The following is a 56,557-nucleotide window of genomic DNA, read 5'->3' on the forward strand; positions in this document are numbered from 1 at the left end:
GAATCACTTTGAAAACGCACCGCCTCACTTTTCAATCCTTATCTGAACACCGCCGAATCGGGTGGACCAGCCGCCAGAACGGGGCAACCAACGACTCCTCTGTAGCGATAGATGACGCTCGCAAGCCGAATATGTTATAGCCGCTCGACGATCGTCGCGATCCCCTGTCCGAAGCCGATACACATCGTCGAGAGGCCGACGTCGTTTCCAGTCCGGTCGAGTTCGTGGACGAGTTTCGTCAGCAGGGCCGCGCCGGTCGCGCCAAGTGGGTGGCCGTGTGCGATCGCACCGCCGTTGACGTTGGTGTCTGCCCAGTCTGCGCCGATCTCGTCGAGCCACGCGAGCACAACAGAGGCAAACGCCTCGTTGACCTCGAACAGGTCGATATCGTCGACCGTCATCCCGGCGTCGTCGAGTACCTGTTCGGTCGCCGGAATTGGCCCCGTGAGCATCGTGACTGGATCGACGCCGACGACTGCTGTCTCGACGATCCGGGCCATCGGATCCCAGCCGTGTCTCTCGTCGGCAGCATCGCTCGTCACCAGGAGGGCACTTGCCCCGTCGACGATTCCCGAGGAGTTGCCAGCGTGGTGGATCCCATCACCCTCCTCGCGGAAGGCAAGCGGGAGCTCGGCGAGGTCGTCCGCGGTCGTTCCCGGTCGGGGGTGTTCGTCGCGCTCTACCCGGATCGGCTCGCCCTCGAGCGTCGTCTCTACGGGCGTGATCTGGTCGTCGTACCGCCCCGCTTCCCACGCCTCGGCCCACCGACGCTGGGAGTCGGCGGCGAGTTCGTCTACATCCTGTCTGCTGAATCCGTACTCCTCAGCGATCCGCTCGGCACCCTCACCCTGCGAGGTCGCTTCCTCGAAGTGCTGGAAGTACGAGTCGGTCAGTGCGTGCTTATCGACGACACCGTGCTCGGCGTTCCCGTCGCTCCCCATCGGCACTCTGCTCATGTGCTCGACGCCACCCGCGACGAGCACGTCGTGAAACTCCGCTCCCACCGACGAGGCTGCCCAGTTGACCGCCTGCTGCCCGGAGCCACACATCCGATTCAACTGGACGCCGGGGACCCCTTCGCCCCACCCCGCCACCATCGGTGCGATCCGGCCGATGTTCAGCCCTTGCTCGCCCACCGGCGTCACGCAGCCATACACCACGTCCTCGACGACTGCGGGATCGAACCCGACGCGTTCTTCGAGCGCGGCGAGCGGTTCGGCCGCAAGATCCTGTGGATGTGTGTCACGAAACGCGCCGTCGCGTTTTCCAAAGGGTGTTCTGACCGCGTCGACGATGACAGCATCAGTCATACCAGATCACGTAGTTTCTGGCGGAGGACAATAACGGTAGGTGTCCACAACAGAGAGGCACGTCAGTTCAGGCTCCGCTCCCGATCAGCCGCGGCGACGAAACTGCTCTTGTACCCGATCCATCCGGCATTCGATACAGAGGTCGTCTGCAAAACACGCCACGTTGTCGTGTGGACAGTCGTACTCTTCGATATCGACCGAGAGACTACGTTTCGCACGTTGCCACTCACGTTCCCAGTCCTCGATGTCCATCTCTCGTGACGTAAAGACGATATCGTCGTCCCGGTCGACGATCTTCGCGACCGTGACGGTGTCCGTGTGAGTTTTCACCGCTTCGATCGCTTCCCGGAACGACGAACAGGCGAGTTCGTCGATGCCTTCATGATCGTCGAGAAGTCGAACCGTCACAGTACCGTCGTACTTCTCAGTGGGATCCAGTCTGTCAGCCATAGTTCGTACTGCTTGGACGCACTACAAAAACGTACTACCCGAATACAACGAATCCCGCTGGGGCGGCAACCGATCGTGAACTCGGTATAGAACGAGATGACCTCGCTCCGCTCAGAACTGTATTATACCGTCTTCCGTGACGACCTGATCAAGCAAGCGCGTCGGCGTGCGATCGTACAGCGGGTTCTCGATGTCAAAGCCCTCCGTCGGTTCGAGCATCACTTCGCTGCCCGACCGGTAGGTCTGCTGGAACTCGAAGCCGTCGCCGATGAACTTCGAGGAGGAGCCGACGATCGTCATCGGCACGTCCAGATCAGCAGCGGTGGCGGCGATCGGGTACGTTCCCACGCGGTTGTAGACTTCGTCTCCGATGAGACAGTTCATGCCGACAATCACCCGGTCACAGTCAGGGAGGGCTGTCCCCATCGCGCTGTCGACGATCAGCCGCACGTCGACGTTCTCGTCGTCGGCGAACTGGCGAGCCGTCAGCCGACCGAAGAAGTTCGGCCGCGTTTCAGTGACGTACAGTGTGAACTCCGTTCCGGCATCGCTTGCGTATTCGAGAGCCAGCGTCGCCGTCGAGGAGTTCGAGTGGGTGAGAATCGTGTCACCATCCTCGATGAGACTTGCTGCTCGCGAGGCTGCACCCTCTTTGCTCTCCTCGACTTCCGTGATCACCTCGTCGACGGCCCGCTCCAGTTCCGTCTTCGCGTCGGCGACGGTCTCCAGGTTCGCATCCGAGACAGCGGTGATAATCCGCCGTTGAGTGGTGTTAAGTGGTGCGTGTGACCGGTTAGCGCCTTTCAACACCCGGCTGTTGCGTTCGAGATCCTGCTGGAACTCCTCTGTCGAGCGATACTCTCGATCGAGCAATTCGAGCAGCGCCTCTGCCGCCCGGACCGTGATGTGCGAGGCGCTACGAGTCTGCATCTCTGTGATTTCTCTGACGGTTTCGTCGATCATATTATTTCCATTCGCCTCCTGTCGCGTCATCTATTGTCATTCGAGCAATTGCTACTGAAATTTCGGTGACTGCGGGCTGATCCCTGCCTGCTCACGAACCGTCACCCATGTGCGCCTCGACCCGATCGATCAGGTCCTCGTTGCCAAGTGAACGTCGGCGTCCGCGCGTGGAGTCCGTCTGGTTCCACATCGAGTAACGATTGCGTGCCGTCCGTCGATCGTCCGCCGATTTCCTCTACCAGATAGGCAAGCGGCACTGCTTCGTAATAGACTCTGAGTTTGCCGTCGGGGTACTCTGTAGTCGCCGGATAGCCAAACAGCCCGCCATACTCCAGCACCTGTGCGAGGTCCGCGACTGTTGCGCCGCCATACCGTGGTTTCAGGTGCTGTTCGAGCTCTTTGGCGAGCTCGTTGAACCCCTCCGAGCGGGCGTACTTCTTTCCGGCGAGGCCGATGACCTTCGGATCGTCCGGGAGCGAGAACTCCCCCCAGCGCTCGCTGAAGCCGTCGCGCAGTAGATATTCCTGAACGGTTTCCCTGTCATCTCGGGCGACCGTCATCGTGGTGTAGGGGCCGTACAGAACCATCATTGCGGCGGAAAGTTCCCTGCCGGTGGCCGGGAGCTCCGTGTCGTAGACGCCGATGATCGTCCCGACTGAGTTGTTCGAGGCCAGGTTCGAGGAGCCATCGAGCGGATCGATGGTGATGACGTAGCCCTCGCCACAGTCGATCGCCGCGTCACGCTCCTCGCTGACGTAGCTCCCGACAGCATCGAGTGCCGAGAGCTTGTCGAAAAACAGGTGATCAGCCCAGACATCAGCGTCCGTCTGTTTATCACCGCTTGCGTTCACGCTGACTCGTGATTGAGCGTGGTTGGGAAGGTTCGTGTTCACGTAGTGAGCCGTCTGTTGGATCGTCTGTACGATCTGGTCCATCGCTTTCATAGTTCTCTCTGGCTGCAGCCCTCGGTTCTGATACCCATGCTAACTATGCATAGGTCGTGCCAGTTTATCATACTAGTTGATAACAATTGACATTCCAACGCGCAACACGACCTGATACGGGTTGCTAGCCAATGGAGCCCGCGTTCCGGGGTGGTCCCAAACAGCTACGGAGCGACAGAAATGATCGCTACGGCGTCACCGATCGTCACATTCCTCGCGAACGGGGATCACGACGAAATCGTCGGTTTCCATCTCGAAGGAGCGTTCCGCGGAGGCACTCCGGCTGGCAGGGTCTGCCCCGTGTGGTGACGACAGCCGCCGTCGAACCCGGGTCAATAGCCACATACTCCAGAACGGGAGTACATCGACTTAATGATCAGTCAGACAACTGTCCGCTCTTCGCAAGACAACTATGAGACACTGTGTGTACGTGGCGTGGGAAACTGGATAGGCGTGATAGCGTGCTGAAGCGCGGAACAGCCGCTCACCATCCGTACGCTTCGTGTACCTCCCGGCCTGCCTCGTTACATATGGGTCCGACGACGGCCGTGATGTCCTCGAGGATTACCGCGGAACGGACCGGCGGACTGTCCCCACCGAGTTCGTCGAGTTCGTCGCCCCCGACACTGTATCGGACCTGTGCGAACCCGGCCTTTCGCATCCCACCGGCGCACATCGGACACGGCTCCGTGCTCGTATACATCACTGTCTCGGCGCGTTCTCCGGGCGTCAGCTCCCGGCAGGCCCGATAGGCCAGATGTAGCTCCGGGTGGCGACGTCGGTCGTTCTCCGTATTGATCCGGTTCGATTCGGCCATGATCACCTCGTCGTCCCGGACGAGCACGGAACCGAAGGGCTCGTCGCCGCGGGCGGCCGCCTCGCGGGCAAGTGAGAGCGCCTCGCGCATGTGTGCGTCGTGATCGAACTCGTCGAAAGCGTGGTCAGTCATTGTTCGATGGTAGGTAGGTCCGCAAATAAATGCTCGGGCAGTGAGTGGGTCAGCACTGATCAGGAATCGAGCCGCATCGGCTGGCGTGACCCGTAGGTGAGCGTTCGCCAGAGCCACTCGACGGGACCGAACCGGAACCTGTTCAACCAGGCGATAGACAGCGGGATCTGTATCGCCCAGATCAGGAGTACAACTCCGAGCAGTTCGAGGCGGCTCAGAGTCGCAAAGAGCCCCAGTCCGTGGCCGTAGAAGAGCGTCGTCGCGACCACTGTCTGGAACAGGTAGTTCGAGAACGCGGTGCGTCCGACTGCGGAGAGTGCCGTCGTGATACGCCCACCCGCTGCAGCCCGGCACAGCAACATGATTGCTGCGACGTAGCCGAGTGCCAGCAGCAGGGAGCCGACGTAGTTGAGTTGCCGGGCAAACAGGAGAACGTAGCCGGTCTCCCAGCTGACGAGCTCGCGATACCACACGCCTGTGAGGATCAGCGCCAGTCCCGGGACGCCCCCGGCGACGAGCAGTCGTCGGTAAAACGACGTGCTCCGCTCGTTCGAGAGGATACCCCACTTGTACAGCGACATCCCGATGAGCATCAGCCCGCCGACTGTCCAGAACAACTCGGTAGCGAATCCGAGCGTCTGTCCGAGGAAGACCTCCGGCGCTCGGTATTCGACCTGTCCAGTCCAGCCCCCCTGATACGCAGCGATCTCCTCTTCGATCGCGCCGGGATCGGCTCCGAATCCGGCCAGGATACTCTCCTCGATCTCGGCCTGCGTCCCGGCGTCCGCTGCCGTGTAGCCGACCCCACCGAGCAGGTACAACGCTGTGGGGAGCATGAACAGAATCAGGCCGAGGACGAGGAGCCGCTTTGGCCGCCAGTTACGCGCAAAGACGACGACAAATCCACAGAGTGCGTATGTGACGAGGATATCGCCGTGCCACAGCAGGTAGGCGTGGGCGAGACCGATCACAAGGAGCCAGAACGTCCGCCTGAAATGCAATCGCCGGGCAGGCTGTCCCTTTCGCTCTTTGGACTCGGTAAACAGGACGATTCCCGCACCGAAGAGGAAGGTAAACAGCGTGATAAACTTCTGTTCGAAGAACACGTGGCTGACGAGCCAGGCGACGTAGTTGCCACCTGAAAAGTCGCCGTAGAGTGACGGATTGATCCATCCGATCGTCGGAAGCGCAAACAACCAGATGTTGATGACGAGAATCCCGAGCAGTGCGAACCCCCTGAGCACGTCGAGACTGACGATTCGATCCTCTGGCTCAGTCGGTCCGCGGTCGGTATCGTCGTCGGATCCGACGGGAGTTTGTGCTGGTTCGACTGGTCGTGAACGGGGACTCATCGTGGCAGGTGTAACATGTTTGGAGCTGAGTATATAGCTTCGGAACATCGAGTGTCGATGGCAACGGCTGGACTGGACGTTGCATAACAGCTATTTGACTTCCGTTAATAGATCCGTACAGTGACCGAAGTTCCCCATGGAAACGTGGATCTGGACGCGCTCACCGCAGCGCAGCACCGTGCGCTCCTTGAGTATGCGTCCGACGTGATCACCATCGTCGACGCCGAGGGGAAGATCAGGTATCAGTCTCCCAACTCCGAACGAATCAAAGGATGGGCTCCCGAAACGCTGGTCGGTGAGAACATCCTCGATTACGTTCACCCCGAGGACAGAGACCAGGTCATCGAACAGTTTTCCGGTCTGGTCGAAGGCAGCGGCGTGATCAAGGAGACGACCGAGTTTCGGTTTCGGACGAAAGAGCGGGGCTACATCTGGCTGTCAGTGACCGGCACGGCACCCGGCGAGGAGATCCCGATCGATGGCTACGTGACGATGAGCCGGGACGTCAGTCGGCGCAAGGCATACGAACAGCGTATCCGTGAGCAGCGCGACGATCTCGAAACGCTCAACGAGGTCCTCCGCCACGATATCCGAAACGATCTCCAGTTGATCAAGGGGGCCGCGGAGACGCTCGACGAACACGTCGACGAGGAGGGCCGCGAGTTCCTCGCAACAGTGCGTGAAAGCGCCGACAACGCCGTGTCGCTCACGGAGTCCGCCGGGGATCTGGCCGAAGTGATGCTCCAGTCGGATGGAGAGATTGGGTCCGTGTCGCTGGATCGAATACTCTCCGAGCAGATCGATGCGCTCCGGGCGACGTCGCCGGAGGCGGCGGTGACCGTCGACGATGTGCCACAGGTCGATGTCCGCGCGGGGGAGTTGCTGGCCTCGGTGTTCAAAAACCTCCTGACGAACGCAGTCCAGCACAACCATACGGCCGAGCCCAGAATCAGGATCTCGGCCGAACAGGACGACGAACACGTGCGAGTGCACGTCGCCGACAACGGCCCCGGGGTTCGTGACGAGTTGAAAGACGAGATCTTTGGCAAGGGCGAGAAGGGGTTAGAGAGCGCGGGCACCGGGATTGGGCTGTATCTGGTCCGGACGCTGGTCGAGAGCTACGGCGGCGAGGTCTGGGTCGAGGACAACGAGCCCGACGGAGCGGTCTTCGTGGTGGAGCTCCTCAAAGCCGAGTGAGCCGCTGTCCGAGAGCGAACAGGCCTAGCTACAGATCCGGTGCAGATCCTCCAGCGACTGGATGTCCCACGTCGGCCAGACGTTGAGTTCCCAGTTGGTCCGGTGCGGGCGACGAATAAAGGCCGAATCGATCCCCGCGTTTTCAGCGGCTCTGATATCGGATTCGTTGTCGCCCACGAACAGCGCCGAGTCAGCATCGAGATCGGCTAGCGCACGATCTAGATAGTGGGAGTTGGGCTTGCGCAGGTTCAGACTCTCGATCGTCGGCTCGCGCCCGTAGGCCGCGCCAAACCGATGGCGGATGTCGTTGTAATCGAGTACGAAATCGACCGTCTCCTGCTGGTTCGAGCTGACGATCCCCATCGAGACGTCGAGGGTAGCCAGTGTGTCGATGTCGTCGTACAGCGTCTTCCGGCCCGCTCGGACCTCGTCTTTCTGGACTGCGGCGAGGGCGTCCTCCCGTGCGCGCCAGAACTTGTCGGGAACCAGGTCGTACTGGCCACAGATGTACTCAACGTCCGCGGGGGTCGCCCCAACGGTCATGTCGTCAACGTGGTCGGCGTCCATGTCGGTCACACCGAACTGCGAGAAGGTTTCGTGGGTCGCGTCCCGAAGCACCTCGAAGCTCGTTCGCTCGACGAGGACACCGTCGTTATCGAAGACGACGGTATCGTAGGTCATGTATGGATTTGAGCCGTCGGCGACATAAACCTTTCACCGAGGCATGGAAATACATCGCACTGTTATTTTCCGTGAATGAGTAACCTTGGTATCTGTAATCGCCACGGCTACGTCTCGGGGACGTCCTGCCCGGACTGCGGAGACGCTGTCGACGTGGTGCTTGCGAGCGGTCGCCGGACACAGCTCTCGAAGTTCCTCAGCGGCGCGCTCAGACACTTTCCCGATGACGCTGGGCTGGTGCTAGACGAGCGAGGCTGGACGACCTTCGATTCGGTCGTCGACGTGGTCACTGATCGGTACGACTGGGCGACGCGTGAGCACGTCGAAGCGGTCGTTCTCACCGATCCGAAAGGGCGCTTCGAGCGGGACACGGGCAGTGAAGACAGCTACGCTGCGGGTCGGATCCGGGCCGCGTACGGCCATTCGGTCGACGTCAATCTCGATCCGGGGGAGACGCCGGTCCCGGACACGCTCTATCACGGTACTGCGCCGCGACACGTCGATGCAATCCTGGCGGAAGGGCTCAAACCGATGAGCCGCCAGAAAGTCCACCTCTCGGGAACGCGGGAGTCCGCGCTGTCGGTGGGTGAACGTCACGCCGATGACCCGGTCCTGTTGGTCGTCGATGCCAGACGTCTGCAAGCGGACGGCCAGCGGATCCTCAAGCGGGGCGAAGACGTCTACACGACCGATCGGATCTCGGCGGAGTATCTGGAGCCCGTGGAGCCCGACGATGTCGGCGGAAGCGTGTCGTGAGGACAGGGATGGGTGGTTCGTTGGGAGGACAGACACACCGGATTTCCGGTGGAGTGGGGTGGATGGGACGAGCCAGCTACATCAACAAACATCAACTAACAATCACGTGGGTACACACCGTATTTCCGATGAAATATGGTGGAGAACGGAGGGTGATAACTGATATAGAAACAACGTCCCGTCATAACTATCAGCATAGAGTGCATAGATTTATACGATGGTGTCGAGTACCGGCCATTGCCTAAATCGCCGATCGATACATGGAACGACGAGCAGTCGTTCTGTGACCGGAACGAATCGGAGTTGAGCCGGGCGGAAAGGATGTCTTGTTCTTCTTCGATCGCCATTCTACTCGCTCTACTGCCGGACCAGCCCGCCACTTCTTATTTCAGACCAGCCCCTACTCCCGCTACCCTATTTTCACCGGAAATCCGGTGTGTCTCTCTCACACGTCTGTCCCGAAAACGGAAGCTACTTTCACCGGAAACACGGTGTGGTGCGTATGGATGCAGACGACGAGTTGTTCACCCGGGAGGATCCGATCTTCGCCAACAAGGAGTTACTGGAGATCAACCACCTCCCCGAGAAGAACCGGATCGTCGGCCGCGACGACGAGATCCAGTCGCTGGCCAACGCCGTCAATCCCGCTATCTTCGGGCAAAGCCCGAGTAACCTGCTGATTTACGGGAAGACGGGGACCGGAAAGTCCCTCTGTGCGAAGCACGTCTCCGGACGGCTGATAGAGACGGCTGACCAGGAAGGCGTGACCATTACATACGCGTACATCGACTGTTCGCAGGATACGACCGAAACGCAGGCAGTCCAGTCGCTCGCAGCGTCGATCAACGACCCCGAGAAAACTGGCGTCTCGATCCCGGACAAGGGAATCAGCACGGCGACCTACTACAAACGCCTCTGGTCGATTCTCGACGCCCAGTACGATGTCGTGCTCGTGATTCTCGATGAAATCGACAAGCTCGAATCGGACTCGATCCTGATGCAGCTCTCGCGGGCGGGCGAAGCAGGCAAGATCGACGACTGCAAGATCGGTGCGATCGGTATCAGCAACAAGATCAAGTACAAAGACCGGATGGACGAGCGTGTCAAGAGCAGCCTCTGTGAACGGGAGTTCGTCTTCCCGCCGTACGACGCAAACCAGCTCCGGTCGATTATGAACGCGCGGAAGGACGCATTCCGCGACGGCGTGCTTGAATCCGGCGTCATTCCACGGGCCGCCGCACTGGCGGCTCAGGAACACGGAGATGCCCGGAAGGCAATCGATATGTTGCGATATGCCGGTGAGATCGCACAGGCGAACAACGCCGACACGGTTCGTGAGGAGTTCGTCACCGACGCCCGCGAGAAGGCCGAGACCGACCGGTTCCGCGAGCTGATCCGCGGTGCGACGCCACACTCGCGGTACGTCCTGCAGGCGCTGACCCACCTCTCAGTCAACGAGCCTGAACAGGACGGCTTCCGGACGACTGCGATCTACGATGTCTACGAACGACTCTGTGAGGATGTCGGCTCGGACCCACTCTCGCTACGCCGGGTCCGCGACCTGCTGAAAGAACACGCGTTCCTCGATGTTCTCGAACAGTCCCGACACTCCGGCGGGAGCGCGGAAGGCAACTTCACGAAACACCGACTGCTAGAGGACCCCGACGTCGTCCGCGACGTCCTCGTGAACATCGAGTGATGCGGACCGCTCTCTCCGCGGAGCCGCCCTAACACCCGTTTTGTCGCCGCCCCTCCATACGCATTTCATCGGAAATGCGGTGTATACTGGATATCTGTGAAGTACACGCAGAGCAAGTGTTCCACCGGAAACCTGGTGTGTCTCTCTGTCAGGGCCGAACCTGCAAACTCCGAGTCCAGATGGACAGGAGGGTACGGCTGTCTGGGCCAGCCATCGGTTCGGCCGTTCGAGTAACTTCCCCACCGTTGTGGTACAGTTCGGGAAGCCCGGTCATCGTCGGACTTTGCCCGAATGCTTGCGGGATCTCCGAACCCTCCCTGTTAACGACGGGATGGGGTCATCGGGGCACTGCATATTGCCGGTCTATTGGCGCTGCTTGTTCAACCACCAAACAATATATTATCTATAACGACAGTTTAATTTACCAAGGTTCCAATTGCTTCATAATCACCATAGTGATCCATTGATGGATGTCTTCCACGACTCCGACACCGTAGTGCACCGACGACAGATGACCGATATGAATACTCCTACTATCGCTGTGCCGCCTGACACAGCCTGCAAGACCTGTCATGAGTGTGGGGGTGAAGTACGCCATACAGACGACGAACGGATCTGTACGGAGTGTGGGCTGGTACTGGTGCGAGACAGGATCGACCGCGGACCCGACTGGCGATGCCTCGACGATACTGGGCAGCGGCGAACCGGCGCGCCGGTCGATCGGACCCGTCACGACGGCGGGATATCGACATGCATCGGCTACGGGGAGGGGACCGATATCACAGAAGCGCGGGCACAGCAACTGATTCGAATCCGAACCCTCCACAACCGCTCTCGCTTCGAATCGAAGGCAGAGCGCAACAGAGCATACGGATTCACCGAGATCAAGCGGATCGTCTCGTCCCGATCGCTGTCGAGATCGATCGAAGAGCAGGCCTGCTCGCTGTTCGAGTCAGCCCAGTCGGAGGGACTGTTGAGTGGTCGGTCGATCGAAGGGTTCTCCGCGGGGGCGGTGTATGCCGTCTGTCGTGTCCAGTCGATCCCCCGGACGATCGAGGAGATCGTCGCCGTGGCCCGGGCGGATCGGGACGAACTCGGTGTCGCATACGACGCGCTCAACCGTGAACTCGGCCTACCGACCGGCCCGATCTCGCCTTTGACGTATCTCCCCCGGTATGCCAGCGAACTGGAACTGGCAAACGACATCGAGATGCGTGCACGGGAGTACGTCGATGCCATCGTTACGGCCGGTAAGCTCGGTGGAAAGAACCCGAGTGGCGTCGCAGCAGCCTGCCTGTACATGGCTGCGTACGATTTCGGCGTCGACGTCACCCAGACCGCGGCCGCGGACGTTGCCGGCGTCTCCCGGATGACGATTCGGTCGCGGATCACGGAGCTGAAGGAACTCGATTGAGTATTTCAGCCACATATCAACTTTCCCGTAGCTGTCTAAGTTCAAAAGTGATGGCGCAGCAATAAGGACATGATCGCAATTACAGGTGCGAAAGGTGGCTGTGGAAAATCGACCGTAACGGTCGGGCTTGCGCGTGCGTTCGCCCGGTCAGAGACATCTGCGATTACGGTCGACGCCGACAGACAGCTCCCGAACCTGCACGTAATGACCGGTCTCGACCGTGAGCCGACCCTCGCGGAACTCAAGCGAGGGCAGTCGCTCGATACGATCGCACAGACCGATCCCGAATCGCCGACTGTCGGCGTCGTCCCTGCGCCAAAACCCTCCCAGCCCTTCGAGTTCGAGCCCCATCGCGAGGCGTTTGATACCGACGGCACACAGTTGCTGGTCGATTGTCCGTCCGGAGCCGGGCCCGATGTCGTCGAGCCGGTTCGACAGGCCGACGGCGTGATCGTCGTTGCGACCGACACCGACCGCGGGCTCGACGCCGCCGAAACGTCGATCGAACTGGCACGCCGACTCGACGTACCGGTCTACGGTGCCGTACTGAACCAGTGTTCGGAGGTTCCGACCCAGGCCAACCGCTGGGAGGGCGTTCCGTTGCTGGGCTGTGTTCCCGACCGGCCCTCCCCCCTGCTGAACCAGACCGTCGAGGAATCGTTCGACGAGATCGTCACGCGACTGTCGGCACAGTCGGCCGCCGACCGCTCCCTGCCCGAATACGGCGGGGACCGGCTCCCGGTCGGAACGCCGGAACTCGACGATCAACTCGATGGGGGCGTCCCACCGGGATCGATCGTTGCACTGGTCGGAGAGCCCTCCAGTCAGGCAGAGCAGCTTCTCTACTCTGCGACCGATGTCCGCGGCACTCTATATATATCGACTCTCCAGCCCCGCGGAGCCGTCAGGCAGTCGATCGATACGACCGGGCTGCCGACCGGCAATCCCACCATCAGGGAAGTCGGTGGCGAGACGCCGATCGAGGACGCCACAGAGCTCATCGAGAAGCTCCCGAACGCGGCGAACCTGATCATCGACGGCACGGACCCCCTCGAACAACAGGATCGATCCACGTATCTGTCCTTTCTCGGGACGCTCAAGGAGCGACTCGTGGATACTGACAGCATCGGACTGCTCCACTGTCTCGGTGACAGCTCGCATCGGCGAACCGCAACGTTACGCGCTGCCGATATCGTACTCGAGTTCGAAACGATCCGGCCGGGTATCGAGGGCGATGCGGCCCACTACGTGACGATCCCGAAGTATCGCCCGGCAGATACGGCCACCGAGCCGGTTACCCTGACGTTCGCTACTGACTCGCGAACCGGGCCGATCGAGTCTCCAACGGGATCAAACTGAGAGGGACCGACGATGCTCGACCTACCAAACGAGGCCTTGCTGGGTATCGCGTACGGACTGCTAACTGGCTTCGTTCCCGCCCTGTTCGTCGGCTTCGCGGCGATCGGAGCCGTTATCGGCTGGGACGAGGAACTGCCACCACTTGCTGGTGGCGCTGTCGCGGTACCATTCGCGGTCGGCACCGGCACGATGCTCGGCGTGTTTGTGCCGACCGACGGTCCCGCTGCGGTTCCGCGGATGCTACTGGGGGGTGGTGTCGTGATGACGCTGGGGGTCGTGGCGACGACCCACGGCACGACCGTAGCACGCAACCTTCCCCAGGACCGAGCCGCTGTAACGGTCAGAGGCGCGAGTCTCGGACAGGATGCCATCGATGCAGTCGATGCTGCCGGACAGGTGACGATTCGATCGAGTGGACAGATCCGTACGTTCGACGGCTGTCCGTCGCCCTCACCGGCACTCCGAGAGCGTCTGGAGGCTGCGCGGTGGCGATTCCCTGCTGACCTGCAGCTCGCGGAAATCGAACGCCGACTCGCAGTACGGCTGGAACACGAACACGATCTCTCGCTTGTCGATGTTTCGGTTGATGGACGGGGGATCGCGACGCTCACTGTTGCCCCGTCGGTCAAGGGCGTGGCATCGACGCTCGACGATGGCCGCCGGGCAGTGACCGTTACCGGACTCGTCCCGACCGGGATCGAACCGGGGGACCGCGTTATGCTTGGCACCTCCGCGGACCCAGTCAAGGGTGATGTACTCGCCGTGGGTGAACGGGGCCATTCAGTCGGCGACGCTGGTCCCGGCGTGGCAGTCGCCGAACGACCGCTCACTGTGGCGGTAGATACGGCCGATGCACGACTGTTGCTAGACGATGTGACCTACCGCATTGCCGTTGTCCCGAGCGGGGAGAACCACGAGTTCGAGGTCACAACGCTGCTCGAAGAAACAGGTAATCCGGTTCGGATAACTGAGGGTGAGAGGGATCACAACTCGGGTATCGAACCAATCGCCGTCAGAGGAGAGGATGACCAATGGCAGTTCTCTCCAGACGAGATCGATTCCCCTGCTCGGCAGGCGTTCGTCGCCGAACCGCAGCAGGGAGGTGGGACGGAATGATCGGCAGCTTTACTCCGGAACTCGCCCGCGAGATTGCAGTCGGTGTCGTGGGAATGGCACTGTTGGCCGGTACTGTCGGGCTCCTTCTCGGGCTCGCGTACCGCTGGGTGACGATGCGTGCCCCGCCCACCGGGACGACCCCAGTTGCTGGACTGACGGCAGTCGCACTCTACCTGACCGGCAGTGCATTCAACACCCGCCACCTGTTGGCCGACCTCCCTCTCGATCACCACCTTACCGCCGGGTATCTTCTCGGAACCTTTCTGGCCGCCGGGCTGATCACCGTATGGGCTGGCGAGATCGGCGATCGGATCGGCTGTCAGGCTATCGGTCTCTCTCCGATCGATGCTGACGGCGATGCGGCCGAGACGATCCGCTCGTCCCGGCTCGGGATGGCACTCGATCTACCAGGGGATATCGGTAGCGTGGAGGGATACCGGGCGGTCGACGACGCGACCCGTCGTGCGATCGCTGGCTCGACCGTCACGCTCCCGATTGACCTCTCGATCGAACGGCGGCGAGACCGACTTGAGCGACACATCGAGCTCGAGTACGACATCGATATCGTCGATGTCCGGATGACCGACCAGGGCCTCGTCGATCGGGTACAGGTCGGTCGTCGGCCGACCGGGCTCGGATCGATGCTCCCGCCCGGTCGTGTCGCGGTCGCGATTCGCGCGGAGATGACACCTGACGCCAGTCTCGGCGATCCGATCGAGATCCGGTCGCCGGAGGACGATGGGCGACTCATCACTACCGGAACACTTCGGGGGACTGATGGGCGGATAGCGACGGTCATCGTCGACGAGGAGTGGGCGGATATCGACGAGGAGCGGACCTACCGGCTGGTGACACGTCCCGACGATCCGACGGACAGCCACGAGTTTGCAGCGGCGCTCCGCCGAGTCGACGAGACCGTTGAGACGCTCACCGTCAGTGCCGACGGCCCGGCCGCCGGCGAGTTCGTCGGCTGGCTGCCCGGCCGGGCGTTGCTGATCGACCGGGACGGCGAGTTGCTCCCACTACCGGACGACAACGAGACCCTGGAGGCCGACGATGATGTCTGGATACTCGGTTCGCCCGACGAACTACCACCGTCCAATCCGCCAGCCAACGAGCAACTGGCTGGTGAGCAGCGATGAACGGCCCCCGGACACACGTCGAGCGGGCGGGCGGCGTGACAACGGTCCGTGTGATCCTGACCAACGACCGCTCGACACCACAGACCGTCAGACTCCGAAGCGAACTGGATGGCCCGGTCTGGCCACCACAGCGCAACGGCGTCGTCGATGCCCACTGGACGGACGGTGTCTGGGAGGCGACGATCCAGCCCGGCCGGAATCGCGGGGTCGGGTTCGCCAGTCCGGCACCACCGGTTGATCCACCCGTGTCGGTCGTCGCAACCGAACGCCACGACGCCGACGCGCCGGATCGATCACCCGACGCCGTGCTTGCGGATCTCGACGACTGGCGACCGACCTCGGAGGTGCTCGACAACGAGCCATGATCGTCGCAGTCTCCGGTGGCAAGGGCGGGGTTGGCAAGTCCACGACGGCCTGGAATCTCGGCCGTGAACTGGACGCCGTCGTCGTCGATGCCGACCTGTCGACCGCGGACTTGCCCCCCGGTAGTGGCCCGGATCTGCACGACGTGCTCGCCGGACGCGTCGAGCCGGTCGACGCCGTCGAAACTGTCGGCGAGGTTCCGATTCTCCCCTGTGGCCGCACCCTCTCCGGTGCTCGTGCGGCCGAGCTCGATCGCTTCGGTGACATCATCGAGCGCGTCGAGCGCAAGTGGGGCCGCGTCGTCGTCGACTGCCCTGCCGGGCTGGCCCGTGACGTCGGCGTCGAACTCCGAACTGCCGATCTGGCGGTCCTCGTAACGACGCCGCACAAACCCGCGCTGGTCGACGCGTATCGCACGCACGACCTGGCGGACGATCTCGATACACCAGTCGCCAGCGTCGTGGTCAATCGCATCGAAAGCGACCGGGATCGCGAGATAGCGGACCGACTCGGCCGCGAACTCGGCGTCGACATCACGACGATCGAGAGCCAGTCCGCGCTGGCCGAGGCACAGGCCGGCTGGGTCCCGATCCGTGACTACGAGCCCGAGGCGAGCGCGGCGACAGCCTACGAGTCGCTTGCCGATCGACTGGAACGCGCGGACGAACGGCTCTCCGATCGCGCCGAATCGCTCTGAAAAACAATCTGGTTTCTGAAGTCGGTTACTCCCGACGAGCCACAGCTCCGAGGGTTACCAGGACGGCGACCAGTCCTGCCACGACGGTAAAGCCAGGCAAGCCGTCATCGTCGTCGGATTCGTCCGTGCTCTCGCCCTCGTCGCCGCCATCGACTGTCATCGACTGGGCAATCTCGTCGTCGGGTGAACTGACCACGAGCTCCACATCGCCCGCGTCGTCGAATGTGGCGTCGAACTCAACAGTCGTGTCCTCGTTCCGATCGAGCGTCACAGCCTGCGTGTCGACTTCCTCGCCATCAAGTGCGAGCGCGATCTCGGCGTCGTCGATGCCGCCGCCGACGTTGCGAACTGTCACGCCAACTGTCTCGGTGTCGCCCTGTTCGACGGTCTCGGGAACTTCTAGGTCCTCAAGCTCGAAGTCAGCAGGTGGCAGCACCTCGACGGTGCCGGTTTCGGTCTGGTCGTAGTGTTCGACAACGTGCGTGGTCGTGCCGTCCTCGTCGTGGACGTACTCGATCGGCTCGACCGTCCCGTCCTCCCGTACCTCGAACTCGTCTTCGAGGACGCGATCGCCGTCAACGCGAAGTTCGAGAGTGGTCCAGACGCTCGTGTCGAGATCAGTCTCGAAGACCGGTTCGATCTCGTACTCTCGGTCTTGCGTTGCCTCCTCGGGCAGTTCGACCGACTGGAGTGAGACGTTTGCCGGCTCGACGACTTGCAACTCGCCCAATTCTTCATCGTCGCCGAGCGAAACCGTTCCTGATCGATCAGCTGACCAGGTAATCGTCTCGGTCGTTTCCTCGTCGGCGTCGAGTTGGAACGTCGTGATGCTTGCCTGCTCGTCGCCGACTGCCACGGAGACTGTTTCCGAGCCGGGCCCACCAGTATTCTCGTAGGTGGCGCTAACCTTCGCGGTGGTTCCTTCGACGACAGTTTCGGTGTCTAATTCAGCGTCGACGAACTCGATGCTCGGGGGTTCGAGCACTTCGACACTCACTGTGTCGGACTGACCAGCGACGGTTGCGGTGATGTCAGTCTGGCCGATCGAGTTCGCTTCGACAGAGCCGTCTTCGACTGAGGCGATGGCTTCTTCGGTGTCGTAGTCTGCAACTTCGCTGGCGGTAACAGTCGATCCGTCGTGTAGTGTCAATTCGACGGTTGCACTGGTGGATTCGCCTTCACCGATCGTCGACTGTGTTACCGAGAGATCGACCTCCTCGACCTGCCACTGCAGGATCGGGTACTCGTCAGTGGTCGTCCAGTACTCGCCGAAGTCCAGATCCATGTTCTCCTCGGCTGCTGCACCGGTCATCTCGCTCGTTCGGAGCCCTGTTGCGTGCTCGTCATCGTTGCCGATTCCTACGTCAGTCTCCGAACTATCGACATCCCAGTAGGCGGTCGACGGAGCAGCCCCGTTGTTAGGGATGAATCCGGCGAACCCATAGGGATCTTCCTCACTGGCATCGACAGCGCCGGTCGAGTACACGCCGATCGAGGGTTCGTCGTGTGATCCGAAGGCTCCACCGACACCGATGGGTGCACTGACATCCGCGGAGCTGTACGCCTGTGTGACAACCGCGTCCGAGGCGTGGTGGCCAACGACTCCGCCAGCAACTGCGTCCTCACTGTGGACGGTCCCAGCTGATGACACCTCTGTTATTTCCGAAAAGGTAGTTCCGATAACACCTCCGGCGTGTGACTCACCACTACGCACAGTTGCGTCGACAGAAGCCCGTTCGACAGTGCCTTCGCTTACTCGCCCGGCGATGCCACCGATGTCCCCTTCTTTACTCTCGACGGTTCCAGTGACAGTGACGTACCGGACTTCGCCGGTCGTGTAACCGACGACACCACCCACATTTGTGTTACCCTGCATATCTACGTCCTCGAACGTCACGTTCTCGATGGTTCCAGAAGAACCACCAAAGGGACCAACATAATCGGACCCGGGACGCTCGATGGTTAGCCCTGTAACCGTATGTCCCTGTCCGTCGAAGCTTCCGCTAAACAACGTGGTACTCCGGTCACCACTGACACGGTCGCCGATAGGAACGAATCCTTGACCAGCATCCCACGCGTCAGTCTCGCTCGCATCGATATCATTGCCGAGCACGTAGTGTGCTTCGAGGTCTTGGTTCATCGCCTGGAGCTCTTCGACGGTGGTGATAACGTATGGGTTTGCTTCCGTTCCTTCGCCGGCCAGCTCGTCAAGGTCGGCTGCCTCGTCGGCTGCTGCCGGACCGATGGCGAGCCCGGAGACAGCGAGAACTGTCAAGAGTACTCCAGCGAAAGCAAGTATTCGATATCGTCTCGTGCTCATACTCTGGTTGGCTCGTCCTGCTTTTTAAATTTAGACAACAACAAGACAATGAATCACGTGGGACAACACCGGTCTCGATTGGAAAAGAGTGCTGGACTAGCGGCGACGAGCGATGGAACCGGCCGTCAGTAGGACGGCCAACAGCCCAGCAACTGCGGTAAAGCCAGGCAGACCGTCATCGTCGGCTTCGTCATCCCCGTTTCTTTCCCCAGCTTCGACGGTCACTGACTGGGTCATCTCGTCGTCGGGCGAACTCACGGTGAGGTCTACGTCATCTGCATCGTCGAACGCGGCGTCGAGTTCAATCGTCGTGTCCTCGTTGCGGTCGAGAGTGACTGCTTGCGTGTCGACCTCCTCGCCGTCGAGTGCGAGCGTGATGTCGGCGTCGTCGATGCCGCCGCCGACGTTGCGTACTGTAACACTCACCGTCTCGGTGTCACCTTGTTCGACTGCCTCGGAGACTTCTAGGTCGTCAAGCTCGAAGTCAGCAGGTGGGAGAACCTCGACGGTCCCAGTCTGGGTCTCGTCATAGTGTTCGACGACGTGAGTGGTTGTACCGTCCTCGTCGTGAGCGTACTTGATGGAATCAACCGCTCCGTCCTCGCTCACCTCGAACTCGTCTTCGAGGACCCGGTCGCCGTCAACGCGGAGTTCGAGGGTGGTCCAGACACTCGTGTCGAGATCAGTCTCGAAGACCGGTTCGATCTCGTACTCACGATCCTGCGTCGCTTCCTCGTGCAGCTCGACTGATTGAAGAGTGACGTTTGCCGGATCGACGACTTCCAACTCGGCCAACTCTTCATCGTCGAGCGAGACCATTCCTTCATCGTCGGCCGACCAGGTGATCGTCTCGGCCGTTTCCTCGTCAGCGTCGAGTTGGAACGTCGTGATGCTCGCCTGTTCGTCAGCAACCGCCACGGAGACCGTTTCCGATCCTGGCCCACCAGTGTTCTCGTAGGTTGTGCTGACCTGCGCGGTGGTCCCTTCAACGACAGTTTCCGTGTCCAGTTGTGCGTCGAGGAACTCGATGCTCGGCGGTTCCAGCACTTCGACACTCACTGTATCGGACTGACCAGCAACGGTTGCGGTGATGTCGGTCTGGCCGATCGAATTCGCTTCGACAGAGCCATCATCGACTGAGGCAATGGCCGTTTCGCTGTCGTAGTCCGCAACTTCGCTGGCGGTGACAGTCGATCCGTCGTGCAGGACCAACTCGACGGTTGCACTGGTGGATTCGCCTTCACCGATCGTCGACTGGGTTACCGAGAGATCCACGTCTTCGACCTGCCACTGCAAGATCGGGTACTCGTCAGTGGTTGTCCAGTACTCCTCGAAGTTGAGGTTCATGTTCTGTTCGGCTGCTGCACCGGTCATCTCGGCTTGCCCGAGTCCAGTACTATACTCTTGTGCTGGTTCTTCCCCAGTATTCATTACGCTGGTTCCTGTGGTGGTGCCCGAACTGTCTATACTCCAGTACGTGTCAGAGGGGGATGGCGAATCGACGTGAACCTCTCCAGCAAATCCGCCAACTTCTTCAGTTCCATCGACTGGTCCAGAAGCGTACGTACTGGCTACTGGTGCATCCACGTGGCCTGCAACACCGCCAACGGTGTCTCCGACCACCTCGGCGGAACTGTACGAGTTTCGGATCTGACTCGAGCCAATATGGTAGCCGACGATGCCACCTGCACGGCCATCAGTAGCTCGTACAGTGCCTGTCGAATACGATTGCGAAATCGTGGCACCGCCACTCCCCACGATAATGCCTGCGCGACCCTCACCGGAGACATCGATATCTGCCGACACGCGCGTAATAACGCCTTCCGAGCTACGAGCAACGACCCCACCGACGGGTTCGTCGGAGGACTCGACCTGCCCCGTGACGGCGACTGACCGGACCTCTCCGGTGAGATGTCCGACTGCACTGCCGGCATACCTGTTGCCGGATACTTCAACATCTTCGAGTTTCGTATTTTTCACCGTCCCTGACAGGCCACTAAACAGACCAGTATACTGCTCGCCAGGACGGTTAATTACGAGTCCGGAGATCGTATGTCCCTGTCCGTCAAGCGTCCCGCTGAAGGCTGGGCCGCTACCGCTTCCAATGGTGTCCTCTGCAATCGGGTCGAATCCTGCCCCTGCATTCCAGTTGTCGGTTGAAGTTGCGTCGATATCATTCCCGAGTACGTAGTGTGCTTCGAGGTCCTGCTCCATTGCCTGGAGCTCCTCGGCTGTGGTGATGACGTAGGGATCGGCTTCTGTTCCTTCGCCGTCCAGCTCAAATGATGATGTTGAACTGTCACCTACTACGGCAACAGGACTAATTAATAGAGCTAGTGAGGCAACCAGTAAACAGACGCAAATTAATTTTTTTGCCATACCGTTCACTAACTTTCGATTACCAGCAATTTATTATTTGGTTCCTCATCCGCCCAGTTTGAGTCGGCTGGTGGCTGAACGATAAACTCTATTTCGCCAGTCGACTGATCCGGGGGAAGTTCCATATTGGCATCCCTGCCGAATGCAAAGGTTACAGAGTTGTCATCAGGGCCCGTTTGGGCGGACAACGCATTATCCATCCGGACGCTACCTGCCTCTGCGACAACTACGGCATCAGTTACTTCGTTTCCGTCTTCGTCAACGACATTGACCGTCACGTCGTTTTCACCCTCCTCAATAGATGGGTCCTCAAATTCTACATCCACCTCGGTATCGGTCTCGAACGTTCCGACGCCGCCCAGGATCTGCAGCATGATCCCGAGCGAGGCGACGCCGATGACCAGCGCGATGACGAGTCTGATCGGCAGTCCCTCGATCGCCCGTTCGTCCCCGAGGAACGAACGGTCCGATTCTGTCGTGTCCTGCGGTCGTTTCGACTTCATACCCCGATTGGCTCGTCTTGTAACTTAAACTTTGACTCAAAAGTTTAAATCCGATACCGGGACAAATATTAGCATGAGCTTCGTTATCGGTCGCGGCAACGATGCCGATCCCGAGCAAGCGGGCTATCTTGGGCGGTATCGCGCACTCGACGGCAGTGAGGGGGCAAAGCTACACGTGGATCTCGACGGCCCGCACGCGATGTTGATCGTGGGAAAACGCGGCTACGGGAAGTCGTTTACGATGGGCGTCGTCGCCGAAGAACTGGCGCGGGCACCCGGCGTCGCACCGGTCGTCATCGACCCGATGGGCGTCTTCGGGACGCTTGGAGACGGGGCAGATGGCGAGCCGGTACCGGTCGAGGTGCTGGACGCCCCGGCGGTCTCCGCGGACACGCTCGATCCGCGGTCGTGGTGTTCACTGCTCGGGCTGTCGCCCGAAAGCGGGGCCGGTGGGCTGGTCTGGCAGGCCGCCCAGGAGTCGAGCACGCTCTCGGGGATGCGCCGACACGTCGAGGCCAGCGATGCGCCGGCCAACGACGTCCGCGCGGCAGTGAACCACATCGACCTCGCGGACTCGTGGGGCGTCTTCGATCCCGATGGGCTCGACGCCGCGGCACTCTCGGGCACGGAAATTTCTGTACTGGACATATCGGGGCTGGACGCCGCGCCGATGAACGCCGTCTGTCGGGGCGTGGGCGAGGCACTGTACCGGGCGCGCATCGACGAGTCGATCGACCGACTGCCGTGGCTGCTGATCGACGAGGCCCACACCTTCTTCGGCGGCGTCGGCCAGCCCGCGCTGCATACGATCCTCACACGCGGGCGCGCACCGGGCGTGAGCCTCGTGCTGGCGACACAACGGCCCAGCGCGGTGTCGGATACCGCGATCTCCCAGTCCGACGTGTTGATCTCCCACCGGCTGACCGCCGAAGCCGACCTGGAGGCGCTGACCGCCGCCCAGCCGACGTACATGAACGAGTCGCTTGACGAACGCCTCCCCACCGAGCCGGGCGAAGTCGTCGTAATCGACGACGCGACGGAGACGATCCACGCCGCCCAGGTCCGGTTTCGGGATACCCCACACGGCGGTGGCAGTCCGAGTGCGCGCGAAGTCGCCGAACTGGACTGATCGTCGTACTACTATCGACGGAGACTGTAGAAATTTAAATACGATCGGGGCGCAAACGGGATATGACTGATATCGATCGGCTCGACCAGCGACTCTCGGCGGTCGAACGCGTCGTCGTCGATGGCGACGTTTCGCTCGACGAGCTATCCGAGCTGACGGAGCTGGCAGAGACCGTGGCGGAGCTCGAGAACCGGGTCAAAGAACAGGAACAGCGAATTGCGGAACTCGAAGCGACGGCCCAGTCGATCGAGGGCTACGTCGGCAACGTCGAGTCGGTCAACGAGGAGGTCGAACGGCAGGCGGCGACGGCCGTCGCGACGGTCGATCGCCTCGAACGTCAGCTGGATGCGATCGAGGTCGAACTCGACGACCTGCGGGGTGGCGTCCTGCTGGAGGACGAGGGCGACGCGGACGCCTCGAACGAGGACGAGGAGCCGGGCGACGAAGCCGACGACGACAGCGAGTTCGTCTTTCTCCAGGACGAACCGACGCCCGAGCGGGCGATCGACGGTATCGTCGACGAGGAACCGACGGCAACGGTCGACGACGGGATGGACCGGCCGGTCTCCACTGCCGACCAGGAAACCGTCGACACTGCGGTCAGCGAGGAGCCGGCCACCACGGCGACCGGCGATGAAGAGGATGACGGACTCTTTACTTCGTTGCGATCGAAGTTCGGATGATCCGGTACGTGCTGGCGGCGCTGTTGACGGTGGCGATCCTGGGGATGGCTGTCATCGCCATCGATGCCACGGCGGTCGACAACACCGAAAGCCAGCTTCTCAGTACCGCTTCGGAGATCCAAGCGGCGGCAGTCGATCTCGCAGAAACCGAGCAGACGACGCCGGAGACACATCCGAACCCCAGCCGGGTCGTGGAGGTGACGATACCGGAGGCGTCGTTGACGACCGTCGGCGTCGACCACTTCGAGATCGAACCGTTACCCGAGGCTGACGCGAGCGTCGTCCGGTACACGCTCGAGGACGGGACGACCGGCCGTGAACTCCTCGACGAGCGGATCGTCTACCACGAGCCCACGGAAAACCGAACGACGCGGGTCGGGACGTCCGGAACGCAGGTGCTGACCCTCGAACTCCGCCGGGACGGCTCAGGTGATCCGGTTGTCGTCGCCAATCCCCCGCCACGCGAGGCACCGGGTCGCGTCGCTGCCCCGGTCGACGTACCGGAGAGGGAAGCCACGTCTGTCGCACGACCGACCGTCACCGTCGGGTACTGGTGATTCACACCGGGCGATCGAGGCGCGGGGGCCTGTCGTTGCAGTGTATAATTTTAAATCAAATGCCGAGCCAGATACGACATGTCTACGGACGGAGTCGAGCATACGGTCCGGGGGTGGCTCTCCGAACTCGGCCTCGAGGGCCTGCTCGACGAGTCGACAGAGTCCCACTGTGGCTGTAGCCTGCAGTTCGAGGATCGCACGCTCGTCGTCGAGGCGGACGACTGTAGCGGCGACCTCGCAACGTCACCCGCGTGTCGCCATTCCGTCGTCGAGGAACTCGCGACGCGGGACGCCGAGGCGATCGTCGTCTACTCGGAGGGATTGAAACATCGCTACGACAGTGCCGGCACCGGCTTTTTCGGGGCTGCTGGACGGTTCGTCGAGCTGCTCGGCGATCGCGACGACGTGCTGGCCCGTGACGTGGCCCGGGATCCGATCGGTGCCGGCACCCAACTGGAGACCAGGGTCGATGCTATCGGCGACGTGGCGCTCGAATCCGGGCTCCTCGACGCCATCGCGGGGGTCGATACGTATGCGGACGTGTTCGCCCCGCGCGTGGGACTGGAGATCGCGTACTACTACGTCGACCGCTCGATCGACGACTCCGCACGGCTCCAGGACGTCCGGGAACTGGAAACCGGGAGTACGGCACGGATCTACGAGCGCGAGGACCGGTTGCCGCTGTACGCCCTCGACATCGTGGATCTCTCGCTATCGCCGGAGGAACGTGACCTCGTCGTGGGGGGCTACGAGGCGATCGCGGAAGGCTGGGTCGAGGGGGATCGTGCCCCCTCCCGGGCGATCGAGTTCGTCTCCGACGACCCCGTCGACCCGAAGCTGACGACCGTCCTCGAAAAGCATACCGAGGGGTACGGGATCCTCGAGGATCTGTTTTCCGACCCGGCAGTTACGGACGTGTACGTCACCTCGCCGGTGACGAACAACCCGCTTCGCGTAGAACTCGACGGCGAGGCCATGGAGACGAACGTCCATCTCACCGAGCGGGGCGCGAAGGCACTTGCCTCGCGAGTGCGCCGGACCAGTGGCCGGGCCTTCTCGCGAGCGAAGCCGACGATCGATGCGACTGCCTCGCTTGCAAACGGTCGCGGCCTGCGGATCGCGGGCGTCACTGACCCGGTAGCAGACGGCATCGGCTTCGCGTTCCGCGAGCAGTCCGACGACCGGTTTACGATTCCCGGCCTGGTCGCAAACGGGACGATGCCCGCCGAGGTCGCAGGCTTCCTGTCGACCGCGATCGAGCGCAACGCGGCCACGATGATCGCGGGGACGCGCGGCTCCGGGAAGACCACACTGCTCGGGACCCTGCTCTACGAGGTAACGCCAGAAACCCGGACGGTCGTAATCGAGGATACGCCGGAGCTTCCGGTTGGGCCGCTCCAGTCGGTCGGCCGTGACGTGCAGGCGTTACGGACTGGGACGGGCGACGGACCGGAGATTTCGCCCGCCGACGCTCTGCGGACCGCGCTACGTCTCGGCGATGGTGCGCTGGTCGTCGGAGAGATCCGGGGCGACGAAGCCCAGGTGCTCTACGAGGCGATGCGCGTCGGCGCGAACGCCAACGCAGTGCTCGGGACGATCCACGGCGACGGGGGCGATGAGGTGTACGAGCGGGTCGTCTCCGATCTTAACGTCGAGCCGTCCTCGTTCGGTGCGACCGACCTTGTCGTCACGGTGCAAGCGTACGGGACAGAAGATGGGCGGAGTCGGCGGGTCGCCCGGATCGAGGAGGTGCTGGGCGATGGCGACGAGATCTGGTTCGAGCCGCTGTACGAACTCGACGGCGAGACGGCAGCAGCGACCGGACGGATCGATCGGGGGGAGAGTCGCTTTGTCAACGAGATGGCCGGACCGACCGAGGAGTACGCCGATGTCCGTGCGGCGATCGCCGAGCGGACCGAACGGATCGAACGACTGGCCGCCGACGGCCGGCTCTCGCCGGAGGAGGTAGCATCGGCGTATATGGATCGAGGGTGACGATGCACGTGAAACACACGGGGTTGCGGGGACTGGCCACGCTGTATCCCTACGAGGTCGACGCTAGCGAGGAACTGGTCGACTCGGTGCGATTTATCGACGCGCCGTACGACGCGGAGACGGTAGTCCGTGCGGGCTATGGTGCGGGGGTCCTCGGCGGACTGGCACCGTTACCGCTCGTACTGTTCGATATTCCGTTCCTCTTCGTGGGTGTGTTCGTCGTAACGTGCGCGCTCGCGGCGGTTCACGGTGTCCACTCGTGGCCCCACCTCGCCGCGGCGTTTCGGCGGACCGAGGCACTCGGCGAGACGCCGAACCTCATCGGGCGGACGGTCCTGCGGATGCAGATCCAACCCTCTCTGGAGAACGCAGTCAGGTTCGCGGCCGACACTGGCGACGGGCCGCTCTCGCGGAGCCTCGGGGCTCACTTCAAACGATCGAAGGGGACGCCCCACGCCGGATTGCTCTCCTTTTCGGACGAGTGGTCGGAGTACTTTCCGGCACTCCGGCGCTCCTCGACGCTGCTGTCGACGGCACAGGATGCCCCTGAGGGCGAGCGTGCCCGCACGCTCGATCGATCGCTATCGGCGATCCTCAACGGCACGAGAAGTCAGATGGCGGAGTTTACTGCCTCGATCCGCGCGCCGACGACGATGTTGTTCGCGTTTGGCATCCTGCTTCCATTATCCCTGATTGCGCTGGTGCCTGCCGCGCCGATGGCTGGCATCTCACTCAATATCTGGATCTTCGTCCTGCTGTACAACGTGGTGTTACCGTTGTCGCTGATCGCCGCGTCGCTGTGGCTACTGGTGCGCCGTCCGGTGGCATTCCCGCCGCCGCAGATCAGCCGCGATCATCCCGATCTTCCGGATCGACTCTGGATCCGGGCCGGCTGGGGTGTTTTCGTTGCGGTCTGTGCGTACCTCGTCATCGAAGCCGTCGGTCCGGGCTATCTCTCGCTGATTGGTGCACTCGGTATCGGAACTGGTGTCGCCCTACTGGCGATCTACAGCCCCGTCCTGACGCTTCGCAATCACGTTCGGGACGTTGAGGAGCATCTTACCGACGCGCTGTATATCGTCGGTCGACAGGTATCGGAGGGCGAGTCAGTCGAATCGGCGATCGATCTCGCCGCCGAACGCGTCCCCGCCGAGACCGGCGATGTCTTCGATCATGCGGCTGGCGTCCAGCGACGACTCCACACCGGCGTCGAGGAGGCGTTTCTCGGCACCTACGGCGCGCTCCGGGACGTCCCGAGTCAGCGAGCGCGGAGCATGGCTGCCCTGCTCGCCATCGCTGGCGAGGAAGGCAAGCCTGCGGGACGCGCAATCGTCTCGATGGCCGACCATCTCGAAGAGCTAGAGGAGGTCGAGGCCGAGACGAAACGCGAGCTCGTCCAGGTCACCAGCACGCTGGACAACACTGCCGCGTACTTCGGGCCGATGGTCGGCGGCGCGACGGTCGGCATGGCCGAAATGCTCAGTGCCGAGGACTTCGAGATGGCTCAGGGACTCGGTGATGCGACGACGCTGGCTATCGAGAACCTTGGCGTGGTTGTGGCTATCTATCTGATCATGCTTGCGTTCATTATGACGCCGCTGTCGTACGCGCTCCGATACGGGATGGACCGAACGCTGTTCGCGTATCATATCGGGCGAACGCTGCTGTCGTCGATGGTCCTGTTCGTGCTGACTGTCGGGTTGATCGACGTGGTGCTCGTTGGTCCGATGTGAGACTGACAGGATAAATTATTTCTACTATTTCCACATAAGTTCATTTCTATATCAAAATATAAATATCGGCGTTCAGTACAGGCGGTATGGACTTCGAGGCTCCGGTCGACGCCTGGTACGTCTTCATTGCGGTCGGGATCGTGAGCGTCGCGCTTGCGGGACTGGCACTGGGGGTCTCGACTGGTGTTCCACCTGACGCTCAGGAGGGAGCTAACGCCATCGAAGGTGCGACCAGCGCCGAGTACACCGCAAGTGCAAGCCACGAGCACGACGCGGAGACAGTGATCGTCGAACGTAGCACGATCACCATGGAGAACGAACACGGTGAGGCACACGCATCGTTCTCCTACGGCACGGTCGTCGCGGTGAACGGGGACGAGCGGCTGGAGGATATCGTCAACGGCCAGTCAGTCGAGGCGGCCTACGAGGACGAGTTCGCCGACCCCCACACCGATGCCACAGCGGAGCTTTTCGCCGATATCCAGGCTGCCGATGCAGACAACACGGGTGACCCGATCGCCTCAAACGGGGAACTGCAGGCCAGAACGATCCCCGTTGAAGAGGACTCGACAGCCGGTATTCGTGTGCGGACGACCAACAACGACGAGTTCGTGCGTAACCTCGCCGACGAATCCGACGAGTTCAGCGCGCACGAAGTCTCGCTGCCGGAACGGCTGGAACTCGACGTGACCGGGGAGCAGTCGGATATCGAGGTTACCGTCGAGGGAGAACAGTTCGTCGATGCTGTCGAGGTTGAGACGATCGACGGGTTCTGGTCGAACCTGTTCAACAGTGTTTCGTGTACGATCACACGGGGATACTGGTGTGATGAACCACCGGAGGTGGTCCCGAACCACCAGACTACGGACCAGTTCGACGCCGGGGAGTTCTACGGTGCGCCCGACCCTGTCGAAGTCAACCTGTCGACGATCGACTTCGACGACGTTGAGGAGGCTGACCAGGATACGGTCGAAATCTGGGGCGGGACGTACGACCTCGACGTCGAGGTCGAAGGATCCGGGTTCGAGAACTGTTCGGGAACGGTCACGCATTCAAACGACTGGACCGAGCTCTGTGGCCCTGACCTGACGCTCGATGCGTTCGACGACCCACACTGGCACGATGACCGCGGAGGTGTTCATTATGTCACGCTGGTCGAAGTCTAGGGCCCAGACCGAGCCGTTCGCGGCGATCATCTCCGTGGGGATGCTGGTGATCGGCATCGGGATCTTCGCAGTGTACATGGGCGGACTGGTGCCCAACAGCGGCCAGTCCGCGACAGCCGACCAGACGATCGATCTGGTCTGGAACGATATCGAGGAGGACGGAACCTTCTACGGCCACGACGACGGTGAGCAGGTGCTGACTGACTCGGTTACGGCGGACGCGCTCCCGGCCGGTGCCACGGTGTACGTTCGTGTCACCGCCATCGACGAGGACGGCCAGGAGTACGAGGCGTCGGCCGGGTTCCCGTCGGGCTATCCGGACGATACGAGCGTGCTGGACGTGTGGACGCTGGAAGATGACGTCGAATCCGAGGGGATCCCCGAGCGCGCGTCGGTCGCGACCAGAACGATCCCGATCACCGTCGAGAACCGGGCCAACACCCGAACCGGCACGCTGGAGGTCGCTGTATGGTGAGCCGACGCGGTATCTCGACCGTGATGGACATCGCGCTGGCGCTGTTGCTGATCAGCGCATCGGTCCTGCTGATCGGAACCTTCCTCGCGGCCGACGAGGAGTCGATCGACGACGACCGTGGCGAACGGGCGCTCCAGAGTCTGATGGGATCGACGACGACGATCACCTACGACGTGAGCGCGCCCAACGAGAACGGCCACGCCGCGACCGACAGCGACAACTTCGAGCTGCCGGAGAATATCGACGACAGCGACGTCGAAGAGCTACACGAGATCACCACCTACGGCTCGTCGACGGCGCTTTTGTCCGAGGCTGCGCTGACGAATCTGGAGATCGAGGACACGGAGCTGTTCGCGTACGGCCACGACGTCGAACGTTCGGTTGAGAGCGCCATTCAGGGCCAGCACGTCGGCACCGAGGGGACAGTGTACGTGGTCGCAACGTGGGAACCCTACGAGGGGTCGTCGATCGGGGGCACCGCGACGGTCGGCGATCCGCCGCGGAGTTCGGTCGACACGTCGACCGCGACAATGGAGGCGTCGAGTCCGACAGGGGCAGTCGATCCGGATCTGCTCGCCGAGCAGTTCCGCGAAGGTGAGGAAGGAACACACGACAGAGGCGGCGTGGATGACGGCTTCGATGCGATCGGCGGTGCGATCGGCGACCAAATGGTCGAGGGGTACTTCCCGCCGGAACAGACCCAGTACACCCTCGAATCAACGCTCAGCGAGAACGCGGTGACGCTATACAACTATCGACAGATGGCCGACGTTGCGGGCGTCGAGATCGAGGATGAAATCACCGAATCGCCACCGAACGCCACCGAAGCCAACGAGGTGCTGGTCGGTGACTTTGGCGACGCCGGGATGGGAGCGGTGATCGCCGAGGATCTCCGTGACAGCGACGCCGGTGACCGCATCCAGGCGACGTACGACGAGATGGATCAAGAGGACGTGAGTGAGAGCGAACGGGACGAAGCGCTCGCGCAAACGATCGAGGAGACCGTCTCGACGGGGACGATCGATATCACGGTACAGACCTGGGAGTAATGACACGAGACACATCGGAGCGACGAACGGTATCGTTTGCGGACGACCAGCGAGCACGTATTCCCTTCGCGATGATCGGGCTGTTACTGCTCGTCGGCAGTGTCGGGATCGTCGCGACGCTCGAACAGCGATCGGATCCGACGATCGATCAGGACGCCGATCTGGTGATGGACCAGACCCAGACCGCGGCACAGAGCGAGCTGCGGACTGCTGTCCTCGATGCGACACAGACCGCCGGTAGTTCCCCGATCAACAGCACCACAGCTAGCGATGTCGACGCGATCGACGATGCGGACACACAGGAGGAGGCGTTCAGACAGTACGTCAAGCTACTCGTTTACGTGGAGGCGGTCGATCGGCTCCCCGAAGCGGGACAGAGCCTCGACGACGATGCACAGTCGGACGTCTCGCTCGAACCGGTGACGATCAACGGCAGTGCCAGCCATATCGACGCCGGGTCGGCGGTGACCTCGGACGAAGCGATCGACAGGGTGTCTCTCGAGATCGGCCAGCACGACCACAGTGTCGAAGAGGGCGTTGTCAACGCCGAAATAGAGGGCGTCGAGATCGATGCGACCGTCGACGGGACGGCGTTACCGACCGAGGAACGGTCGGTCAGTGTCAGCGTGGGGACGCCGGTGTTCGAGCTCAACGAGCAGATGAACGAGTACGAGTCCGAACTCAACATGGGCTTTTTTGACGGAGACGGTCCCGATCCGTCGGACCCGGACGGGCTTGGCCAGGAGATGGCGTTGCGGCTGTATCCGACCTCCTACATGAAAGCCAGCTGGGACCGGTTCGCTGAGAACACCAAGTCGCCGGACGATCACAACTTCGAGGAGGTGATCGACACCGATCATACGGAGGTGCTCGTCAACCACGCCATCTTCTCCGTTCAGGAAGACACGTTCGGTACGCGGGATCCGTACGCCGACCGGACGATGCGCCCACAGTACCTGTGCATGGCGATCGACTTCGGGTCGACGGCAGGGGATGTCGATACCACGATCGATGCGGACGATGTCGACGAGCTCATTCCGGCTGAAAACGTCACGCTGACCCAGGACTACGAGAACCTGGAAAAAGCCGAGGACGGCGAGGTCGTGATCGTCGACGACGCGGAGGTCGATGTCGAAGAGGAGCTCTGTGGCGACGACGGGGTGATCAACGAGTGGGTCTTCGGCGACGAAGCGACGGGCGAACTGCCCGAGGTCCCGCCGCTTTCCGAGCTGCTGTCTGGGGGGATCGACAGTATGGGCGCAGGCGAAGTCGAGGTCGAAGTGCCGGCCGATACGCTGGGGACGGCGACGTACGTCGATTTCAAGACGACCAACAGCACGGAGCCGTCCGAGATTCTCGAATCGAACACCGACGATCTCGAATCGGACATCGGTGAGGACCGCGATGTTGGCCTCGATCCCGACATCAGTGACGGACCCGAACGCGGCCCCGAGGCCATCATCGACGACCTGTACGAGGTCGGGGTGACGAGCGATACGGACAGCGACACCAGCGGGTTCCCGAGTGCCGAGCCGCCGGAGAACGAAACGGCGTACACGTACGACGCGACGAATTCGACGAGACGGGTAACGAGCGTGGATTCGGTCGCTGTCAGTCACACACCAAAACCTGACGGAACAGGTTCGAGCTACAGCGGCGAGATCCACGAGGTCACGGTCGATGCGGACGTCGACGTCGAACGCGTCGACAGCTGGGAGGCCAGAAACAAGACGCAGACGAGTCCGAACTTCACCGAAACGACGACTAACGGAACAGTCGACGTGGATGCGGACCTGTCGGTCGATGGCGAGTACAGTGTCGGCCACCTCGGTGCCCACTACGATTTCGACTACCCGGTCGCAGACCATGAGGTCCTCACCGACTTCGGCGAGGACCCCGACGCCGTGACGTTCCATCGGGCGTTCGAGGACGGACTCGTCGAAGTGACGGGTGTCGACGAGTACGACTCGGTCGAAAGCGATCTAAAGAGCGAGGTGTCCAGTGCGCTCTCATCGAGCAGCACTGGTACACTCGGTAGCTCCGCAGAGAGTGCGCTCGTCTCGACCAGCTCCACGACGCTCGACAGTGACGACGTGCTCACCGACGCCGAGCGTTCGAAGCTAATCGGGGAACTGGACGAAGAACTCGAGGCTGTCCACGGTGAGTTCGTTGGGAACTACAGTGATGAGCCCTACACAGTCCAGCTCAACGAGCTGACCGACGATACACCGCCACACGAGGCCAGAGACTACATCAAAGACGAGTTCGAGCAGGAGCTGACCTACCGCGACGCCCAGTACGCGACCCCGGAGGAGAAAGCGAAGATCCAGCAGCGTCGGGCCTACTTCGATCGGCTCCACTACTGGCTCGACGAGTTCGGCGACGACTACGACGATGAGTTGGATGAAGTGGACGATTCCGTCGACCTCGATATCCTTGACGAGTCGCTTGGCTTCGTACAGGGCTTTGCGAACGCCGATTTCGACCCGGAGCCGATGGATCTCGACGGCTCGCCGGTGCTCGATGACGCCCAGTACGAGGTGTCCGGGTCCCCGACCTATCTGACAGCGACAACTGTCGAACGGGACCAAGAGCCGGCGATCAGGGCCGCCGACGAGACCGCAACCGACTTCGACTCCGACGGGGATGTCGACCACGATCCGCTGGCCATCAAGACTGACAACCGGACGCCCTGGCCCGGCGTCCCGATCGTCCCCCTGGTGCCGAGCAAATGGTACGCCACCGTCAACACGTGGGACGTCACGGTGAAAGGCGAGTACTCGCGATTCGAGGTCAGTTCGACGGTCGGCGATCCGGCCGGCAGTGACCGCCTCACGTACGTCGCCGAGGACGCCCCTGTCGAGGTAGAGCTCTCGGACGGTGAGACCGTCGATGTCGGACAGAACGACGCGATCGACTTCGAGAGCTCGACCGAGGTCGTCATCATCATGCCCGGTGCGGTCGTCCAGCGTGGAGGTCCAGTTCCCGCTGTCGCCGACACCTCAGATGATGTCCCGGGAACCGGACTGGTCTTCTGTTCCGATACCTGGGAAGAAGTCGGACCGGACGCCGACTCGTCAGGCTGTGACTGAACGGGAAAACAGGTTCACCAGTCCCAGTGCGGGGTAAATATTGGCCCGTCTATTCGAATGCGGCCAACCCGTGGTCATCGATCGATGTCAGCACGAGCCCGTCGAGGACGACTGGGGTGGTATGCATGACGAACCCCTCGCTTGGAGCCTCTGTCCTCGAGTCGACCGTCATCGAATCGGCATCTATTTTGAACAGATCTGTTCCCTCCAGTACGACCGTTACACCGAGACCGTAGTACGACCCGCCGGCATGGACGGGTGGCGATGCCAGCCCGGTGTCGTTGTCCCCCACGTCGAGTTGCTCGCCCGTTTCGATGTCGTATCGCTCCATCGAGATATGTGTAGTCACCATTCCGTCATGGATCGTCGGCCGACTCGAAATGTGCTCGAACTCGACGACCTCCTCCAGATCGCCCGTCGTAGCGTCGATACGAACGACTGACTCCGATGCGACTGTGTACACTGCCCCCTCGTGGACTGGCATGGTCCGAGCGCGTTTCGTCCCGAGAACGCTTTCGTGCTCGAGTTCGTGCTCCCAGCGCTCCTCTCCTGTCTCTCTGTCGTATCCGACGAGTGCGTAGCGAAGCTCGTCACGATCGACCAGCGAGCGGACGTAGATCCCGTCATCGTCGAGTGCGATCCCATGGACCATAGATCTGGTCTCGAAGGAGAGCTGTTCCTCCCCGTCCGGGTCCAGTACTGCAATCTCATCCTCGAGTCCGACGTAGAGCTCACCGTCGTAGCTCCGTAACGTCCGCACCGACTCGTGCTCGGTCGTCCAGTGCACGTCGCCGTTCTCCCGATCGAGGGCCTCGACGCCATCACCAGGAACGTACACCGCGTCCTCGGTAACCGTCGGGACGCCTGTGGTCGGTGTCTCGTGGTCCCAGAGTACGGTACCGTCATGCAGATCGACTGCACTGTATGTGTCGTCGCCGTGACCGACAAAGGCCACGTCGTCGTAGACGACCGGTGGGTGGACCCACCCTTCGAACTCCGCGAGCCACGCGAGTTCGGGCTCCCCGTCGATACCGTCGTGCGGCGTCGAAAGCCGGTTGGCCGCGTTGTACCGCACCATCGGCCAGGCACCGAACTCGCCAGTCTCACTCCCGGATGCTTCGGTCTCATCGCCGGTCGACGAACCGTCGGAGCCGTTTTCGCCGTCCGACCCGTCCATACAGCCCGCCAGTCCCGCCATCCCCGCCGTCACCACTGCACAGGAGCCAATCCAGTCGCGGCGTGTTTGTTCGTCTGGTTGCATCTACTGGTTGTATTATCGGTACGGGTAATGAAATGTTTGGTCCGATCGCACCCGGTATCGAGTGGTAACGGGTGTCGGGTGGTGATGGAGGGTGGGTCCCAGCTGAACCGGCTCACGCACGGTGGAGAAACCCGAACAGCTCAGTCCGACCTGATGACTTCGATCTCGTGGCCGTCGACGGTCTTCGTGAACGCGTAGCGGTCGTTACAGGATTCGGGGTCGCGGTAGTCCTCCGCGCCGCGTTCCAGCAGTGTGTCCCAGTCGCCGTGGAGGTCGTCGGCCCGGACGGCGAGATGGCCCCAGGCGTCGCCCAGCTCGTAGCTGCGGCCGTCGTAGTTGTAGGTCAACTCGACGGACATCGCCTCGTCGGGTGCGTCCTCGGGCTTCATGAAGTACAGTGCAAAGGAGCTGTGTTCCGAACGGCGGAACAGATCGTACTCCAGCTTCCGGGCGTACCAGCCGATGGCGGCATCGGCATCTTCGACCCGAACCATCGTGTGGTCGAGGCTCCAGCGCGCGCCGTGGTCTCGCTCGACGATCTCGATCTCGTGGCCGTCCGGGTCCTTGACGAAGGCGTAGCTCCCGCCACAGGAGTCGGGATCGCGGTAGTCCTCGACACCCGCGTCCATCAGCTCCTCGTAGGCCTCGTAGACGTCCTCGACGCGGACCGCGATGTGGCCCCAGGCGTCACCCATCGTGTAGCTTCGCCCGTCGTGGTTGTAGGTGAGTTCGAGCGTCGCGCCGTCCTCGTGCATATCCTCTGGACCGAGGTGGACGTTGGTGAAGGTGTCGGCGTCCCAGCGGCCCTTCTCCTCGTAGCCGAAGTGCGTCTGGTAGAACTCCAGCGCGGCATCCAGGTCCTCGGTGCGCATCATCACGTGGTCGAGTGTTCCGTCCATACCCACGATTTTGTGGTCGACCGTCAATAACGTACTGGATCCGGATCTGGCCTGCCGGTATAAAATCGCCGACGGAAGGTACTGCCCCCCGCGAGACCAATGCTACAATTATCGAAGTATAATACTTCGAAAAGTATAGCGGCGATCTGACGCGTCGACCGGGCAGTAAGCTAAAGTTACCGTACTCCTTCCATCGGAGCAGTGAACTGGCGAACGTTTCTCCTGATTGCAGTAATCGCGGTCACGCTTTCGGCTGGCGGCGTGGCCGTCGCAGCCGCGGGCGGTTCGGGTATCGAGACGACTGCAGGCGACCACGCCCACAGTGTCGAGACCAGCGAGTCACTCACCACCGAAACACACACCGATCCCCCTGCTGACGCCGTTCTGGCACACGGCGAGGACGTCGACGGCCTCGACGACGATTCGATTGATGGCGTCGCCAACCACGCCGCGGCCGAGACGGTACAGGGCGAGCCTACTGATGGAATCGAACTCGACGTCGAACTCTCACAGCGTTCCGACCGGCCCGGCGAGGTCGGTGTGGAACTCCAGTATCGGGTTCCGGACCGACTCGCTTCGCTCGACCTCCGGATTTTCGACGAGGCGAACGTCGAGGAGGCCGACGGGTTCACCGAGGACGAGGACGGCCGATACGTCTGGGACGGGAGCACCGAGCGTCCGACGATCAGATACACCATGTCGGTCAATCAGCAACTGGAGCAGGATGGCCCGATCGCCGGGCCGGGCACCTACATCTTCGCCAACACCGAAGACTGGACGGTGATGGCCCAGCCACGCCTCTCCCACAGCTGGGGCTGGCGCGGCGGCGGTCCCGTAGGGCTCGAACGCTCGACGAGCATCGACGGCCCCGGCGCGTCCGGTGACCGGATCGCGTTCCTCGGCGAGCAGACGACCCATACCCACGAGGCACACGGACAGCGCTTCGACCTTGTCGTCCCCGAGGCCGCCGAACTCGCGGAGTCGCCCGACGAGATCTTTGACTCAGTCAGCCACGCCAGCGAAGCGATGCAGGTCGGGAGCCGCGACGACGAGGTGTTCATGCTGGCGGTGCCGACCGGCGAGGTCCGGTGGGGCGTCCGCGGCCTCCAGACCGGAGCCGCAGATCTGTGGGTGCGGGACAACGAGGTCCTCGACACGGCCGATAACGTCTGGGTTCACGAGTACGTCCACACCCGTCAGGGCTACCAGACCGACCGCGATGCGCGGTGGTTCACCGAGGCGACGGCAACGTACTACGCTGCCTTGCTCACCCTCGAAGAGGACCGCATCGAGTTCTCCGAGTTCCAGGCGCGGCTCGACGCCGGCACACGCGACCGCCACGCTGACGCCGTCCTCGCCGATCCCGATAGCTGGGCCAGAGGCACCGATTACAACAAGGGCGCGCTGGCCGCGGGTGAGATCGACCGACAGCTCAGGCTCGAAACCGACGGCGGTGCGAGCCTGCAGGAGCCGTTCGGCCGGATGAACGAGGCCGCTGACTCGGTCGACAGCGACGACTTCCTCGACTACGTCGAATCGGCTGGCGGTGAGGAGCCACGCGAGGCCGCCCGGCGGCTGACGACGACGAGCGAGACTGCGGCCGTCTGGTCGGCCGATGAACACGCCGCCGCCTTCGGTACCTCGCCTGCACGGATCGGCTACTCGCTACCCGACGACGCCGACGGACTCCGTGTCGACGGCGACTACCGGGAGCGATCGATCGGCCACGAAGACCCGATCACTGTCGTTACGGGCGAGCGTCTGACGATCGACGGTATCGTCGAGAACACCGGCGATAGCGCTGGCAACTACGAGGCACGGCTTCGCGTCGACGGCCAGGTGGTTGACCGGAGGACCGGTCGGCTCGATCCGGGCGACCGCACGACTACGACGGTATCTCACCAGCTCGAGGAGCCGGGCGAGCGGATCGTCGCGTTCGGCGACGACCAGCGCCGCGTGATCGTCGAGGAGCCCGCAACGGCCAGAGTGACCGACGTGACACGCTCACACGGTCGCGTCGCTCCCGGCGAGGACGTGACCGTTTCGGCGACCGTGACCAACGATAATCCGCTCCCTGGGCGGGCAGACGTCCAGATTCGTACGGGCGGCGAGACCATCGAGGAAACGACCGTGTATCTCGACGCCGACGGTGAAACGACCGTCGTGGCGACTCATCGCTTCGACGAAACGGGTACTCAGCGCATCACCGTCGACGACGGCACCGGAGCGCAGACGGTGAGCGTCCGGGTCACAGCGGGTGGCGTTGCAGGACTGATCGCCGAGCTGGGTGACGGTTCGCTCGGTGTCGGCGTCCTTTCCGTACTCGTGGTGTTTGCACTGCTCGGCGCATCGAGCTACGTCTTCCGTGCTGGCCGGTAGCGACATGACAAAAACTGTCAGTCACCGAAATATATTCACGAATGGGGTCAATATACGGGGTATGAACGGCACCCTCCATCCCGAATTGCGATCGTGTAGTCCCCGACCACGAGACGATACTCTCCAGATATGAGTACAGTTGATAGCCTCTGGTATCTCGCGGATCAGGCGACACAGCGCGCAGAACAGGCCGCTCATGACCTCGACAGCCGGTACGAGCCCACGCTTTGCTACGAGCGCACTCGGACCGTCTCCCGACACCACTTCCGGACCCTCGTCGAGCGGATCCAGCAGTCAGGAACGCCGTACGGTACACAGACGATCGTGTACCGTCCCGCCGGCGAACTACTGCTGGTGTACCACGAGGATGCCGACAGGTGGGTCCTCCCGGGTGGCTGTGGCCACCGTGGGGAGCGGTTTCGGGAGACGGCCCGCCGCGAACTTCGCGAGGAAGCCGGGATCGAAGCGTCGTACGACGGGCTAGCGCTTCGGGCCGACGTGACGGTTCGCTGTGGGACGACCGAGACGTGGGGTGTGTTGCCGATCTTTGCCGCACAGGCTGAGACGACGAGTATTGACATCGACGACCCGGACGGGGAGATCAGCGACGCGCGCTGGTTCGACGAACTGCCGTCGGATACACGGGACCGGGGAGAGATCCTCGCGTGGCGCGACCGGGTGCTCTCCTGACCGTTCGATCACCCTCGATACTCCACCAGCGACCTGACGAGCTGTCGTTCGACTTCGCCAAGTCGTCGCGAGACTTCCGAGGGACTGACATCGAGTTCGTCCGCGAGCGTGTCGAGACTGACGGACTTTGGCCGGTCGTAGTAGCCACGCTCGACCGCAAGTCGGGCGGCGCGCAACTGGGGCTCGGTCACGTCATCCGCGGCCGGAGCCGTCGTACAGAACACCGGATCCGACTGGACATCCTCCGCCCACCGCACGGTGTATCGGTCCGGTTCGCCGAGACAGTCCGTGAGATGCCCCAGCACGTCCCTGGCCCGTTCCCCATCCACGACGGACACGTAGAAGCTAACGTGTGCTGTCGACGGCTCGACGGCGGTCCCGGCGGTGGAGCGTTGGTGTGACATCGTTATTCGACGTGGGTGCTCGCTCTGTCGACCTGTTCGTCGATCTGCTCCGGCTCCGGAGCGGGCAGCCGTTGCCGCCGTCTGGCGGTGGCGACGGTCTCACAGACGGCGACGACACAGTATCTGTGGAACGGGGCATCCGCAGCAGCGTCGTCGACGAGGCGGCGGAGCGCCGGTAGCCAGTCGAGATGCTGGTCGACGAACGTTCGGTAGGCGGCGTCCGCTCCGGACTGCAGGAGTGCAGCCGCATACTCCAGGAGGAGTGCGAGATGGTCGGCTTCGTAAGCGTCGGGAATCGACACGCCTGCGGCATCGTATCGGTCCCGCATGTCGCTTGCCGCCGGTCCCGACAGCAGCCCGTCGCTCGACCAGCCGGCCCGCCAGGGGCGGTACACCGACTCGACCAGTGGTGCGTACGGTGTGGCGAGCCCCTCGAACAGCGCGATGTACTCGCTGTCGAACGCCGCGCGCGTCTCCGGCGCGTGCGTGGGGTCGCCCGGTTCGACGGGGAGCGGGATATCGAGCTCGTCGGCGTGTCGTGCCAGCTCGTCCGCGAAGCGTTCTTCCCTGACGTCACGATGCAGTCGGTCGTCGGGGTGTTTTAGCCCCTCTGCGAGCAGCGTGTATATCCCAACCCACGTCTCGCGTCGGTCAGTCAGGTCACCCGCGCTCGCGGCGGGGCGTCGATACGATCCGTGATCGTCGTTCGAGTATCGTTTGGACATGTTTGTGTGGTGAGGATAGTCGAATGTCGATTCTCAGGTGGTAAGTGGCGCGTTGTACGCCGCAGCGATGATCAGATAGCGCAGTGCTACGCCGCCGAGCACGACGAAGCCGAACTTCATCGTGTAGGCACCGCGGACGAGCCGACCCAGTCGCTCGCTGGTGTGGACGTCGGCCCGCCGCTCGACGGCGATCAGGGCGACCGAAAGCGCCAGCGGGAGCGCAAGCCCGATCGTGACCACGCCGCCCCAGAAGAGGAGCCCGTACTCCGCCGTTAGCAACTCGAAGGCCGCGACGGCGCCCGGCCCGCCGGCCGACAGCGTCGCCAGCAGCAAGACGAGGACGAGGACCTCGCCGAGAATGATGACGTCATCGGCGATGCTGAACGTCGTCACCTTCGTCCCGTGGATCCCCTCGAACAGGGCCGTCGCCCCGATCGTGGCCGCCAGCCCGATCGAGAGCGCGCTAGCGAGGAACAGGAACGGAAGCAGGGTTCCGTCCCACAGCGGTACGGTCGCCGAGACGTAGCCGAGTTTGAGGCCCGTGTACGCGACCATCCCGAGCGCGAGCGCCGAGCCGACGCCCGAAAGGGCCAGACGTCCCGTCCGGCCCGGATTGGTCCAGGCTGCCAGCCGAGCGAGCCACGTATCTACTGGCACGCTAAAGCGCGTCTCCATCCACGCGGTGAGGCGCCGGGGGAACGCACTCGTGCCGGTGAGTCCCCCGCGAACGCGCCCGGTCGCCGTCAGCCTGTGTGGGTCCCACAGCAACCAGAGTGCCTGCAGGACCGCAACGATCGAGAACAGCACGATGATCCAGGTCCCGATCACGAGCCACGAGCCGAAGTTAACGAACAGAACCGGGAACAGCATCGCCCGGAGCGGCGCGCCGAGATGGAAAAACAGCAGGAAGAACATGCCCGCTGCGATGGCTCCAAGCGACAGGACGACGCCCCACTGCGTAATCGCACGCATCGACTGCTCGGTGGCCTCATCGCCCGAGCGCCAGCCGAACAGATCGGCGGCGAAGCCGGTCAGATACGCACCGCCGGCGAGCCCGCTGAAGAACAGGTACGCGGCGATATACCAGCCGTACTCCTGCTGGGCCATCCAGACGAGTCCGTCCGGACTATCCATCATCGCCGTCCACCTCCGCAGTGCTCCCGGTCGCGGGTTCGAGGACGAGCGCCGGCCCGCCATCGTCAGCCTGGAACTCCTCGGCCGCTTCTTCCGAAGCCCCACGGATCAGCTCGTTGATCGGTCCGGCATCGAGCGCTCCCGTTACACAGTTGTCGACACAGGCGGGCGTCTCACGCGCCGTATCGGACTCCTCCCGGGGCGGGGAGCCGTGCCCGTCGCCGGCCCCGGAGCCGAGACAGCCGTGGCACTTCTGGACCAGTTCGTTCTCGCCGAACTGCGCTGCACCGTACGGGCAGGCGTACGAACAGTAGTTACAGCCGATACAGCGGTCCTGATCGACGGTAACGATGCCGTCTTCCTCCCGCTTTTCGAGGGCAAAGGTCGGACAGACGTCCCGACACTCGGGCTCGCCGCAGTGATAACAGCTCATCGAGATCGAGACCTCCTCGTAGTCCGGGAACTCGCCCTCGCCGACGTGTTCGACCCGTCGCCACGTGACGCCCTCGTCAGGGTCGATATCGTTCCGAACCTGACAGGCCTGCGTACAGGCGTGACAGCCGATACACTTGTCGGGGTCGAAGTAAAAGCCCCACTGGCTCATACGCCGTCACCTCCGGCGGGCGCGACTTCGACCGGATGATTCCGATCGGTCTGTCCGGAGACCGGCTCGACGTGTCGTTCGGTGTTCATCGTCATGATGTTTGCCCCGGCCTGATCGGGGGCGATCGAGTACTCGCCGAACCCGGCGGCGGTAAACAGCCAGCCGGGGCGGACGCCCTCGTAGACGTGTGCAACGAGCTCGACCTCGCCGTCGGGGGATTCGACCCGCACTCGTTCGCCGGTTTCGATGCCGCGAGGCTCTGCATCGACCGGATTGATATGGAGCAAGTTTCCGTCGTACTCCTCGTATCGGAAGCCAAACCGGTCGTGATACTCCTCGACTGCCTCGTCGAGGGCCTGACAGTGGCCACGGGAGAGCTGCTCGACGAAGCCGTCGGTCAGCAACAGGGGGTACTCCTCGTCCCTCGTGTTCCCGTACTGATCGTCGTCCGGCGGATGCCACTCCGGAGCCGTACTCGCACCGGTCTCCTCGGCGAGTTCGGCGTACTGGTCGACGACATCGAGATCGAACTGGAACTTCCCGGTTTCCGTGTCGAAGCCGTCCTCAAGCCACTGCTCGTACCCGACGTCGGAGACGATCTCGTAGCTTTGCTCGGCGACCTCGTCGAACGACAGTCCGACACCCGAGAGCTGCTCGTCGTAGAACTCGGCAGCATCTTCCCACGGGAAGTACTCGCCCCAGCCCAGCTCTTCGGCCAGCGCACTGTATATCTGGTAGTCGGTCCGGCAGTCGCCGATCGGCTCGATGACGGCGTTCGAGGCGGTCACCCAGCCCGACTCGCTGTACGAGCCGTCCCCACCCGCATCGAGGAAGGGCTGTTCGAGGGTCGACGCGGCGGGGAACACGACGTCGGCGCGACGGCTGACCCCGCTCCAGAACGCGTCGACGGTGATCACGAGATCCATCGCCTCCAGCGCCTCGGCCCACGCGTCACTGTTACCGCTTTTGAGTGGGGCCGACCAGTTGTTGACAAAGCCACGGATGTCGCCACGGTCGACCGCCGTGGGGACCGCGTTGTGCGAGAGGTCGCGGATGTGACGCTGGTAGGGATAGTCGTCGTACTCTGGCGTGGGCCGATCCTCGTGATTGGCCGGGACGTCGAGTCCCCGCTCCTCGAACGGATCGGCGAGCGAGAAGCCGGACTGCCAGTGGCGGGTGCCCCCCTCCCGATCGATGTTGCCGACCAGCCCGTTGAGCGCGTGGACGTTCTGGCAGTTCTTGAAGCCGTTCCCCTGGAACGCGAGGCCGGTCCACGGGAACGCGACCGAACTGGGGGCCGCCTCGGCGAAGCCGACGGCGAGTTGTCTGATGACCTCGGCGTCGACATCGGTGATCTCCGCGGCCCACTCTGGCGTCTTGTCGGCGACGGCATCGCGGTAGGCATCGAAGCCGTAGGTCCACTCCTCGACGAACGCCTCGTCGTAGAGCTCGTCTTCGATAATGACGTGGCCCATCGCGAGCGCGAGCGCCCCGTCGGTCCGCGGTTCGATCGGGATCCACACGTCGGCGATTTCGGCCGTCTTCGTGTACCGTGGATCGATGCAGACGAGCGTTGCGTCGTTTTCCTCGATCGTCTCCATGATCGCTTTCGGCTCCCACTGACCGCGGAACGATTCCATCGGGTTCCGGCCCCACGCGATCATAAACTCCGAGTTCTTCCAGTCGGGCCACTCGCGGCCGTAGCCGGCCATCCACTCCCAGGAATCAGAAAAGGGGCCGTGACAGGTCGTTTTGCGGCCGACCTGCAGCGGCGCGCCGTACAGGTCCCGGAAGAGCAGGTCGTGGAAATCGCCGCCAAGGGGATAGCCCTGGTAGCGGAGGAGTTTCTCCGGACCGTGCTCCTCACTGAACGTTTCGAGTTGCGCTGCGGCGTACGTGATCGCCTCGTCCCAGTCGGCGGCGCGCAAGTCACCGTCCTCGCGGATATACGGGCGGGTGATCCGGTTGGGGTTGTACGTCTTATCGAGCTGGGCGAGCCCTTTCGAGCACAGCGTTCCCTCGGTCCCGGCCCCGGCGCTGGCCTTCGGGTGACCATCCACGCCGGTGAGATCGACAGCCTCGCCGTCTTCGAGGACGACCTCCTGCCCGCAGCTCGCCCGACAGATCCAGCAGTTGTTGTGGACCGTCTGTCGGTTCGCTGCCGTGGCGGACTCCTCGTCTCCACGGCCGACACAGCCAGCGACCGCGGCTGCGAGCGCTCCGGCAGAGCCCTTGAGGAACGTCCGCCGCCGTACTGAGTTCGATTCCCCCTCGCTCATCTACTGCCACCTCGGTTCATGATTTCCCTCGGTAGTATGTAACAACGTGACTACCCAGAGGGTCACTCCTAACTGTGAGGCTCTTTAAGTCCCCTCGGCAAAACTATCGCAGGCCGCCTCCAGAACGAGTTTTCGCTCGGCCGATCGCAGCCGCTGGGAGAGGGTCCCTTTCGAGATATCGAACTGCTCGGCCAGTTCCTCCAGGGATGTCGTCCGGGGCTGGTCGTAGTAGCCGTCTGCGACCGCTCGCTGTAGCGTCTGCTGCTCTAACTCGGTGAGAATGCCGAAATCGATCGTTCGCAGGTCGGACAGCTCGGCGTCGGTCCCGTGCTGGGCCAACTTCTGGACCGTGACATCACCGATCGCCGAGAGGTCTTCGACGATCTCCGTCAGTATCGTGCGGGACCGAACGTGTGCCTCCACCCGAACACCGGTTTCGGTGACGGCCGCAATCTCGGCACTGAACCCATCACGATCGAGGAGTTCGTAGTAACACTGCCCCTCGTGGCAGGGCTGTTCGACCTGTTCGATTCGCGCCTCGTTTCTGTCACTGGGTGCTCCCTCGACCGTTAGCGAGCATCTGTTCCCGTCGCTACGGCGGGAAACGGAGTCGAGCGTATCCTCCTGAGAACCGAGCTTCCGCATCGCACACGGATGCGTGCCGGGGAGGCCGAGTTCCAGCTCGACGTAGAGATCGAGCGTTTCAGCACCCGGAAAGAGCGAACTCATATGATACTGTACTGTTCCCCACAGGGGTATCAGTAAAGCCCCATATTACAGGTGTTTAATAGTGATCGTTCGGTCGGGCAGCTACGGCCCGTGACTGACGCCCTCTCGCTCGTCGGCTCGCATTCGTCGTAGCGCTGCCCGGGCGTTGCTTGCGTCGTAGCCGAACAGTACCGAGTCGCCGTAGGCGCTCGCGACTTCTGCGGCGTGGATCAGGTTGTCGATATCGACGTCGACAGCGTACAGTTCAACGCTAAACGGCGTCTCCAGTAGCGACTCGAAGCCCTTTGCGATCGTCTCCAGCCAGTAAGTCGTCGAATAGGCCATGTCGTACAGGGGGATGACGAACTCGTCGACGTGCTCGGCGAGGGCGTCGACGTCGATCCCAGCCCGCTCGTAGAGATGGCCGGGATAGGGGTCGGGATACAGCGTCAGATACGTCTTTCCGTCGACGAGTGCCGAAGCCTCCTCGACGAACTCGGTGATGACGTTCGCACGCCACGCGAAGCGGTCCTCGAACTCGCTGTCGGCGAACAGCCGATCACAGCGCTCGCAGTGACAGTACTCCTCGCGGGGGAAGCCGATATCGTCAAGTCGGACATCGCCCAGCGCCGCGCTCTCCTCGATTATCTCCAGCAGCCCTTCCCGGTACTCGGGATGGGTCGGACAGATGTACGCCCAGTCGAAGTAGGGCTGTTCGCGGGTCGCTCGATCGCCGTCCTCACTAACTGGGACCAGTGACGGTTCGGCGTCCGCGGCAGCGTTGTCGCCGAAACAGGATATCATACTGACCGCATCGGCCACTGGCTCCGCGGCACGGCCGGTAACGTCTTTGACCTCGTAGAAGCCCCGGTCGAACTCCGCCCAGTCGAGTTCCTCCTCGTTGCGGGTGACGACGCCGTACATACTCACGGATGGGCGGCGAGAAGGGTAAGTGGTTCGTTCAGTTGTACTCGATGTCGACTTCCTCTTCGGTAGACAGTAGTTTCCAGAGCGCGGCGACTACGGCGACCACGAGCAGCAGTTTGATCAGGCGAGACATAAATGTCACTTCGTCGTAAGGGAATATAATGTTTGCTGATCCAGCAACCCGGTGTCGCCGGACCTGCGAACGTCGACTACTCGTCGTTCTCGGGTTTCGGTTCCGTGACGATTCCCTGCTCGTTGCTCGCGATGATGATGATCTGGTCGGTGACGTCTTCCATCGTGTTGTGGAGTTCGTCGAGGAGGATGGCGAACTCGCGGTAGACCAGCGGCTGTTCGATCGCGTCGTCGGCGAAGGCTTGCTCGATCACGCCGTTACGGATGTCGTCACAGATGCTCTCGATCTCGCTTACTCGATCGATCCCGTCGACGAGCGAGACCGACGCGTCGGTGGAACAGAGTGCGTGGATGAACTGGGCGACGACCTCTTTGAGGACCGTGACCGCCTCAACCGTGTGCTCGGCGAGCTCGTGGAGCCCCTCGAAACACTCGTTGTCGTGCGGCGGGTTGACGATCACGAGTTCGTCGGCGATCCGTTCCGCGAGATTCGCGACCGTATCGAGGTTCTTGTAGAACTCCAGCAGGGCCGAGGCGTTGTAGTGGATCCGGGAGTTCAACAGCCCCATCTCGCCGGGACCGGCGTTCGTGATCGCGGCGTTGATATCGTGAATGGTATCGTCACAGTCGCTTTCGAGCGTTTCGATCCGCTCGACGGTTTCGGCCGTCGGTTCGCCGCCGGCGTACTGATCGAACAGCTCCGGCAACAGCGTGACACAGTCCTCGAACCGATCGAGGTAGTCGGTGGTATGGGCTTCGAGTTGCTCCCCGAAGTCGACATCTGATGGCATCCTGTCGCAGTGTAACCGGTATCGGCACTAATATGTGCCGTCTGTTACCGTCGGGAGGGAATGGATCCCAACTCAGTCGTCGACGCGATACTCGACCCCGGGTGCGGTGACGTCGACGCCACACTCGTTCAGCGCCTCGGCGACCGCTGCGAACGGGGACCCACGGGGCACCTCGAACGGATCCGACGGGGACCAGGCGTGCCGCACAGTCCAGTCGTCGTCGATCACCAGTAGCGCCCGACCGGGGATGTCGCGGTGGCCGTGCCAGTCGTCCAGACTCACGCCGTAGGAGTCGGCGATCCCGGCGTGAAAGTCGCTGATGACGGGAAAATCAAGTCCGAGTCGGCGTGCTGCCGAGGAGTTCGCAAACAGCGAGTCACCCGTGATCGCCCACACGAGCAGGTCGTCGCGCTCGGCCCACCCTGACTCCCCGAGTGCGCGCAGGTCGTCCTGGCAGACGGGCGCGTGCGCCGAGGGGACAAAGGCGAGCACGACAGCCTCGACATCGTCGATGAACTGGTGGAGATCGTAGATCGCGGGGTCGCGGTCGAGGACGCCGGGAAGCGAGAAATCGGGGGCTTTCTGGCCGGGCGAGATCATACGGTCATTCCGGCACTGAGCCGAAAAAGCGTGGCGGTCGACCACCGGAACCGGGAGACAAAAGCCGCTCGAACGCCTCCCCAGACACGTGACTGTTCCGCCGTCGGGCCGTGCACTGATCGCCACCAGAGACGGAGTAGAGCCGTCGACGCCCGCTTTCGAGGAGCACGTCGCCGGGCTCGGATACGAGCCAGTCGATGTCCTCTGCCAGAACCGGGCCGAACACAACCGGTACAACCTCGGCCCCGGACTCGTCGATCGGATCGCGGACCGGATCGCAACCGACGACATCGAGTATCTCGCGGTCGACCACCGCGTCCATCCGGGACAGCTCGTCGACCTCGCCGAGCGCCTGCCGCCGGTGCGGCTGCGTGATCGCCGGGGCGTCGTCCGGGAGGTACTCGCCGACGGCGGCAACCCTGTCGCGACGGTGCTCGGCGAACGACAACGGCGGCGGGTCGAACGCCGCTCCGTCGCCCGCTCACAGCGGGACGGCGCGACGAACGCACCGGGTGGGACGGACGGTCGCCTCGACGCGCTCGATGCAGAACTCGACCGCCTCGACGAGCGTTGGGAGGACCGGACGGCGACCCAGCGCCGGCGTATCGAGGACGCGAACACGGGATCCGACAGGTACGTTGCGGTGACGGGGCCGCCCACCGCGCCGATCGTCGAGTGCTGGCGGGCGCTTACCGGGGAGAACGCAGAGGCGACGACAGTACTTGGCCCAGCTACTCCGAAGACAGCACGCGTCCGGATCGCCAGCCACGATGTCGCGGTCACCGCGACGACAGCCTTGCTACCGGCTCTCCCCGAGTGGTTCGGAACGACCGTCCCCGGGACGATCAGCGCGCTCTCCCGTGCGGACGTGATCGTCACGGTTGGCACGGGCGAGACCGACACACTGGCCGCGTCGACCCTCGACCGATTCGACGCGACTCACCTTCGCGCGGACCTGTTCTCGACCGAGGTCAACTCCGTCGAACGCCTGCGCGAGCGGCTCGGCTCGGCGTTCCCGGTAGAGCGCCACGTCCTCACCCTCCCGATGACCGACGGGGCGATGGGGTTCGTCTCGCGCTGTCACGACGATGGGCTGGTCGAGTCAGTCGAGTACGGCGAGACCGTGTCGTTGACGATCGCAGCCCCACCGGAACGGATCCCGATGCTAACCGACCAGGTGAACGAGGCGGGAGGCACGATCGAACGGGATATTTAGACGGTCTGGAGGTACTTCTCGTTGACCTCCCACTCGCCATCGCCGTTCTCGGTCATGTACTCGCCGTAGTATGGCACCCGGTTTGCCACCGTCTCCCGAAACTGCTTGCGGATCTCCGGTTTCGTCATCTCACCCATCGAGCGCAGGTCGTCGTTCCGGTTGAGACAGCCTTTGAGGTAGCCGTCGTGGGTCACGCGAACGCGATGACAGTTCCGACAGAACGACTCGTTACCGACTGGATCGACGATCTCGACCATCCCAGCACTTTCCGTTTCGGCGTCGCCACCCATCCAGTACCGCTTTCGGCCGTGCATCTCACGGACTTCGATGTCGTCGGCCTGCTCGGCGAGCCATTTGTGAACCCGCTCGATCTCGATAGCCCACTCGGGATGCCCGGCGAGTTCCGGCATATACTCGATCAACTGGAGCTGAAGACCGTCGTTTGCGGCGACGTGCTCGACCATTTCGGGGACGTAGCCCGCCGTCTTCTCGAAGACGACCATGTTCAGCTTCACCGGGTCGAGCCCGGCATCAAGCGCGGCGTCGACGCCCTCTAGCACCCGATCGAACGCGCCGCTTTTCGTCACTTCGGCGAAGTCCTCTGCGTCCATCGAGTCCTGTGAGATGTTCACCCGTTCGAGTCCGGCGTCGACGAGATCAGGTGCACGACCGGGCAGGAAGGTCCCGTTCGTCGTCAGTGAGATTTCCATCTCGTCGGGCGTCCGGCGAATGATCTCTTCGAGGTCCTGCCGGAGCATCGGCTCACCGCCGGTAAACTTGACCTTCTCCACGTCGAACTTCCGGGCCACCTCCAGAAACCGGACCACGTCGTCGGCGCTCATCTCGTCGTCCTGTGGCTCCATCGGCCCGCGAGTGTCGCCCAGCCCCTCGTTGTGACAGTAGACGCAATCGAAGTTACAACGGTCGGTCAGCGAGACCCGGACGCCGGAGACCTCCCTGCCGAACCCGTCGGTCAACATACGTTCCGCTTCGAGCGGATAGTGCTTAAAACCATTGTCGTTTCCCGGTATACTGTAACTGTTTGTAGTTACTCCAACCGGTACTAACTCCGGGAACGACCGTCCGGACGTTCATACGTGATCGGGCGACCAGACGGCCACGATGGAACCGCTGGGAGTACAGCCTGTCCTCGACCCCGAGTTGACGCTGCTCACGCTCGCGTGTATCGGCGTCGGCTCCGCAATGGGGGCGATCAGCGGGCTGATCCCCGGCCTCCACGCGAACAACTTCGCGCTCGTGCTGGCGTCGTTTGCGCCCACTGTTCCCGCGTCGCCGTTGCTGGTCGGCGTGGCGATGCTCTCGGCGGGCGTCGTCCACACGTTTGTCAACGCCGTCCCGGCGCTCGCGCTCGGTGTTCCCGACGCGGAGACCGCGGTGACGACGCTCCCCGCACACCGGCTTGTCCAGCAGGGCCGCGGCGAGGAGGCGATCCGACTCACGGCGCTCGGCAGTCTACTGGCAGTATGCTGTGGGGCAGTGCTGGCCATCCCCGTTACTCGCGGTATGGAGGCGAACTATCCGACGATTATGGCCCACATGGAACTACTGCTCGTCGCCGTCGTCGTGGCGATGATCGTCGCAGAACCGACGCGCCGCGCGCAGATCGGTGGAGCGATCGGGATGGGCACAAGCGCACTACTCGGCGCGGTGACGCTCTCGATCGATCCGGCGGCACCGCTGGACGCTGGGGGGATGCTCGCGCCGCTGTTTGCGGGACTGTTCGGCGCACCGATCCTGCTAGACGCGATGGCGGGCGGCGGCATCCCGGACCAGCAGGACCCGAAGATACGATCGACACGCCGGAGAGTGCTGGCGACTGCCGCTGCGGGCGCGCTTGCCGGAGCGGTCGTCGGCTACTTGCCGGGGATCTCCGCCGCCATCGCCGCCGTCGCAGTTCTTGCACTCCTGCCGGGCGGTGTCGACGACCGTGGCTACGTCGTCGCGACCAGCGGTGTTGACACCGCGAACACGATCTTTGCGCTCTTTGCGCTCTCGGCGATCGGACAGCCACGAACCGGCGTTATGGTCGCGTTTCAGGAGACCGGTGCGCCGGTCGACCTCCCCCTGTTGCTGGCCGCAGTCGCGCTCTCGGGGGTCATCGGCTTCCTCATCGTGCTCACCGTGGGTGACTGGTACCTGCAGGTTGTCGGAGGGGCGGACTACCGGGTACTCTCCGTGAGCGTCATCGCGCTCCTGATCGTCCTCTCCGCGCTGCTTGCCGGGCCGATCGGGATCGCGGCGTTCGGCGTCGCGACGCTGATAGGCCTCATTCCGCCTCATCTCGGAGCCCGCCGTGTGCACCTGATGGGCGTGTTGATTGGGCCGCTGGTACTGAGCCTCTAGCCGCGCCCAGAAGAAAACGGTTAAAAGCGGTGACGGGATACAAGGATGTATGAGCAAGTCCCAGAAGGCGCGAGCGCAAAAGTGCGTCTCGTGCGGGATCAACATCGCAGGAACGAGCGCTGCGTCGTTCAAGTGCCCGGACTGCGGTGCCCAGATCGTCCGCTGTGCGAAGTGCCGGAAACAGAGCAACCTCTATGAATGCCCGGACTGCGGGTTCCGAGGGCCGTAACCATGGGAAAAGTCGCCGCCGCCGTCAAGGTCATGCCCCAGAATCCCGAGATTGACCTGGACGAACTCCAGGACCGTCTGGAAAGCTCCCTGCCCGAGGGCGCGAAGATCAACGGCGTCGAGCGTGACGACGTCGCGTTCGGTCTCGTTGCGCTCATCCCGACTGTGATCGTTCCCGACGATGCGGGCGGTACCGAAGCCGTCGAGGAAGCGTTCTCGACTGTTGAGGGCGTCGAAAGCGTCGACGTCCAGAACGTCGGCCGGATCTAGGGCGGCACTCGATTTTCCGACTCCGCTGTAGCTGATAGCGACGTGGTTACTGACCGGGGAACAACCTTTATGACACTGCTATGTGTACACTATTGTCATGGACGAAGCGTCCGCACGACTTCTCTGTCCGGAATGTGGTAAAAACTGGCAGTCTGCCGTGAACGGACTTCCACACTCGCGTGACGTCTATCACTGTCCGAACTGTCACGCGAGCCGTCAGCTTGCGGAGTTTATGCGCACCGATCGGGACCTGGAGACGCTACAACAGTTCGAGTAGCTACTCACCGGTCGGTGAGATCGCGCCACAGGCCTCACAGCGGAGCACGCGCGCGCCCCGCTCGCGCTCAAACCGGGTGTCTGGAAGCCCACACTCATCACAGAGGACGAACTCCTCGGCATACTCGTCGAGCGCGTCGGCAATACGTGCGTCACGGAACGACCCAGTGAGCCGGGCGCGGCCACTCTCGTCGATTTCTCCGTTTGTCCCCAGCTCGTTTTGCAGGAACTTGATCACGTGAGTGTCCTCGCGCCCGAACCGATCGACCGTGGACTGGAAGTTTTCGAACACCGTCGTCGAACCTTCTTCTCGGACGTTGGGATCGGGGATACTGAACCGGCTCGACTCATCCGTTATGTCGGGAGTCCCTTCGATCGCTCTGTCGAGTTGCTCTTCGTAGTCCATATCCGGCCCTAGCTAACAAACGAACATAAACGTTCAGCACTTCGTACATACTCGACGACGGTAAGTCGAAGTTATGCCTGACTGCGTGGGGGTGAACTGTGCACTCGAATGCTGAGCGTACCGTTCGGCACGAAGACATGTGGTAACGGCTCTCAGGATAATAATATAACCCTGCACTCTATAGTCGTATGTGCCCATGAAGAAGCAGGAGCTCATTCACCTTCACGGACTGCTCGCAGAAGTATCAAACAACTACGAGGAGTACAACAAGCTTTCGCTCGATTACTCCGATTACGAGGATCTCGGTGTACGACCGACATCCATCCACAAATCGAAAACCGATCACAAGGCCGCTGTCTTTGCACTTGCGAACTGTATTACCTCTGACCTCGACGAAGAGACTGAAGCCGTTCCTGCGACCGCGGACTGAGATTTCTTACATTGCGATTCTCCCTGAAGCCCTACTCCCGAAAGCGGTGCGCTCGTCGAACGCTGTGTCAGCAGATGAATAGATCTCGTAGACTACAGAGTTTCGCGCTGGGCGGCTACTCGATCAGGTCCTCAAACTCGGGGAGAACCTCGTCATCGTCGGACGACTCGGCAGCCTGTTGCCCGTCCGCGTCGTCCTCACCAGTCTGCTGGTTCCCGTCGTTGTCGCCGTCACGTTCGTCCCCGTTCCCGCTATCGGGCTGTTCTTCATCTCCCTCGTCATCTTCCTCGATCGTTTCGATTTCGATCACTTCCAGCGGGATGTTTTCGAGGCGTTGCCCGATCTCCTTGCGGGCGATCCGCGAGGCGTGTTCTTCGCGTTCGACGTTGAACACGGTCATCTCCAGTTCGAGGGCAACTAGCGCCTCGTCGGCAGCGATGAAGGCCGGTTCGAGCTCGCCATCGCAGTGCGGACACGCGCGCTCGCCCATGTCGATCTCGACGTAGTTGAGGTCCGGGTTGAGCATCGCACCCGTTTTCGAGATGGCGATCCGAACCGCCTCGTCGGGCGTTTCCACGTCGTATACCGGCACGGCCGCCTCGACGACAACTCTGCAGTTCATGCTCATTTGTGTCCTTCGGATTGAAACAGTATGAAGGTTAGCCCTGCCCCCGCCCTCCTCCGGGACACTCTCTTTGCGAACTGACCCGGTCAGTACCCGTCAGGGACCGGTAGCGACCCGACCGCGTCCTCAACGATCCGGAGCGCGTTGGCCGCGTCATCGTTGTCCACGACCAGCGTGAGCTCGCCGTCGACACCCGCGGCCGCGGCGAGTTCGATCCCCGCAGCCTGTAGGCGCTGACAGACGCTCCCCAGCGCGCCGGGCGGCACATCACCGGACGCCGAGATGGCGGTGTAGGGTCCGTCAGGCTCGACGCCGACCTCGCCGAGTCGGAGCAATGCATCGGGATCCGGTGCTTCGGTGATCCCCACTCGACGTTGCATCGTCACTGTCGCACGAACCGGTTCCTCGTCGTACGATTCCAGCTCCTCACCGTAGCGCCGAAGCGCGGTCGCGATCGCTTCTTCGTCACCGTCGATCTCGAGAAACCGGGCGGCAGCAGTATAATTGAGGACATCCGCCCGAAGTGCATCGAAGAGGAACGGTTGCTCGCGGACGGCCGCTCGAGTCTGTTCTGCGAGAGACATATCGTCGTGGACGCACTCGGGAAGATTAAGTTGTGGGGCCGTCGTTGCGAGCGATTCCGCAGCCGAAGTCCCTAAGAGAGTTCGGGCCTGAGCGTGGCCTATGCAAGCGCTGGTCATCGTCGCACACGGTTCACACCTGAATCCGGACTCAAGTACGCCCACCTATGATCACGCGGATCGGATCCGCGAGACAGGCGCGTTCGACGAGGTCAAAGAGGCCTTCTGGAAGGAAGAACCGAGCTTTCGAGAAGTACTCCGGACCGTCGAGAGCGACGAGGTGTACGTCGTCCCGCTGTTCATCAGCGAGGGCTATTTCACCGAGCAAGTGATCCCCCGCGAGCTCCGACTGGACGGTTGGGACATCGAGGAGTGGGACTCCGAGGACGGCGTCAGTGCCACACAGGCCACGCTCGGGGCGGGTGACGTCGAAAAGACGATCCACTACTGCGGCCCGGTCGGCACCCACGAAGCGATGTCGGACGTAATCGTCCAGCGTGCCGAGTCGGTCACCGCAGACCACGACGCCGACATCGATGACGGGTTCGGGCTCGCAGTCGTTGGCCACGGTACCGAACGCAACGAAAACAGCGCGAAGGCAATCTACTACCACGCCGACCAGATCCGCGACCGCGGACGCTTCGACGAGGTCCAGTCGGTGTTCATGGACGAAGAGCCGGAGGTCGACGATGTCACCGATTTCTTCGAGTCGAGAGATATCGTCGTCGTTCCACTCTTCATTGCGGATGGATTCCACACCCAGGAGGATATTCCCGAGGACATGGGACTGACCGACGACTACCGGACCGGCTATCCGGTTCCGGGCGAGGTCGACGGTCACCGCCTCTGGTACTCCGGCGCGGTTGGCACGGAGGCGCTGATGGCCGACGTCGTGCTCGAACGTGCGGCGGACGCCGGAGCAGATGTCGGGACGGCTATCGAGCAGGTCCGCGAGGCGACGAGCGACGAGCCGGTGGCGGGTGACTGATGAACGCGCCACAGTTCGACGCCCTGCTGTCGGCCGCCGAGGATGGGATCGAGTTCGAGGGGCTGCTCGTGGAACAACATGGGGACGAGTATGCCGTTCATATCCTCGACGAGGAGTACACCGAACTCGCCGAGAGCGAACTTCACGAAGTTGCCACGGACCACTCCCCGTACGTCACGGACTGGTACTACTGGACCCACGTCGTTGACACCACCAAAGCGGACCGACTGGCGTTCCTCCAGTGGCTCGAAGACGCGGACGGACTTTCTCCACCGGAACGATACACCAAACTGGACGATGGGGTCACCTGTCACTGGGGAGAGCTAGCAATCACGACTACAGTCGACGAGGACGGGATCAGACAGTACGACGTACGACACGTCAACGACATTGACCACGACGCCGCGGATCTCGACACCTACGACGACCCGCTTTCCGCCCGTGATCTCACCACCTACGACGATGACGGACGCTATCGGCCCCTCAAAACCGCCCCGACGCTCCAGTCCGGCTGGACCTTCCCCGCGCTCGACGCGCCGGATCTGCTCCAGACGATCGAGTACATTTATCCTGCAACCGTCCCGAACTGGCAGCGCGAGCGCGAGGGGGAACTCGATATCAGCCACTGGCGAGACACTGCAGAACGACAGACGGGCATCTACGAGATTATTGAGGAGATAGACCGCGAGGCGGTCGAGTGGATCGCCGAGGCCTGCTGTGTCGACTCACAGTGTACCAAACGCCGCGAGTGGCAGTACGCCGAGGACGACCACCTCGCCGCGGACGGCGGCGACGGTGAGTACCCCTGTCGGGAGCCCTGCTCGCTCGTCGTCGCCGCGGCGCGCAAGTGGACGACACTCGAAAACGAGTCCGAGAAGACCTTTCAGGTCGATCTGACCCTGAGCGAACTCCGCCAGATCGAGGAGATCATCGACACCGTCGCCGAGGGACGTGTCGACGAGATCCGCGAGGCGGACGTCTACGAGGGTGCCAACCGATATCGAGCGCGCTATCTGCGAGCCAAACGGTTCGACGAGGACGGCGAGCTAGCGGCCCACGAAGTCGAGGAGTAACAGTTCAGTCCATCCGTTCTGCGGCGCTACGGCCGGAGCACCGTTGCGATACTTCCAGCGACCGCCAGCACAACCAGTACCACGGCGAGTACGACCACGAGACTGTCGATCAGCGTCGCGGCAACGAGCCCGACCGCCAACGCGATGACCGCGAGCAAAACAAGCGCGGCCGTTCCGGGATCTAGCTCACGCTTCAGTACCGCGATGAACTCCATCGGATCGGACTCGACCGAACGGCCACCGTTCGCTCGTTTCGGCGTCGGATCGGCGTCAACGCCGGTCTGCTGGGGTGAGACAACAGAGACCGGGAGCTCGATCCGTGTTTGCCCGTACCCCGTCGAAATTGTCAGGCTCCCTTCGAGCGGTCGGTGGTCGGTCGTAATGTCGATCCCGAGACGGAGTGTCTCGTTGGTGGGGATAAAGGGGTTCGGCGTCGCGACCGCACCGCCAGCGGCGAGGTCGCCGTCGAGTCCGATGTTGACATGTGACGCGTCGCCATGGTTCTCGATGACGACCTCGAACCCCTCGGCCACCGCCAGTGAGGACTCCGCTGGCTCGATGGCGTGGCGTTCGTCGCGGTTCAGGTGGACGCGAAGGTCGTCAGGCACATCTCACCGGTTGCAGCGAGAGGGTAAAAAGGTTGACACCGACGCTCAGGCCGCTTCGCGCATATCCGGCGGCAGCAGGTTCGGGATCCCGTCCTCGATCGGATAGGTTTCGCCACAGTCGGTGCAGGTCAGCGAGCCTTCCAGGATTTCTTCGCCCTCTCGCTCGTCGACCTCCAGTTCAAGGTCAGCTTTGTCGAGCGGACAGCAGATGATGTCGAGCAGCGACTCTTTCATATCCCTACGGTGGGATGCGAGGGAGAAAAACGTGCGGGTTTGCGCTCAGTTTTCGAAGGGGTTCTCGCGGATGACTGTCTCGTCCCGACCCGGTCCGACACCGATGGCGTACACCGGCGTATCGAGTTCTTCGCTGAGATACTCGAGGTAGGTCTTCGCGTTTTCGGGGACGGCATCGTAGCCCTCCCGGGCAACGTCGGCCCAGTCGGCGTCTTCCCAGCCAGCGAACGTCTTCAGATTCGGTTCACAGCG

General features: G+C 62.5%; 56 protein-coding genes and 1 pseudogene (1 of these 57 cut by a window edge). 28 read left to right on the forward strand and 29 right to left on the reverse strand.

Going from position 1 to position 56,557, the window contains the following annotated elements:
• Nucleotides 1-134: 134 nt before the first annotated feature.
• The 7 genes and pseudogenes from AArcSt11_RS04335 to AArcSt11_RS04365 form a co-directional block, all read right to left on the reverse strand.
• Entirely contained in the window at nt 135-1,310 is a 1,176-nt protein-coding gene (locus tag AArcSt11_RS04335) for a thiolase family protein (protein WP_250594985.1), read from the reverse strand.
• A gap of 84 nt (nt 1,311-1,394) precedes the next feature.
• On the reverse strand, nt 1,395-1,760 hold the full coding sequence (locus AArcSt11_RS04340; RefSeq protein ID WP_250594987.1) for a hypothetical protein: 366 nt from the start codon (nt 1,758-1,760) through the stop codon (nt 1,395-1,397).
• Nucleotides 1,761-1,871: 111 nt separating this feature from the next.
• A complete protein-coding gene (locus AArcSt11_RS04345; RefSeq protein ID WP_250595741.1) occupies nt 1,872-2,723 on the reverse strand; it encodes an eIF2B alpha/beta/delta subunit family protein in 852 nt (283 codons plus the stop codon).
• Nucleotides 2,724-2,814: 91 nt separating this feature from the next.
• A pseudogene (locus AArcSt11_RS04350) lies at nt 2,815-3,667 on the reverse strand (class 1 fructose-bisphosphatase).
• Nucleotides 3,668-3,862: 195 nt separating this feature from the next.
• Complete coding sequence (locus AArcSt11_RS04355) at nt 3,863-4,012, reverse strand: hypothetical protein (protein WP_250594991.1); 150 nt, start codon at nt 4,010-4,012, stop codon at nt 3,863-3,865.
• A gap of 139 nt (nt 4,013-4,151) precedes the next feature.
• Nucleotides 4,152-4,616: a nucleoside deaminase gene (locus AArcSt11_RS04360; RefSeq protein WP_250594993.1), complete on the reverse strand. Its 465-nt coding sequence runs from the start codon at nt 4,614-4,616 to the stop codon at nt 4,152-4,154.
• Between the two features lie 59 nt (nt 4,617-4,675).
• Nucleotides 4,676-5,968, reverse strand: coding sequence for a DUF418 domain-containing protein (locus tag AArcSt11_RS04365; protein WP_250594994.1), 1,293 nt, complete (start codon nt 5,966-5,968; stop codon nt 4,676-4,678).
• Nucleotides 5,969-6,088: 120 nt separating this feature from the next.
• Here AArcSt11_RS04365 and AArcSt11_RS04370 point away from each other — a divergent pair, with 120 nt between their 5' ends.
• Complete coding sequence (locus AArcSt11_RS04370; protein WP_250594996.1) at nt 6,089-7,165, forward strand: PAS domain-containing sensor histidine kinase; 1,077 nt, start codon at nt 6,089-6,091, stop codon at nt 7,163-7,165.
• 24 nt (nt 7,166-7,189) lie between these two features.
• Here the strand turns inward: AArcSt11_RS04370 and AArcSt11_RS04375 are convergent, their stop codons facing one another.
• On the reverse strand, nt 7,190-7,846 hold the full coding sequence (locus AArcSt11_RS04375) for an HAD family hydrolase (protein ID WP_250594998.1): 657 nt from the start codon (nt 7,844-7,846) through the stop codon (nt 7,190-7,192).
• A 75-nt stretch (nt 7,847-7,921) separates the two neighbouring features.
• On the opposite strand from AArcSt11_RS04375, the gene AArcSt11_RS04380 reads away from it, so the two are divergent.
• The 8 genes from AArcSt11_RS04380 (at nt 7,922) to AArcSt11_RS04415 (ending at nt 16,392) form a co-directional block, all read left to right on the forward strand.
• Nucleotides 7,922-8,602 (forward strand): RNA 2'-phosphotransferase, encoded by a 681-nt coding sequence (locus tag AArcSt11_RS04380; protein ID WP_250595000.1) that lies wholly within the window; start codon nt 7,922-7,924, stop codon nt 8,600-8,602.
• 502 nt (nt 8,603-9,104) lie between these two features.
• Nucleotides 9,105-10,301 carry an orc1/cdc6 family replication initiation protein gene (locus AArcSt11_RS04385; protein ID WP_250595002.1) on the forward strand — a complete coding sequence of 399 codons (1,197 nt, stop codon included), beginning with the start codon at nt 9,105-9,107 and terminating at the stop codon, nt 10,299-10,301.
• A gap of 520 nt (nt 10,302-10,821) precedes the next feature.
• Nucleotides 10,822-11,715, forward strand: a complete 894-nt coding sequence (locus tag AArcSt11_RS04390) for a transcription initiation factor IIB (protein WP_250595003.1) — start codon at nt 10,822-10,824, stop codon at nt 11,713-11,715.
• Nucleotides 11,716-11,784: 69 nt separating this feature from the next.
• Entirely contained in the window at nt 11,785-13,074 is a 1,290-nt protein-coding gene (locus AArcSt11_RS04395; protein WP_250595004.1) for a DUF7125 family protein, read from the forward strand.
• Between the two features lie 12 nt (nt 13,075-13,086).
• Nucleotides 13,087-14,190, forward strand: coding sequence for a DUF8167 domain-containing protein (locus AArcSt11_RS04400; RefSeq protein ID WP_250595011.1), 1,104 nt, complete (start codon nt 13,087-13,089; stop codon nt 14,188-14,190).
• Nucleotides 14,187-15,332, forward strand: coding sequence for a DUF8167 domain-containing protein (locus tag AArcSt11_RS04405; protein WP_250595013.1), 1,146 nt, complete (start codon nt 14,187-14,189; stop codon nt 15,330-15,332). Before AArcSt11_RS04400 ends, AArcSt11_RS04405 begins: the two co-directional genes overlap by 4 nt.
• Nucleotides 15,329-15,697: a DUF7857 domain-containing protein gene (locus tag AArcSt11_RS04410; RefSeq protein WP_250595015.1), complete on the forward strand. Its 369-nt coding sequence runs from the start codon at nt 15,329-15,331 to the stop codon at nt 15,695-15,697. The genes AArcSt11_RS04405 and AArcSt11_RS04410 overlap by 4 nt, the downstream gene beginning before the upstream one ends.
• Nucleotides 15,694-16,392 (forward strand): MinD/ParA family ATP-binding protein, encoded by a 699-nt coding sequence (locus AArcSt11_RS04415; protein ID WP_250595017.1) that lies wholly within the window; start codon nt 15,694-15,696, stop codon nt 16,390-16,392. Before AArcSt11_RS04410 ends, AArcSt11_RS04415 begins: the two co-directional genes overlap by 4 nt.
• 25 nt (nt 16,393-16,417) lie before the next feature.
• Here the strand turns inward: AArcSt11_RS04415 and AArcSt11_RS04420 are convergent, their stop codons facing one another.
• The 3 genes from AArcSt11_RS04420 to AArcSt11_RS04430 form a co-directional block, all read right to left on the reverse strand.
• Nucleotides 16,418-18,667, reverse strand: coding sequence for a GLUG motif-containing protein (locus AArcSt11_RS04420; RefSeq protein ID WP_250595018.1), 2,250 nt, complete (start codon nt 18,665-18,667; stop codon nt 16,418-16,420).
• Nucleotides 18,668-18,808: 141 nt separating this feature from the next.
• Nucleotides 18,809-20,926 (reverse strand): COG1361 family protein, encoded by a 2,118-nt coding sequence (locus AArcSt11_RS04425; protein WP_250595020.1) that lies wholly within the window; start codon nt 20,924-20,926, stop codon nt 18,809-18,811.
• Between the two features lie 173 nt (nt 20,927-21,099).
• Entirely contained in the window at nt 21,100-21,594 is a 495-nt protein-coding gene (locus tag AArcSt11_RS04430; RefSeq protein ID WP_250595022.1) for a DUF7382 domain-containing protein, read from the reverse strand.
• A 73-nt stretch (nt 21,595-21,667) separates the two neighbouring features.
• Between AArcSt11_RS04430 and AArcSt11_RS04435 the strand changes: the two genes are divergently transcribed.
• The 9 genes from AArcSt11_RS04435 (at nt 21,668) to AArcSt11_RS04475 (ending at nt 33,473) form a co-directional block, all read left to right on the forward strand.
• A complete protein-coding gene (locus AArcSt11_RS04435) occupies nt 21,668-22,723 on the forward strand; it encodes an ATP-binding protein (protein ID WP_250595024.1) in 1,056 nt (351 codons plus the stop codon).
• A gap of 62 nt (nt 22,724-22,785) precedes the next feature.
• Nucleotides 22,786-23,406 carry a DUF7310 family coiled-coil domain-containing protein gene (locus AArcSt11_RS04440; protein WP_250595026.1) on the forward strand — a complete coding sequence of 207 codons (621 nt, stop codon included), beginning with the start codon at nt 22,786-22,788 and terminating at the stop codon, nt 23,404-23,406.
• Entirely contained in the window at nt 23,403-23,963 is a 561-nt protein-coding gene (locus tag AArcSt11_RS04445) for a DUF7311 family protein (protein ID WP_250595028.1), read from the forward strand. Before AArcSt11_RS04440 ends, AArcSt11_RS04445 begins: the two co-directional genes overlap by 4 nt.
• 78 nt (nt 23,964-24,041) lie before the next feature.
• Entirely contained in the window at nt 24,042-25,958 is a 1,917-nt protein-coding gene (locus AArcSt11_RS04450; protein WP_250595030.1) for a type II/IV secretion system ATPase subunit, read from the forward strand.
• Between the two features lie 2 nt (nt 25,959-25,960).
• A complete protein-coding gene (locus AArcSt11_RS04455; RefSeq protein ID WP_250595032.1) occupies nt 25,961-27,691 on the forward strand; it encodes a secretion system protein in 1,731 nt (576 codons plus the stop codon).
• Nucleotides 27,692-27,777: 86 nt separating this feature from the next.
• Complete coding sequence (locus tag AArcSt11_RS04460) at nt 27,778-28,857, forward strand: DUF7283 family protein (protein WP_250595034.1); 1,080 nt, start codon at nt 27,778-27,780, stop codon at nt 28,855-28,857.
• On the forward strand, nt 28,835-29,332 hold the full coding sequence (locus AArcSt11_RS04465) for a DUF7285 family protein (protein ID WP_250595036.1): 498 nt from the start codon (nt 28,835-28,837) through the stop codon (nt 29,330-29,332). The genes AArcSt11_RS04460 and AArcSt11_RS04465 overlap by 23 nt, the downstream gene beginning before the upstream one ends.
• Complete coding sequence (locus AArcSt11_RS04470) at nt 29,326-30,381, forward strand: DUF7284 family protein (RefSeq protein ID WP_250595038.1); 1,056 nt, start codon at nt 29,326-29,328, stop codon at nt 30,379-30,381. The genes AArcSt11_RS04465 and AArcSt11_RS04470 overlap by 7 nt, the downstream gene beginning before the upstream one ends.
• The gene (locus AArcSt11_RS04475; RefSeq protein WP_250595039.1) at nt 30,381-33,473 is read left to right on the forward strand and encodes a DUF7286 family protein; all 3,093 of its coding nucleotides are present in this window, start codon (nt 30,381-30,383) and stop codon (nt 33,471-33,473) included. The genes AArcSt11_RS04470 and AArcSt11_RS04475 overlap by 1 nt, the downstream gene beginning before the upstream one ends.
• Nucleotides 33,474-33,522: 49 nt before the next feature.
• On the opposite strand, the gene AArcSt11_RS04480 is transcribed toward AArcSt11_RS04475, so the two are convergent.
• Complete coding sequence (locus tag AArcSt11_RS04480) at nt 33,523-34,734, reverse strand: outer membrane protein assembly factor BamB family protein (protein ID WP_250595040.1); 1,212 nt, start codon at nt 34,732-34,734, stop codon at nt 33,523-33,525.
• Nucleotides 34,735-34,874: 140 nt separating this feature from the next.
• Nucleotides 34,875-35,633: a VOC family protein gene (locus tag AArcSt11_RS04485; protein ID WP_250595041.1), complete on the reverse strand. Its 759-nt coding sequence runs from the start codon at nt 35,631-35,633 to the stop codon at nt 34,875-34,877.
• Nucleotides 35,634-35,834: 201 nt separating this feature from the next.
• On the opposite strand from AArcSt11_RS04485, the gene AArcSt11_RS04490 reads away from it, so the two are divergent.
• Both AArcSt11_RS04490 and AArcSt11_RS04495 read left to right on the forward strand, forming a co-directional pair.
• Nucleotides 35,835-38,012, forward strand: a complete 2,178-nt coding sequence (locus AArcSt11_RS04490) for a COG1361 family protein (RefSeq protein WP_250595042.1) — start codon at nt 35,835-35,837, stop codon at nt 38,010-38,012.
• A gap of 129 nt (nt 38,013-38,141) precedes the next feature.
• A complete protein-coding gene (locus AArcSt11_RS04495) occupies nt 38,142-38,702 on the forward strand; it encodes an NUDIX hydrolase (RefSeq protein WP_250595043.1) in 561 nt (186 codons plus the stop codon).
• Nucleotides 38,703-38,710: 8 nt separating this feature from the next.
• Here the strand turns inward: AArcSt11_RS04495 and AArcSt11_RS04500 are convergent, their stop codons facing one another.
• The 9 genes from AArcSt11_RS04500 to AArcSt11_RS04545 all read right to left on the reverse strand — a co-directional run bounded on the left by AArcSt11_RS04500 (nt 38,711) and on the right by AArcSt11_RS04545 (nt 47,006).
• Complete coding sequence (locus tag AArcSt11_RS04500; RefSeq protein WP_250595044.1) at nt 38,711-39,106, reverse strand: helix-turn-helix domain-containing protein; 396 nt, start codon at nt 39,104-39,106, stop codon at nt 38,711-38,713.
• A 2-nt stretch (nt 39,107-39,108) separates the two neighbouring features.
• Nucleotides 39,109-39,831 (reverse strand): molecular chaperone TorD family protein, encoded by a 723-nt coding sequence (locus tag AArcSt11_RS04505; protein WP_250595045.1) that lies wholly within the window; start codon nt 39,829-39,831, stop codon nt 39,109-39,111.
• Nucleotides 39,832-39,864: 33 nt separating this feature from the next.
• The gene (gene nrfD, locus AArcSt11_RS04510) at nt 39,865-40,968 is read right to left on the reverse strand and encodes an NrfD/PsrC family molybdoenzyme membrane anchor subunit (RefSeq protein ID WP_250595046.1); all 1,104 of its coding nucleotides are present in this window, start codon (nt 40,966-40,968) and stop codon (nt 39,865-39,867) included.
• Nucleotides 40,958-41,569 (reverse strand): 4Fe-4S dicluster domain-containing protein, encoded by a 612-nt coding sequence (locus AArcSt11_RS04515; protein WP_259371235.1) that lies wholly within the window; start codon nt 41,567-41,569, stop codon nt 40,958-40,960. The genes nrfD and AArcSt11_RS04515 overlap by 11 nt, the downstream gene beginning before the upstream one ends.
• Nucleotides 41,566-43,848 (reverse strand): molybdopterin-containing oxidoreductase family protein, encoded by a 2,283-nt coding sequence (locus tag AArcSt11_RS04525; protein WP_250595047.1) that lies wholly within the window; start codon nt 43,846-43,848, stop codon nt 41,566-41,568. The genes AArcSt11_RS04515 and AArcSt11_RS04525 overlap by 4 nt, the downstream gene beginning before the upstream one ends.
• An 84-nt stretch (nt 43,849-43,932) precedes the next feature.
• A complete protein-coding gene (locus AArcSt11_RS04530; protein ID WP_250595048.1) occupies nt 43,933-44,577 on the reverse strand; it encodes a helix-turn-helix domain-containing protein in 645 nt (214 codons plus the stop codon).
• A gap of 81 nt (nt 44,578-44,658) precedes the next feature.
• Complete coding sequence (locus AArcSt11_RS04535; protein ID WP_250595049.1) at nt 44,659-45,480, reverse strand: hypothetical protein; 822 nt, start codon at nt 45,478-45,480, stop codon at nt 44,659-44,661.
• A gap of 212 nt (nt 45,481-45,692) precedes the next feature.
• Nucleotides 45,693-46,406: a DUF47 domain-containing protein gene (locus AArcSt11_RS04540; RefSeq protein ID WP_250595050.1), complete on the reverse strand. Its 714-nt coding sequence runs from the start codon at nt 46,404-46,406 to the stop codon at nt 45,693-45,695.
• A 72-nt stretch (nt 46,407-46,478) separates the two neighbouring features.
• Nucleotides 46,479-47,006, reverse strand: coding sequence for a redoxin domain-containing protein (locus tag AArcSt11_RS04545; protein WP_250595052.1), 528 nt, complete (start codon nt 47,004-47,006; stop codon nt 46,479-46,481).
• Between the two features lie 88 nt (nt 47,007-47,094).
• On the opposite strand from AArcSt11_RS04545, the gene AArcSt11_RS04550 reads away from it, so the two are divergent.
• A complete protein-coding gene (locus tag AArcSt11_RS04550; protein ID WP_250595053.1) occupies nt 47,095-48,222 on the forward strand; it encodes an HflX-like GTP-binding protein in 1,128 nt (375 codons plus the stop codon).
• Here the strand turns inward: AArcSt11_RS04550 and moaA are convergent.
• Nucleotides 48,219-49,202, reverse strand: a complete 984-nt coding sequence (moaA, locus tag AArcSt11_RS04555; protein WP_250595054.1) for a GTP 3',8-cyclase MoaA — start codon at nt 49,200-49,202, stop codon at nt 48,219-48,221. The genes AArcSt11_RS04550 and moaA overlap by 4 nt on opposite strands.
• 142 nt (nt 49,203-49,344) lie before the next feature.
• Here moaA and AArcSt11_RS04560 point away from each other — a divergent pair, with 142 nt between their 5' ends.
• The 4 genes from AArcSt11_RS04560 (at nt 49,345) to AArcSt11_RS04575 (ending at nt 51,361) form a co-directional block, all read left to right on the forward strand.
• Nucleotides 49,345-50,586: a tripartite tricarboxylate transporter permease gene (locus AArcSt11_RS04560; RefSeq protein ID WP_250595055.1), complete on the forward strand. Its 1,242-nt coding sequence runs from the start codon at nt 49,345-49,347 to the stop codon at nt 50,584-50,586.
• 49 nt (nt 50,587-50,635) lie between these two features.
• Nucleotides 50,636-50,815: an HVO_2753 family zinc finger protein gene (locus AArcSt11_RS04565; protein ID WP_238478981.1), complete on the forward strand. Its 180-nt coding sequence runs from the start codon at nt 50,636-50,638 to the stop codon at nt 50,813-50,815.
• Between the two features lie 2 nt (nt 50,816-50,817).
• Nucleotides 50,818-51,084 carry an elongation factor 1-beta gene (locus AArcSt11_RS04570; RefSeq protein WP_250595056.1) on the forward strand — a complete coding sequence of 89 codons (267 nt, stop codon included), beginning with the start codon at nt 50,818-50,820 and terminating at the stop codon, nt 51,082-51,084.
• A 97-nt stretch (nt 51,085-51,181) separates the two neighbouring features.
• Nucleotides 51,182-51,361: a DUF7836 family putative zinc-binding protein gene (locus tag AArcSt11_RS04575; protein ID WP_250595057.1), complete on the forward strand. Its 180-nt coding sequence runs from the start codon at nt 51,182-51,184 to the stop codon at nt 51,359-51,361.
• Here the strand turns inward: AArcSt11_RS04575 and AArcSt11_RS04580 are convergent, their stop codons facing one another.
• Nucleotides 51,362-51,766 carry a translation initiation factor IF-2 subunit beta gene (locus AArcSt11_RS04580; protein WP_250595058.1) on the reverse strand — a complete coding sequence of 135 codons (405 nt, stop codon included), beginning with the start codon at nt 51,764-51,766 and terminating at the stop codon, nt 51,362-51,364. It abuts the gene before it with no gap.
• A 196-nt stretch (nt 51,767-51,962) separates the two neighbouring features.
• Here AArcSt11_RS04580 and AArcSt11_RS04585 point away from each other — a divergent pair, with 196 nt between their 5' ends.
• A complete protein-coding gene (locus tag AArcSt11_RS04585) occupies nt 51,963-52,196 on the forward strand; it encodes a UPF0058 family protein (protein WP_250595059.1) in 234 nt (77 codons plus the stop codon).
• A gap of 115 nt (nt 52,197-52,311) precedes the next feature.
• On the opposite strand, the gene AArcSt11_RS04590 is transcribed toward AArcSt11_RS04585, so the two are convergent.
• Together AArcSt11_RS04590 and AArcSt11_RS04595 are read right to left on the reverse strand one after the other, a co-directional pair.
• Complete coding sequence (locus AArcSt11_RS04590; protein WP_250595743.1) at nt 52,312-52,818, reverse strand: DUF555 domain-containing protein; 507 nt, start codon at nt 52,816-52,818, stop codon at nt 52,312-52,314.
• Nucleotides 52,819-52,907: 89 nt separating this feature from the next.
• Nucleotides 52,908-53,405, reverse strand: a complete 498-nt coding sequence (locus AArcSt11_RS04595) for a DUF7523 family protein (RefSeq protein WP_250595060.1) — start codon at nt 53,403-53,405, stop codon at nt 52,908-52,910.
• Nucleotides 53,406-53,505: 100 nt separating this feature from the next.
• On the opposite strand from AArcSt11_RS04595, the gene AArcSt11_RS04600 reads away from it, so the two are divergent.
• Nucleotides 53,506-54,390 carry a CbiX/SirB N-terminal domain-containing protein gene (locus AArcSt11_RS04600; protein ID WP_250595061.1) on the forward strand — a complete coding sequence of 295 codons (885 nt, stop codon included), beginning with the start codon at nt 53,506-53,508 and terminating at the stop codon, nt 54,388-54,390.
• The gene (locus AArcSt11_RS04605) at nt 54,390-55,463 is read left to right on the forward strand and encodes a DR2241 family protein (protein WP_250595062.1); all 1,074 of its coding nucleotides are present in this window, start codon (nt 54,390-54,392) and stop codon (nt 55,461-55,463) included. The genes AArcSt11_RS04600 and AArcSt11_RS04605 overlap by 1 nt, the downstream gene beginning before the upstream one ends.
• A gap of 26 nt (nt 55,464-55,489) precedes the next feature.
• Here AArcSt11_RS04605 and AArcSt11_RS04610 read toward each other — a convergent pair whose 3' ends face one another.
• The 3 genes in view from AArcSt11_RS04610 to AArcSt11_RS04620 are tightly spaced (at most 45 nt apart) and all read right to left on the reverse strand, a layout consistent with a single transcriptional unit that may run on beyond the window.
• On the reverse strand, nt 55,490-56,071 hold the full coding sequence (locus AArcSt11_RS04610) for a DUF7524 family protein (protein WP_250595063.1): 582 nt from the start codon (nt 56,069-56,071) through the stop codon (nt 55,490-55,492).
• A 45-nt stretch (nt 56,072-56,116) separates the two neighbouring features.
• Nucleotides 56,117-56,305, reverse strand: coding sequence for a methytransferase partner Trm112 (locus AArcSt11_RS04615; RefSeq protein WP_250595064.1), 189 nt, complete (start codon nt 56,303-56,305; stop codon nt 56,117-56,119).
• A gap of 45 nt (nt 56,306-56,350) precedes the next feature.
• A protein-coding gene (locus AArcSt11_RS04620) for an adenylosuccinate synthase (protein ID WP_250595066.1) crosses the window boundary here: on the reverse strand, nt 56,351-56,557 show its final stretch. Its footprint extends 1,188 nt past the window's final position; the window shows 207 of its 1,395 coding nt (coding positions 1,189-1,395); the start codon falls outside the window, past its right edge; its stop codon occupies nt 56,351-56,353.

The sequence above is a fragment of the Natranaeroarchaeum aerophilus genome (assembly GCF_023638055.1).
GTDB lineage: Archaea > Halobacteriota > Halobacteria > Halobacteriales > Natronoarchaeaceae > Natranaeroarchaeum > Natranaeroarchaeum aerophilum.

Bases quoted from the DNA above. Each gene is read 5' to 3' on its own strand.
- AArcSt11_RS04335 (WP_250594985.1), bottom strand. From the start codon at position 1,310: ATGACTGATGCTGTCATCGTCGACGCGGTCAGAACACCCTTTGGAAAA.
- AArcSt11_RS04340 (WP_250594987.1), bottom strand. From the start codon at position 1,760: ATGGCTGACAGACTGGATCCCACTGAGAAGTACGACGGTACTGTGACG.
- AArcSt11_RS04345 (WP_250595741.1), bottom strand. From the start codon at position 2,723: ATGATCGACGAAACCGTCAGAGAAATCACAGAGATGCAGACTCGTAGC.
- AArcSt11_RS04355 (WP_250594991.1), bottom strand. From the start codon at position 4,012: ATGTGGCTATTGACCCGGGTTCGACGGCGGCTGTCGTCACCACACGGG.
- AArcSt11_RS04360 (WP_250594993.1), bottom strand. From the start codon at position 4,616: ATGACTGACCACGCTTTCGACGAGTTCGATCACGACGCACACATGCGC.
- AArcSt11_RS04365 (WP_250594994.1), bottom strand. From the start codon at position 5,968: ATGAGTCCCCGTTCACGACCAGTCGAACCAGCACAAACTCCCGTCGGA.
- AArcSt11_RS04375 (WP_250594998.1), bottom strand. From the start codon at position 7,846: ATGACCTACGATACCGTCGTCTTCGATAACGACGGTGTCCTCGTCGAG.
- AArcSt11_RS04380 (WP_250595000.1), top strand. From the start codon at position 7,922: ATGAGTAACCTTGGTATCTGTAATCGCCACGGCTACGTCTCGGGGACG.
- AArcSt11_RS04385 (WP_250595002.1), top strand. From the start codon at position 9,105: ATGGATGCAGACGACGAGTTGTTCACCCGGGAGGATCCGATCTTCGCC.
- AArcSt11_RS04390 (WP_250595003.1), top strand. From the start codon at position 10,822: ATGAATACTCCTACTATCGCTGTGCCGCCTGACACAGCCTGCAAGACC.
- AArcSt11_RS04395 (WP_250595004.1), top strand. From the start codon at position 11,785: ATGATCGCAATTACAGGTGCGAAAGGTGGCTGTGGAAAATCGACCGTA.
- AArcSt11_RS04400 (WP_250595011.1), top strand. From the start codon at position 13,087: ATGCTCGACCTACCAAACGAGGCCTTGCTGGGTATCGCGTACGGACTG.
- AArcSt11_RS04405 (WP_250595013.1), top strand. From the start codon at position 14,187: ATGATCGGCAGCTTTACTCCGGAACTCGCCCGCGAGATTGCAGTCGGT.
- AArcSt11_RS04410 (WP_250595015.1), top strand. From the start codon at position 15,329: ATGAACGGCCCCCGGACACACGTCGAGCGGGCGGGCGGCGTGACAACG.
- AArcSt11_RS04415 (WP_250595017.1), top strand. From the start codon at position 15,694: ATGATCGTCGCAGTCTCCGGTGGCAAGGGCGGGGTTGGCAAGTCCACG.
- AArcSt11_RS04425 (WP_250595020.1), bottom strand. From the start codon at position 20,926: ATGGAGCAGGACCTCGAAGCACACTACGTACTCGGGAATGATATCGAC.
- AArcSt11_RS04430 (WP_250595022.1), bottom strand. From the start codon at position 21,594: ATGAAGTCGAAACGACCGCAGGACACGACAGAATCGGACCGTTCGTTC.
- AArcSt11_RS04435 (WP_250595024.1), top strand. From the start codon at position 21,668: ATGAGCTTCGTTATCGGTCGCGGCAACGATGCCGATCCCGAGCAAGCG.
- AArcSt11_RS04440 (WP_250595026.1), top strand. From the start codon at position 22,786: ATGACTGATATCGATCGGCTCGACCAGCGACTCTCGGCGGTCGAACGC.
- AArcSt11_RS04445 (WP_250595028.1), top strand. From the start codon at position 23,403: ATGATCCGGTACGTGCTGGCGGCGCTGTTGACGGTGGCGATCCTGGGG.
- AArcSt11_RS04450 (WP_250595030.1), top strand. From the start codon at position 24,042: ATGTCTACGGACGGAGTCGAGCATACGGTCCGGGGGTGGCTCTCCGAA.
- AArcSt11_RS04455 (WP_250595032.1), top strand. From the start codon at position 25,961: ATGCACGTGAAACACACGGGGTTGCGGGGACTGGCCACGCTGTATCCC.
- AArcSt11_RS04460 (WP_250595034.1), top strand. From the start codon at position 27,778: ATGGACTTCGAGGCTCCGGTCGACGCCTGGTACGTCTTCATTGCGGTC.
- AArcSt11_RS04465 (WP_250595036.1), top strand. From the start codon at position 28,835: ATGTCACGCTGGTCGAAGTCTAGGGCCCAGACCGAGCCGTTCGCGGCG.
- AArcSt11_RS04470 (WP_250595038.1), top strand. From the start codon at position 29,326: ATGGTGAGCCGACGCGGTATCTCGACCGTGATGGACATCGCGCTGGCG.
- AArcSt11_RS04475 (WP_250595039.1), top strand. From the start codon at position 30,381: ATGACACGAGACACATCGGAGCGACGAACGGTATCGTTTGCGGACGAC.
- AArcSt11_RS04480 (WP_250595040.1), bottom strand. From the start codon at position 34,734: ATGCAACCAGACGAACAAACACGCCGCGACTGGATTGGCTCCTGTGCA.
- AArcSt11_RS04485 (WP_250595041.1), bottom strand. From the start codon at position 35,633: ATGGACGGAACACTCGACCACGTGATGATGCGCACCGAGGACCTGGAT.
- AArcSt11_RS04495 (WP_250595043.1), top strand. From the start codon at position 38,142: ATGAGTACAGTTGATAGCCTCTGGTATCTCGCGGATCAGGCGACACAG.
- AArcSt11_RS04500 (WP_250595044.1), bottom strand. From the start codon at position 39,106: ATGTCACACCAACGCTCCACCGCCGGGACCGCCGTCGAGCCGTCGACA.
- AArcSt11_RS04505 (WP_250595045.1), bottom strand. From the start codon at position 39,831: ATGTCCAAACGATACTCGAACGACGATCACGGATCGTATCGACGCCCC.
- nrfD (WP_250595046.1), bottom strand. From the start codon at position 40,968: ATGATGGATAGTCCGGACGGACTCGTCTGGATGGCCCAGCAGGAGTAC.
- AArcSt11_RS04515 (WP_259371235.1), bottom strand. From the start codon at position 41,569: ATGAGCCAGTGGGGCTTTTACTTCGACCCCGACAAGTGTATCGGCTGT.
- AArcSt11_RS04525 (WP_250595047.1), bottom strand. From the start codon at position 43,848: ATGAGCGAGGGGGAATCGAACTCAGTACGGCGGCGGACGTTCCTCAAG.
- AArcSt11_RS04530 (WP_250595048.1), bottom strand. From the start codon at position 44,577: ATGAGTTCGCTCTTTCCGGGTGCTGAAACGCTCGATCTCTACGTCGAG.
- AArcSt11_RS04535 (WP_250595049.1), bottom strand. From the start codon at position 45,480: ATGTACGGCGTCGTCACCCGCAACGAGGAGGAACTCGACTGGGCGGAG.
- AArcSt11_RS04540 (WP_250595050.1), bottom strand. From the start codon at position 46,406: ATGCCATCAGATGTCGACTTCGGGGAGCAACTCGAAGCCCATACCACC.
- AArcSt11_RS04545 (WP_250595052.1), bottom strand. From the start codon at position 47,006: ATGATCTCGCCCGGCCAGAAAGCCCCCGATTTCTCGCTTCCCGGCGTC.
- moaA (WP_250595054.1), bottom strand. From the start codon at position 49,202: ATGTTGACCGACGGGTTCGGCAGGGAGGTCTCCGGCGTCCGGGTCTCG.
- AArcSt11_RS04560 (WP_250595055.1), top strand. From the start codon at position 49,345: ATGGAACCGCTGGGAGTACAGCCTGTCCTCGACCCCGAGTTGACGCTG.
- AArcSt11_RS04565 (WP_238478981.1), top strand. From the start codon at position 50,636: ATGAGCAAGTCCCAGAAGGCGCGAGCGCAAAAGTGCGTCTCGTGCGGG.
- AArcSt11_RS04570 (WP_250595056.1), top strand. From the start codon at position 50,818: ATGGGAAAAGTCGCCGCCGCCGTCAAGGTCATGCCCCAGAATCCCGAG.
- AArcSt11_RS04575 (WP_250595057.1), top strand. From the start codon at position 51,182: ATGGACGAAGCGTCCGCACGACTTCTCTGTCCGGAATGTGGTAAAAAC.
- AArcSt11_RS04580 (WP_250595058.1), bottom strand. From the start codon at position 51,766: ATGGACTACGAAGAGCAACTCGACAGAGCGATCGAAGGGACTCCCGAC.
- AArcSt11_RS04585 (WP_250595059.1), top strand. From the start codon at position 51,963: ATGAAGAAGCAGGAGCTCATTCACCTTCACGGACTGCTCGCAGAAGTA.
- AArcSt11_RS04590 (WP_250595743.1), bottom strand. From the start codon at position 52,818: ATGAACTGCAGAGTTGTCGTCGAGGCGGCCGTGCCGGTATACGACGTG.
- AArcSt11_RS04595 (WP_250595060.1), bottom strand. From the start codon at position 53,405: ATGTCTCTCGCAGAACAGACTCGAGCGGCCGTCCGCGAGCAACCGTTC.
- AArcSt11_RS04600 (WP_250595061.1), top strand. From the start codon at position 53,506: ATGCAAGCGCTGGTCATCGTCGCACACGGTTCACACCTGAATCCGGAC.
- AArcSt11_RS04605 (WP_250595062.1), top strand. From the start codon at position 54,390: ATGAACGCGCCACAGTTCGACGCCCTGCTGTCGGCCGCCGAGGATGGG.
- AArcSt11_RS04615 (WP_250595064.1), bottom strand. From the start codon at position 56,305: ATGAAAGAGTCGCTGCTCGACATCATCTGCTGTCCGCTCGACAAAGCT.